The sequence below is a fragment of the Clostridium sp. genome (genome assembly GCF_036781005.1).
Lineage (GTDB): Bacteria > Bacillota > Clostridia > Clostridiales > Clostridiaceae > Clostridium_B.
The window spans coordinates 1-41806 of record NZ_DAIQBT010000028.1; the positions used below are offsets into that span (position 1 = coordinate 1).

General features: G+C 30.1%; 33 protein-coding genes. 26 read left to right on the forward strand and 7 right to left on the reverse strand.

Translation table 11 applies throughout. From position 1 onward, the window contains the following. Together V7Q02_RS11445 and V7Q02_RS11450 are read right to left on the reverse strand one after the other, a co-directional pair. Positions 1-2094 (reverse strand): DUF5301 domain-containing protein (locus tag V7Q02_RS11445; RefSeq protein WP_333861156.1); only part of this gene is annotated, 2094 nt, incomplete at its 3' end. Between the two features lie 2 nt (positions 2095-2096). Next, the gene (locus tag V7Q02_RS11450; protein ID WP_333861157.1) at positions 2097-2459 is read right to left on the reverse strand and encodes a BlaI/MecI/CopY family transcriptional regulator; all 363 of its coding nucleotides are present in this window, start codon (positions 2457-2459) and stop codon (positions 2097-2099) included. A 463-nt stretch (positions 2460-2922) separates the two neighbouring features. Here V7Q02_RS11450 and V7Q02_RS11455 point away from each other — a divergent pair, with 463 nt between their 5' ends. The 9 genes from V7Q02_RS11455 to glgD all read left to right on the forward strand — a co-directional run bounded on the left by V7Q02_RS11455 (position 2923) and on the right by glgD (position 16871). Further along, positions 2923-3564 carry a YidC/Oxa1 family membrane protein insertase gene (locus V7Q02_RS11455; protein WP_333861158.1) on the forward strand — a complete coding sequence of 214 codons (642 nt, stop codon included), beginning with the start codon at positions 2923-2925 and terminating at the stop codon, positions 3562-3564. Between the two features lie 187 nt (positions 3565-3751). Next, on the forward strand, positions 3752-4519 hold the full coding sequence (locus V7Q02_RS11460) for an ABC transporter ATP-binding protein (protein WP_333861159.1): 768 nt from the start codon (positions 3752-3754) through the stop codon (positions 4517-4519). Positions 4520-4639: 120 nt separating this feature from the next. After that, a complete protein-coding gene (locus tag V7Q02_RS11465) occupies positions 4640-6565 on the forward strand; it encodes an ABC transporter permease (RefSeq protein WP_333861160.1) in 1926 nt (641 codons plus the stop codon). 246 nt (positions 6566-6811) lie between these two features. Continuing rightward, positions 6812-8788 (forward strand): 1,4-alpha-glucan branching protein GlgB, encoded by a 1977-nt coding sequence (gene glgB, locus V7Q02_RS11470; protein ID WP_333861161.1) that lies wholly within the window; start codon positions 6812-6814, stop codon positions 8786-8788. Between the two features lie 22 nt (positions 8789-8810). Next, a complete protein-coding gene (gene glgA, locus V7Q02_RS11475) occupies positions 8811-10238 on the forward strand; it encodes a glycogen synthase GlgA (protein WP_333861162.1) in 1428 nt (475 codons plus the stop codon). A 34-nt stretch (positions 10239-10272) separates the two neighbouring features. Further along, the gene (locus V7Q02_RS11480) at positions 10273-12711 is read left to right on the forward strand and encodes a glycogen/starch/alpha-glucan phosphorylase (RefSeq protein WP_333861163.1); all 2439 of its coding nucleotides are present in this window, start codon (positions 10273-10275) and stop codon (positions 12709-12711) included. 72 nt (positions 12712-12783) lie between these two features. After that, the gene (locus tag V7Q02_RS11485; RefSeq protein ID WP_333861164.1) at positions 12784-14565 is read left to right on the forward strand and encodes a glycoside hydrolase family 13 protein; all 1782 of its coding nucleotides are present in this window, start codon (positions 12784-12786) and stop codon (positions 14563-14565) included. A 4-nt stretch (positions 14566-14569) separates the two neighbouring features. Further along, positions 14570-15721 (forward strand): glucose-1-phosphate adenylyltransferase, encoded by a 1152-nt coding sequence (locus V7Q02_RS11490; RefSeq protein WP_333861165.1) that lies wholly within the window; start codon positions 14570-14572, stop codon positions 15719-15721. 37 nt (positions 15722-15758) lie between these two features. After that, the gene (gene glgD, locus V7Q02_RS11495; RefSeq protein WP_333861166.1) at positions 15759-16871 is read left to right on the forward strand and encodes a glucose-1-phosphate adenylyltransferase subunit GlgD; all 1113 of its coding nucleotides are present in this window, start codon (positions 15759-15761) and stop codon (positions 16869-16871) included. A gap of 86 nt (positions 16872-16957) precedes the next feature. Here the strand turns inward: glgD and V7Q02_RS11500 are convergent, their stop codons facing one another. Beyond that, positions 16958-17569 (reverse strand): MerR family transcriptional regulator, encoded by a 612-nt coding sequence (locus tag V7Q02_RS11500; protein ID WP_333861167.1) that lies wholly within the window; start codon positions 17567-17569, stop codon positions 16958-16960. 339 nt (positions 17570-17908) lie between these two features. Between V7Q02_RS11500 and V7Q02_RS11505 the strand changes: the two genes are divergently transcribed. Continuing rightward, positions 17909-19258, forward strand: coding sequence for a glucose-6-phosphate isomerase (locus V7Q02_RS11505; RefSeq protein WP_333861168.1), 1350 nt, complete (start codon positions 17909-17911; stop codon positions 19256-19258). A 236-nt stretch (positions 19259-19494) separates the two neighbouring features. Continuing rightward, positions 19495-19953, forward strand: a complete 459-nt coding sequence (locus V7Q02_RS11510) for a YaiI/YqxD family protein (protein WP_333861169.1) — start codon at positions 19495-19497, stop codon at positions 19951-19953. A 7-nt stretch (positions 19954-19960) separates the two neighbouring features. Here V7Q02_RS11510 and pulA read toward each other — a convergent pair whose 3' ends face one another. Next, positions 19961-22072 (reverse strand): type I pullulanase, encoded by a 2112-nt coding sequence (gene pulA, locus V7Q02_RS11515; protein WP_333861170.1) that lies wholly within the window; start codon positions 22070-22072, stop codon positions 19961-19963. Positions 22073-22208: 136 nt separating this feature from the next. Here pulA and V7Q02_RS11520 point away from each other — a divergent pair, with 136 nt between their 5' ends. The 10 genes from V7Q02_RS11520 to gatB all read left to right on the forward strand — a co-directional run bounded on the left by V7Q02_RS11520 (position 22209) and on the right by gatB (position 34654). Next, positions 22209-24215, forward strand: a complete 2007-nt coding sequence (locus V7Q02_RS11520) for a triple tyrosine motif-containing protein (RefSeq protein WP_333861172.1) — start codon at positions 22209-22211, stop codon at positions 24213-24215. Positions 24216-24286: 71 nt separating this feature from the next. Then, on the forward strand, positions 24287-24976 hold the full coding sequence (locus V7Q02_RS11525) for a lytic transglycosylase domain-containing protein (RefSeq protein ID WP_333861173.1): 690 nt from the start codon (positions 24287-24289) through the stop codon (positions 24974-24976). 40 nt (positions 24977-25016) lie between these two features. Further along, the gene (locus tag V7Q02_RS11530) at positions 25017-25733 is read left to right on the forward strand and encodes a pseudouridine synthase (protein ID WP_333861174.1); all 717 of its coding nucleotides are present in this window, start codon (positions 25017-25019) and stop codon (positions 25731-25733) included. 398 nt (positions 25734-26131) lie between these two features. Next, positions 26132-26434 (forward strand): YerC/YecD family TrpR-related protein, encoded by a 303-nt coding sequence (locus V7Q02_RS11535; RefSeq protein ID WP_333861175.1) that lies wholly within the window; start codon positions 26132-26134, stop codon positions 26432-26434. Positions 26435-26622: 188 nt separating this feature from the next. Further along, a complete protein-coding gene (gene pcrA, locus V7Q02_RS11540; RefSeq protein WP_333861176.1) occupies positions 26623-28860 on the forward strand; it encodes a DNA helicase PcrA in 2238 nt (745 codons plus the stop codon). Between the two features lie 58 nt (positions 28861-28918). Continuing rightward, a complete protein-coding gene (ligA, locus tag V7Q02_RS11545) occupies positions 28919-30910 on the forward strand; it encodes an NAD-dependent DNA ligase LigA (RefSeq protein WP_333861177.1) in 1992 nt (663 codons plus the stop codon). Between the two features lie 156 nt (positions 30911-31066). Next, positions 31067-31336 carry a hypothetical protein gene (locus V7Q02_RS11550; protein ID WP_333861178.1) on the forward strand — a complete coding sequence of 90 codons (270 nt, stop codon included), beginning with the start codon at positions 31067-31069 and terminating at the stop codon, positions 31334-31336. Positions 31337-31414: 78 nt separating this feature from the next. Next, the gene (gene gatC / locus V7Q02_RS11555; RefSeq protein ID WP_333861179.1) at positions 31415-31702 is read left to right on the forward strand and encodes an Asp-tRNA(Asn)/Glu-tRNA(Gln) amidotransferase subunit GatC; all 288 of its coding nucleotides are present in this window, start codon (positions 31415-31417) and stop codon (positions 31700-31702) included. A 56-nt stretch (positions 31703-31758) separates the two neighbouring features. Continuing rightward, the gene (gatA, locus tag V7Q02_RS11560) at positions 31759-33234 is read left to right on the forward strand and encodes an Asp-tRNA(Asn)/Glu-tRNA(Gln) amidotransferase subunit GatA (RefSeq protein ID WP_333861180.1); all 1476 of its coding nucleotides are present in this window, start codon (positions 31759-31761) and stop codon (positions 33232-33234) included. After that, positions 33224-34654, forward strand: coding sequence for an Asp-tRNA(Asn)/Glu-tRNA(Gln) amidotransferase subunit GatB (gene gatB, locus V7Q02_RS11565; protein ID WP_333861181.1), 1431 nt, complete (start codon positions 33224-33226; stop codon positions 34652-34654). The genes gatA and gatB overlap by 11 nt, the downstream gene beginning before the upstream one ends. Before the next feature lie 23 nt (positions 34655-34677). Here the strand turns inward: gatB and V7Q02_RS11570 are convergent, their stop codons facing one another. After that, positions 34678-34890 (reverse strand): hypothetical protein, encoded by a 213-nt coding sequence (locus tag V7Q02_RS11570; protein WP_333861182.1) that lies wholly within the window; start codon positions 34888-34890, stop codon positions 34678-34680. Positions 34891-35062: 172 nt separating this feature from the next. On the opposite strand from V7Q02_RS11570, the gene V7Q02_RS11575 reads away from it, so the two are divergent. After that, positions 35063-36679, forward strand: a complete 1617-nt coding sequence (locus V7Q02_RS11575) for a peptide ABC transporter substrate-binding protein (RefSeq protein WP_333861183.1) — start codon at positions 35063-35065, stop codon at positions 36677-36679. A 114-nt stretch (positions 36680-36793) separates the two neighbouring features. On the opposite strand, the gene V7Q02_RS11580 is transcribed toward V7Q02_RS11575, so the two are convergent. After that, positions 36794-36952, reverse strand: coding sequence for a hydroxymyristoyl-ACP dehydratase (locus V7Q02_RS11580; protein WP_333861185.1), 159 nt, complete (start codon positions 36950-36952; stop codon positions 36794-36796). A gap of 306 nt (positions 36953-37258) precedes the next feature. Continuing rightward, the gene (locus V7Q02_RS11585) at positions 37259-38668 is read right to left on the reverse strand and encodes a hypothetical protein (protein WP_333861186.1); all 1410 of its coding nucleotides are present in this window, start codon (positions 38666-38668) and stop codon (positions 37259-37261) included. A 95-nt stretch (positions 38669-38763) separates the two neighbouring features. Between V7Q02_RS11585 and V7Q02_RS11590 the strand changes: the two genes are divergently transcribed. From V7Q02_RS11590 to V7Q02_RS11605, 4 genes are read left to right on the forward strand one after another with little or no spacing between them, the layout of a single operon-like run. Continuing rightward, entirely contained in the window at positions 38764-39753 is a 990-nt protein-coding gene (locus tag V7Q02_RS11590; RefSeq protein WP_333861187.1) for an AIR synthase family protein, read from the forward strand. Positions 39754-39798: 45 nt separating this feature from the next. Next, positions 39799-40548 carry a ribonuclease PH gene (rph, locus tag V7Q02_RS11595; protein ID WP_333861188.1) on the forward strand — a complete coding sequence of 250 codons (750 nt, stop codon included), beginning with the start codon at positions 39799-39801 and terminating at the stop codon, positions 40546-40548. Further along, on the forward strand, positions 40545-41153 hold the full coding sequence (locus tag V7Q02_RS11600) for an XTP/dITP diphosphatase (RefSeq protein WP_333861189.1): 609 nt from the start codon (positions 40545-40547) through the stop codon (positions 41151-41153). The genes rph and V7Q02_RS11600 overlap by 4 nt, the downstream gene beginning before the upstream one ends. Before the next feature lie 2 nt (positions 41154-41155). Next, entirely contained in the window at positions 41156-41626 is a 471-nt protein-coding gene (locus V7Q02_RS11605; protein ID WP_333861190.1) for a metallophosphoesterase, read from the forward strand. The last annotated feature ends 180 nt before the right edge of the window (positions 41627-41806 follow it).

A 41806-nucleotide genomic window follows, 5' to 3' on the forward strand; every position in this document is an offset into this window, starting at 1 on the left:
TTTTTCAACAGCATAGAGAAAGTGATAGTCTACCCAGTCCTTAGGGTCTTTAGACAGCATACTTTTATCTATATCATTAGAGGTTACTTTGTTATCTTCTAACAAATATACAAATTTGTATATCGATGCATCAAAGGCTTTAATATATTTAAATCTGAATTTATAATAAAAACCGGGAGTTCCTGAATAATAAGCTGTTGGAATATATTTAACCCCATAATAGTTTTCTCCGTCATAGATTATCTCCGTTATATCGAGAATCTCTTTCGAATAACTATCTGGCATTTCGTGAATGATTTTAATAGATGATTTTTTTCCTTTGGCAGTGTCAGATATAAATTTATTTGCTAATTCACTGCCCTTGTTTATTAAGCCATCTTCATCTAGAACACAGGAATTGTCAATGGTATTTTTTAAAAAATATTTTTTTGAATCAGAGGATAGTTGATTTTTTATATTTTCATAGTGATTTTCAGATACAGTTAGTGTGTGAAGTTTTTCATAGATTTCTTTTGTAATTTCATGGATAAAATCATAGGGACTTTCTATATAATATTTTCCACTCTTTTCATATATATAATAAGTTTTGTTGTTATTTTTTATCTTATCGTAATTAGCTGCCCAAGGTACATCATCTACACTTTGAGTATTAGTTTCTTTACCTCCTTCAAGTAATATGGGAAGGGAATGGGTGCTTACAAATTTAATCATAATTTCTTTATAGAGTGTATTAAACCCTTGAAAGCTAATGGAACTTTGCCATAAATTTTTGTTCAGGGTATTGTTTAACCAGGATCTGTTTAATTTAATTGTTCTATCTGGTAGACCTTTTGCTTCTGATGTTAATACGAAATTAATGTAGTTGGCATTACCTACCAAAGAAAATATTATGGCAGCATTTTCATAAAAGATCATTTGATTTTCTTCTCTTAAAAAGGATTCTTTAACATCGTTTGTAGTTTCATAAGCTATTTCAATTCCATAAGGTTCTTTATCTGTAAAAAGTTGCATCTTTCTATGATGTAGGGTTTCTGGTACAGGAAGAGAATTTATTATATTAGCCACCTTGCTGTTATCCCCTACATAGGGAGTTCTGTATTTGTATATTTTTTCTGTAAAGTTATTTTTCTCTGATTTTAAGGATCCTGAAGGATTAGTAATAAGTCCAATGGCAATAAACATAACAGCTATTATAGAGGCTGCTATTACCCAAAAAACGGGTTTTTTATAATTAAGTATGTTTTTTATTCTTGTCTTTGTATTGTTTTCCCCAAAGGCTAGAGGGCTTCCTTTTATGGTATTTTTGTTTACTGAAAGAGATAATAAAGAGGTACTGTAGTCCTTTTTTATTTCTGTTCCAAGTTCTTTTAATACTCTTTCATCACAGGACATTTCCATATCCTTGCTCATAAGCATAAAACTAATCCATACAAAAGGATTGAACCAGTGAAGGCATAAAGCCAAAAATGCAGTGGGTTTTATGAGGTGATCAAATCGTTTTATATGGATTTGCTCATGCTTTAAAATGTAATTCTGCTCTGTTCTTTTAAGTCCTATGGGAAGATAAATTTTAGGCCTTATAAATCCTAGTACAAAGGGAGAAGAGATATTTTCACACTGAAAAATATTATCTTTTACAATTACAGAAGTACAAACTTTACGTTTTAAGATTAAATAGGATAGGATGCTGTAAACTATGAGTGAAATAAATCCTAAAACCCAAATTGTAGATAAAATACCATATATGGAGTTATTACCAGTGTGAGCTGTTAAACCTAGCGGTGAAGTATTTATAGATGAGGTAACATCATTTATTCCGGCGTTGATTTCAGGTTGTGATATTAGCTTTACACTGGAGGGTATGTATTCAATTTTGTTTGAGTATGAGCTAGGTATTTTTAAAAAGCTGAAGGCAGAGGAGAAAGAAAAAGGACATATAAGTCTAAATAATACAACAGTCCATAAGCTGTAGGAAAAAATTTTAGGAACTTTTTTTAAAAGCAGTCTGCAAGCTAAAACAAATAAAATCACATAGCTTGCCGTAAGGCTCATATTTAATACATCAATAAATAAATTTTGTAAGAAAAGGTTCATTTTTATTTCTCCTTATAGCTATCAATAAGATTTTTAAGTTCCTCTGCTTCTTTTGTATTTAATTTTTTATCATTCATAAATGCTGTTATAAATTTAGGCAGGGAGCCGTTGAAGGTGCTGTTTATAAATTCCTCACTTTTGAATTTCTGCACTTGTTCTCGTTTTATCAGGGAAGTTACTGTTGTATTCTCATTTTTTAATATTTCCCTCTGGCATAATTTTTTTAAAACGGTATATGTGGTGGATTTTTTCCATCCTAGAATTTTTTTGCAAAGTTTTACAAGTTCTCCTGAACCAAGAGGTTCATTTTGCCACACTATACTTGCAAGATGATATTCACTTTCACAGAGTTTTAGTTGTTTCATATTACCTCTCCTTCTGGTCTATAATAATAGACTAATCATATCTTTAGTCTATCATTATAGACCATATGTGTCAAGGTGAAAAATTTTCATAGAATAATCTGTAAATGAAAATGTACTTGTGTTAAAATGATGGTATCTTATACTATATATAAATAATGAAGAAATCTGTGTTAAGAGGTAGTTTAATGAAAATAGATACTCTGTTAATAATGCAAATTATCATAATTTTTGTGTGTGTTTTAAATATACTGTTCTATGTTAATACCATTTATAGAAGTACTGTAAGTTATTTTCATGATAAATATGGGAAATGTATTTTGATACAAATACTGCAGTATATAAAAAAATTATATTCTAAAGATTATTTGGTTTATGAAAAATATAGGATATGGTGGTATTTTGTATATTTTAGATAAAATAATATTTAAGTTAAATCTAAATATTAAACAAGGAGAGGGTTTATATGAATATTATTTTAAATGTACTAAATGCTGTATTAAGTTATCTTTTTAGTATAACAGGAGATTATGGCATAAGTATAATTTTACTTACCATACTAGTGAGAACTATACTTTTTCCAATGTCCCTAAAACAGAGGAAAAGCATTTATAATCAGCAGATTTTATCTAAAAAGATGGAAGAACTTAAAATAAAATATAAACATAATAAAGATAAATTTCAAAGGGAAATGGGGAAATATTATAAGCAAAATACTGAAAATATGTTTGGGTGCCTTGTTACTTTACTGCAGTTACCTGTAATATCTTCATTATTTATTGTTTTTAACAAAATGCCAGCACAGTTTGGAACAGTTATTGTTCCTTGGATAGTAAATATGAAGATGCCAGATAATTATTTTATTATTCCAATTATTTATACTTTAGTTTCTTTAAGCCCAAATTTTATATCATACATACCATTTTTAAAAATAGTTAAAGAAGTGAAGATACAGAAGATAAATATTGTGGCTACAAGTATTATAAGCATGTTAATAACATTTAAAGCACCGATAACTATAGGAATTTACTTGATTACTACAGGAGTATTTTCATTATTTGAAGAAGTAATATATAGATTATATATGAAAAATAGATGTTTGAATTAAAAAGTTTTTTATAATATTAAGTGAGAGTTAAGTGCTAGTAACTATCTATGCTTTCTTTGGAGAAGACAGTTAAAATAACAAAACTGTTTATTTAAAGAAAGCATTTTTAAAAGATCAAAAAATTATCAGTGTATTGGAACAGTACCTAAAAGTATGCTGAAATTATTAGAGTAAAGGACTAAATGAGATGAATGTATTAGAAATGAAAAATGTATGTAAAAAATATATCATTAATAAAAAAGTCAATATAATAATATTAAAAAATATAAATTTAAAATTGAAAAGTAATGAATTTATGGGGATCATGGGAGCCTCAGGAAGTGGAAAAACTACTTTGTTAAATGTAGCATCTGGTATAGACAAGTGTGATGGGGGAGAAGTAAATATACTCAATAACAATATATGTAGAATGAAGAGGAATGAATTATCATTATTTAGAAGGAATAATATTGGTATGATATTTCAGGATTTTAATTTAATTAGTAGTTTAACTATAAGAGAAAATATCATGATACCGCTAATTTTAGATAAAAAATATGAAATTCTGGAACAGGATGATATTGATGAACTTGCAGACATATTTGGTATAGATGAAATAATGGAGAGATATCCCTATGAAGTATCCGGCGGACAACAGCAAAGAGCAGCAATTTGTCGTGCTATTATAAATAATCCTAAAGTTATATTTGCCGATGAGCCAACAGGAAATCTTGATTCTGGATCATCTGAAAAGGTTTTGTCATATTTTGATTTATTACATAGTAAGTATAATGCCAGTATATTTATGGCAACACATGACCCATTTTCTGCAAGTTATTGTGATAGGATTATATTTTTACAAGATGGAGTGATTGTTGAAGAAATTAAAAAGCAGGGGGATAAAGCTAAATTTCTGAATAATATAATGGGTACAGTACAAAAGTTTAATACAATCAAAATTAAAAAAGAAGATTAACTATTAAAAGTATAATTAGGAACTTGTTTTTCTCTATTATTTTTTAGAAAGGAATAGTGTGATATTTGAATATATCATACAAGGTTTGTCAATATGAAATTTAGTAAAGTGGCATTTAAAATGTTTAAATCAAATGCAAAAAAATATAGATTATTTATTCTATGTAATCTATTTTTCATTGCTAGTTTATATAGTCTTATATCCATATCAGTAAATAAGCAATTTATGAATGCTTCTATTGTTGATCCAATGATATCTAGTAATATTTATGCTCCAACTTTTTTAGTGCTGATGTTCATGGGAATGTTTATTCCTTATTCACAAAGTGTTTTTATGAAAGCCAGGGAAAAAGAGTATGGTATTTTGTTAACACTTGGTATGACAGAAAATGAGGTTAGAAATAGTATTCTAATAGAGAATGTCATACTTTGTATAGTGTCACTAATAATTGGGTTAGTAATGGGAACATTTTTATCCTTGTTTTTTTGGGCTTTTATCCATAATATAATAGGGATTAATAAAATTAACGTTACTGTTTCAATAGTATCGTACAAAATAACAACCATATGTGTATTGGTAGTATTTGTTATTTCATTAATCGTCAATGTTTTTGGCATAATTAAAAGTACTGTATATGACAGGATAAAATATACTGAAAAAGCTGAAAGTGGCAGTCACTATAGTCTTATATTTATTTTTGCCGGAATAGTATTTACAATTACTGCTTTTATTGTAATGATCTTTTTTTACCGTATAAGTAGTAATATATGGTTTTTAAGTTTGTTTTTTTGTATATTGGGTTCAGCTTTAATATTTTTTAACGGAGAAGCTTTAATTCAATATTTTAAAAATAAGTATTATAAGAAATACATAAAAAATATTTTTTTATTTTCAGATATAAAATATTATTATGGTAAAAATAAAAAAGTATTTTTTGCCACTACTTGGTTATTTTTCGCGATTCTATTCTTTATTCAATTAAGTTTAGTTTCTTATCCTAGTTTTACCGCCAATGCTAGTGCTTATCATCCATTCCATATGGTATATGCTGAAATAAAAGATAATTTTAAACCTTTGAAGGATAATGAAGTCAAGTCTATTGTACAGAGAAATGGTAATAGGATAACCACAGATAATACAGTTAAATTTGTAAGAAACAATAATTTTACAGTATTCTGTGTAGATGATGTAAATAAAGTTTTGAAAAAAAATTATAAAATTCAATCCAACTCATTTATATATGTTCATCCATACGATATAAATGATGGTTATGAACATAGTGATATTAATTCAAATATTCCGAATATTGACATTAGTTCCAATGAAGATTCAAAAAATTTTATTATACAGGATACAATTATTGAGCCTTTATTTGGACAGATAGACTGCATATCAAATAATATACTTTTGGTTAACAAAAAAGATTATGAATGGATTACATTAAATGCTGTTGATTATTATGTAAAAGGAACATTACATTTATATAATTTTACTAATTGGCATAATTCTGGTGCGATAGTAAATGAGACATGGAATAAATTGTTGGAAAAAAATAATATGGGTAAGGAAGATGATTTCTATAAGATAAGTTCGAGAATAGAAGCATATAATACAGCTTTAAAAAGTTCTAATTTTTTGATTTTTAATATTATATACATCTCTTTTCTTTTATATTTTTCTGCTATAGTAATGATTCATTATAAATTAAAAATGGAGTATAAAGATGAAAAAAGAAAATATTTTAGTTTTTATAGAATTGGGATAGAAAAGATGGAGATTAAGGAAATGTTATCTCAAAAAATATTAATTATCTATTCTATACCCTGTATATATGCAGTAATAATTAACATTCCATATAGTTACTACACTAATAGTTCATATGGATATGGAATTATAGGTATTTTATATGCCTTTATTACATCATTTGTTTTTTTAATAATACATCTAATGGTGTATAGATTGTATTTTACTGTTTATTTTAAAGGAATTATTTCAGAATTGAAGTTAAATAATCATAAATTTCCTCCCTTGTATATTTTTTTATGATATATAAATATTCTACATAGAACATGCAAAATCTTTAGTAAAAAAGGGATATTACAAGTGAATAAATTTCATATAATTATTTATTTAGAAGGTAAATATGGACGGAGTGTAGAAATAATTATAATATAATAGAAAGCTAAAAATTTTGAAAAAGAACCTTGAAAATCACATATTATTAATTAAGATTTAGAACATAAATTTTACTTTTGTACAAATACTGATTATATGTGGGAGGTGGTGTTCACTGTGTCTGATAGAGATATGGATCTTTTTTATAAAGGAGAAAATTATAACAGTTATAAATTTATGGGATCACATTTTACCAAGGAAAGAGGTAAATGGGGTACTAGATTTACTGTATGGGCACCTAAAGCCAGGGCAGTAAGAGTAGTAGGCGATTTTAACAGTTGGAGTCCAAGAGAAGAAGACAACTTGAAAAGAGTACTTGGAAAAAATCTGTGGAGTGGCTTTGTTGTGGGTGTAGAAAAAGGGGTCATATATAAATATGAAGTTATAGATAGAGATGGAGGGTCAGTTTTAAAATCAGATCCCTATGCCAGATATTCTGAAATGCGGCCTCAAAATGCATCTGAAATAATGGAAGATAAGGCTTTTAAATGGGGAGATGGTAAATGGATATCAAGAAGGAAAAAGCAAAATGTATATAAAAGCCCTATAAATATATATGAAGTACATTTTGGATCCTGGAGAAAGGATGAGGATGGGAACTTTTTGAATTATAAAGATATAGCAAGACAACTTGTAAAATATTTAAAGACTATGAATTATAATTATGTAGAAATACTTCCTATAATGGAGCATCCTTTAGATGACTCCTGGGGATATCAAATTACAGGATATTATTCTGTAACCAGCAGATATGGTAGTATTGAGGACTTTAAATACTTTGTAAATATGTGTCATAAAGAAAATATAGGAGTTATATTGGATTGGGTACCCGGTCATTTTTGTAAAGATGAACATGGATTATATAGGTTTGATGGTACGCCAACTTATGAATATGAAGATGAAAAACAATCTGAAAATAAGTCTTGGGGAGCTGGAAACTTTGATTTAGGGAAACCGGAAATTAAGAGTTTTTTAATATCCAATGCCTTATTTTGGTTAAGGGAATTTCATATAGATGGACTTAGGGTTGATGCAGTTGCAAATACTCTTTATCTAGACTATGACAAAGGTCCTGGCCAGTGGACACCTAATGAATACGGGGGAAATGAAAATTTAAGTGCTGTTAAATTTTATAGGGAATTAAATAGTGCACTTTTTAAGGAGTTTCCGAATCTAATTATGATTGCAGAGGAATCCACTGCATGGCCAATGGTTACAGCACCTTCATATTCTGGAGGGTTAGGGTTTAATTTCAAATGGAATATGGGCTGGATGAATGATGTGTTAAAATATATTAGGATGAGTCCTGATGAGAGGACATATAACCATAGGTTACTTACCTTTTCTACTATGTATAATTATTCTGAAAATTTTATTCTCCCTATATCCCATGATGAAGTGGTTCATGGCAAGTGTTCTCTTATAGATAAAATGTGGGGAGATTATTATGATAAGTTTGCGGGGCTTAGAGTTTTTATAACCTATATGTATACCCATCCTGGGAAAAAACATATATTTATGGGAACGGAGTTTGGACAGTTTTCAGAATGGAAAAGTTCAGCACAATTGGACTGGGAGCTTATAGATAAATTCCCTATGCACAATAGCACTTTAAATTTTTTTAAAAAAATAAATGAATTTTATATGAGAGAAAAGCCCTTATGGGAGTTTGACCATATGGAAAATGGTTTTCAGTGGATAGATGCGGATAATTCAAATCAAAGTATATTACTCTTTATGAGAAAGTCCAGTAGGGACAGTGATGTTTTAATAATAATCTGTAATTTTAAGTCACAGGGATACTTCAATTACAATATAGGGGTTCCTTATCTTGGAGAATATGAGGAGGTATTTAATACAGATGCAAAAGAGTTTGGAGGTTCTGGAGAAATAACTAATAACATAGTTCATTCTGAAAATAAAGAATATCATAACCAAAAATTTTGCGCTACTATAAAGATACCTCCTATGAGTGCTATTATATTAAAGCCTAAAAAAATATATTCAAATATTACAGAACAAAAATCAATTATAAGTTCCAGAGGTAAATATAAAAACAAAGTATTGTCAAAAGAACCAAAAGTAAAAATCTGATGAAAATTAAGGAGGAGTTTATATGAAAGTGTTATTTGCTGCTTCTGAATCACACCCTTTTGTTAAAACAGGAGGACTTGCAGATGTAATAGGTACACTTCCACCATATCTGAAAAAGATAGGGGTTGATGTGAGGGTAGTTATACCAAAATACAGTGCAATAAAGTCCCATTTTGCAAATGAGTTAAATTTTATCAAGTATTTTTATGTACCTGTGGGTTGGAGAAATAAGTACTGTGGAATATTTCAATATGAATATAGAGGAGTAATCTATTATCTGATAGATAATGAATATTACTTTTCTAGGGATAATTTGTATGGTTATTATGATGATGGCGAAAGGTTTGCATTTTTTAATAGAGCTGTACTTGATATGTTATGGCAGATTGACTATAAACCAGATATAATACACTGTAATGATTGGCATACGGGAATGATTCCTGTGTTATATAAAATTCAATATAGAGAGAGCAGCTTTTATGGGGGAATCAAATTTGTATTTAGCATACACAATCTTCTTTTTCAAGGGAATTTTGATAAAAGTATTTTGGGAGAATTATTTAGCCTTCACAGTGGACTGTATGAAAATGGAAGCGTGGAATTAAATGGAGCTGTAAGTTTCATGAAAAGTGGTATAAATTATAGTGATAAAATATCCACGGTAAGCCGTTCTTATGCTTTTGAGATACAAAGTCCTGAATATGGAGAAAATCTTCATGGCCTTTTGAGAAGCAGAAAAAATGATCTCTGGGGAATAGTAAATGGAATAGATTATGATATTTATAATCCTGAAAAAGATAGTATGATATTTAGAAACTATAATAAAAATAGTTTGAGAAATAAAATGATAAACAAATTAAAGCTTCAAAAGGATCTCAATCTGGAGATAGATGAAAATGTACCTGTTCTAGCCATAATATCAAGATTTACTCCTCAGAAGGGAATGGAGATTATAAGAACCATAGGGGAGAGGCTTGTGTCAAAACATGTGCAGCTTATAGTACTTGGAACAGGATATAGTGAGTATGAGGAATATTTTAGATATCTTAGTTCAAAGTATCCAAGAAGTGTATCTGCAAATATATATTTTGATGATGTATTGGCACATAAAATTTATGCTGCATCGGATATGTTTTTAATGCCCTCCTTATTTGAACCTTGCGGACTTGGTCAGCTCATAGCTTTAAGATATGGAACTATTCCTATAGTAAGAGAAACAGGAGGACTTAAAGATACCATAATTCCTTATAACAAATATACAGGGGAAGGGAATGGGTTCAGCTTTGTAAATTTCAGCGGAGATGATTTTTTGCGTATTATAAACTATGCATTGGATTATTTCGAGGAAAAAGATATGTGGAATAATATAATAAATCATGCTATGGAAAGTGATAACAGCTGGGATAATTCTGCCAGATTGTATAAATTGTTATATGAGAGTTTAATGTGAATATATGTAAATAAATTTAGCTAGGGGGAATTTTATGCTGCATATAAATAAAGAAACTTTTAAAAGGGACTATAGAAAAAAGTTCAGGGCTATCCATGGCAAGGATATTGAGGAGGGAACTGATTATAACAAGTATGAGGCTCTGGGAAGCCTTGTAAGGGATTATGTGGCTAAAATGTGGATAGATACCAATAAAAAATATAAACAAAATGGTAAAAAGCAGGTGTACTATTTTTCTATGGAGTTTTTACTTGGAAGGCTTCTTGGAAATACTCTATTGAATTTGGGTATAAGGAATATATGTAAAGAGGCTCTGGAGGAAATGGGAATAGATTTAAATAATCTAGAAGAACTTGAAGAAGATCAGGGACTTGGAAATGGAGGACTTGGGAGATTGGCTGCTTGCTTTTTAGATTCCATGGCATCTTTAAGTATACTTGGGCACGGCTGTGGAATAAGGTATAAATATGGATTTTTTAACCAGAAGATTATAAATGATTCTCAGGTGGAAGTACCGGATAATTGGCTGAAAAACGGAAATGTGTGGGAAATAAAAAAATCTGACAAGGCAAGGGTGGTAAAATTTGGAGGGGAAGTAAAAGTAGATTATATAGATGGATATTTAAGGTTTAATCACATAAACTATGAAGAGGTTTTGGCAGTACCCTATGATATACCTATAGTAGGATATAAAAACAATGTGGTAAACACATTAAGATTATGGAGTGCAGAGCCTTTATCTGATGAATTTGATTTTTCCTTGTTTAATAGGGGGGATTTTAGAAAAGCTATAGAGTACAAGGATTCTGTGGAAGCCATATCTCAAATACTATATCCAGATGATAGTTTTTATGAGGGTAAACTTCTAAGATTGAAACAGCAGTACTTTTTTGTATCTGCAGGTATTCAAAGTATTATATATCATTTTAAAAGTGCACAAGTAGATATAAATGAATTAGATGAAAAAATAGCAATACACATAAATGATACTCATCCCACCCTTGCTATACCGGAACTTATGAGAATATTTATAGATGAGGAGGGTATTGGCTGGGATAATGCCTGGAGGATGACTAATAATATTATATCATATACCAACCATACTATAATGGCAGAGGCACTTGAGAGGTGGCCAGTGGATATGTTTAAAGCTTTACTTCCCAGAATATTTATGATAGTAGAGGAAATAGACAGAAGATTTTGTGAAGAATTGAAAAATAAATACCCCAATCAGTGGGATAAAATAAAAAGGATGTCTATAATAAGTGACGGCTATATAAATATGGCTCATCTTGCCATAGTGGGAAGTCACAGTGTAAATGGCGTGGCAAAGCTTCACACTGAAATACTGAAAAAACATAATATGGCAGATTTTTATTATTATTATCCAAGTAGATTCAACAATAAAACCAATGGTATAAGTCATAGAAGGTGGCTTATAAGTTCAAATCCTAAATTAACACTTCTTTTAAAAAGTACAATAGGAGACAGCTTTATAGCTCACCCCACAGATATGATAAATTTCGAAAAATTTGCAGAAGATAAAAGTGTACAAGCTAAGCTTGAAAAAATAAAGTTTGAAAATAAAAGGAAATTGGCAGATCTTATATATAGAACTAATAGAATAGAAATAAATGTAAACTCCATGTTTGATGTCCAGATAAAAAGAATCCATGCTTATAAAAGACAGACCTTAAATTGTCTTAGAATAATGGATTTATACAATGAAATTATAGACAACCCCCATCTGGATATAACCCCGAGGACATTTATATTTGCAGGTAAGTCTGCACCTGGATACTATCTGGCAAAGGATATAATTACATTAATAAATGTAGTAGCTGATAAAATAAATGGAGATAATAGGGTAAATGAAAAAATTAAAGTTGTATTTATGGAAAATTACAGGGTATCTCTGGCAGAAGCTATAATACCAGCGGCGGATTTAAGTGAACAGATTTCTACTACAACTAAAGAGGCATCAGGTACCAGCAATATGAAGTTTATGATGAATGGTGCAGTTACAATAGCTACTTTAGATGGTGCTAATGTGGAAATAAGGGATGAGGTTGGAAATGATAATATAGTAATATTTGGAATCACAGAAAATGAAGTATTGAATTTTTATAAAAATGGGGGATATAACTCTCAGCAGATTATATCTAAGGATATGAGATTAAAGAGAGTTGTTGATTCTTTAATAGACGGAACATACTCTAAGGATAAAAACAGATTTAAGAGCATATATGATAATTTAGTCACCTATAATGATGAATTTTTTATAATAAAGGATTTTTATTCTTATCTGAATGCACAGGAAAAAGTAGATGAATTGTATAAGGACAAGTCAAAGTGGCAAAAAATGTGTGCTATAAATATAGCTCATTCTGGCATATTTTCCAGTGACAGAACCATAAAAGAATATGCTACAGGCATATGGGGATCCAAGTGCTTGTATAAAAATTTAGAGTAAGAATACTTGATAATGAAGGAATTTAGAGAAGTATAAGTTTGGGGTGAAAATAGATAAAATATGAATTTCCATATGAAACATGATTCAAGAGATATTTATTATAAAAATCCATTTGGTGCGGTATCTAAGGGGAAAAGAATATATATTTGCATAACTGCAGATAAGTTTTTGGATATATTTTTGAATATAATTTATTTTGATTATGAAGAAAAAGCGGTAAAGATGAGTGTTAGAATTGAAAATTATAATAAATATGTATATTACCATTATATACATTTAGATAAGGATTATGTAGGGCTTATCAATTACTTTTTTCAAATAAAAACAGAGGAGGAGGGATACTTTTACTATGGAAATAATCCTGATGGATTAGGTGGGGAAGGACAGATATATGAAAGTATGCCTGTACCTTATCAGATAACAGTATATGATCCTTTAAAGGTGCCAAAATGGTTCAAGGAAGGTATAGTATATCAGATATTTGTAGATAGATTTAGAAATGGGAACACTAGTGGGGAGATAACTAATCCAAAGCATAATAGTTTTATATATGGAAGTTGGCAGGATGAACCTATGTATATAAAAGATAATCAGGGTAAAGTAATAAGGTGGGATTTTTTTGGAGGAAATTTAAAAGGGGTAATTGAAAAACTTCCTTATATAAAAAGTTTGGGGGTTAGTGCAATATATCTTAATCCCATATTTGAATCTATAAGCAATCATAAGTATGATACGGGAGATTATAAATCCATAGATAGTATGTACGGAGATGAAAAGATATTTAGAGATTTATGTAACGAAGCGAATAAATTGAATATGAAAATTATTTTGGATGGGGTATTTAATCATACAGGAGATGACAGTATTTATTTTAACAGGTATGGAAATTATGATTCAAAGGGTGCATATCAATCCAAGAATTCTCCCTATTATAGTTGGTATACATTTATAGAATATCCAGATAAATATGATAGTTGGTGGGGTATAGAAAGTATGCCTTCTGTAAATGAAATGAACCCTGACTATGTAGATTTTATTATAGCAGGAAAAAATTCGGTGCTTGAAAAGTGGATGAAACTTGGGGCATCTGGCTGGAGACTTGATGTGGCAGATGAGCTTCCCGATGAGTTTATAGAAAAAATACGATATAAAATAAAGAGTATTAAAAGTGAATCTGTACTTATAGGTGAAGTTTGGGAAGATGCATCAAATAAAGTGAGTTATTCAAATAGAAGGAAATATGTTTTAGGAAGAGAACTTGACTCTGTAACTAACTATCCTTTTAGGAATGCTGTAATAGAATTTTTAAAAAATGATATAAATTCTAGTGTATTTGAAAGGAGAATTTTAAGTTTATATGAAAATTACCCAAAGGAAATATTTTATTCAAATTTAAATATACTTGGAACCCATGATACTGAAAGGATTCTCACTGTATTTCAGGAAAAAGGGGAAAATAAAATACAATTTTTAAAGATGGCTGTTACCATTCAAATGACCATGCCTGGAGTTCCGCTTATATACTATGGTGATGAAGCAGGGATTTTAGGGGAAAAGGATCCATTAAACAGAAAGACCTACCCTTGGGGTGATGAAAATAAAACAATATTGGATTTTTACAGACATATAACAGCACTTAGAAATAAATATGACTCATTAAAGAGAGGGGATATAAAATTTTATCACATAGACAGAGATGTATTGTGTTATAGGAGAACAGTTGATAGGGAGAATATTTTAATTGCAATAAATAGAAATGAGTGTAAGACTTTTCGTATAATAGCTGATGAAATAGAACAGGAAATATCAGCATTAGAAATAAAAATTTTACCGATAATTGAGAATGGAGAATGATGTTATGGATAGAAAAGAAATGATATCAATGATATTAGCAGGGGGACAAGGGTCAAGGCTTGGTGTATTAACTAAAAAGGTAGCAAAACCTGCAGTGCCATTCGGAGGAAAATACAGAATAATAGATTTTGTCTTAAGTAATTGTTCTAATTCAGGAATTTACACAGTAGGGGTGTTAACACAGTATAAACCATTGGAATTAAATTCCCATATAGGTATAGGTACACCTTGGGATTTGGACAGAAGAGATGGAGGTGTATATATATTACCGCCATATCAGGAAGAAAATGGTGGAAATTGGTATAAGGGAACAGCAGATGCCATATACCAGAATATATCTTTTGTGGATAATTATGATCCAGAATATGTTATTATTCTTTCAGGAGATCATATATATAAAATGAATTATGCAAATATGCTCAAGTTTCACAAAGAGAAAAAAGCTGATGTGACCATTGCAGTTATTGAAGTTCCACTAAAAGAAACTCATAGGTTTGGAATAGTAAATACTAATTTAGATATGGAAATATATGAGTTTCAGGAAAAACCAGTAAAAGCTAAAAGTACAAAGGCCTCTATGGGTGTTTATATATTTAAATGGACATTACTTAAAAAATTTTTAAAATCAGATCAAAGTGATAAAAATTCTTCTAATGATTTTGGAAAAAACATTATACCCAGTATGCTAGATGGCGGAATGAAGATGTATGCTTATCCTTTTAAAGGATACTGGAAGGATGTAGGAACTATACAAAGTTTATGGGAAGCAAATATGGATCTTTTAAAAGAGGATAATCAACTTAACTTGGGGGATCCAAACTGGAGAATATATTCTGTAAATCATGTGGAACCTGCACAGTATATTGGACCAAAGGCCAGTGTTAAATCATCTATTGCAGTAAATGGGTGTGAAATATATGGAGAAGTGAAAAATTCCATCATATCTTCTGGAAGTATCATAGGTAAAAATTCAAAAATAATAGATTCTGTTATAATGCCATACAGCAAGATAGGAGATAACGTAATAATTAATAAAGCATTAATAGGAAGCAATGTAGTTGTGAGAAAGAACAGTATTATAGGAGATGGAAAAGAGATCACAGTAATAGGATCAAATAAGGATATAAAAGCAGAGTCGCTGCTTATAAGTTCATAGATATTTTTACTTAATATTTATTGGATGGTGATATATTATGAATGAAAATTTTATGGGTATTATAAATTTAGATGAGAATGATGATAATATAAAAGAACTTTCAAGAAATAGAACTTTGGCATCCATACCTATTGCGGGCAGATACAGAATTATTGATTTTATATTGTCTAATATGACCAATAGCGGAATAGAAAATATAGGAATATTTACAAAGATGGAATCCAGATCTTTAATAGATCATTTAAGTAATGGACGTCCCTGGGATTTAAATAGAAAGATAGAAGGACTGAGGGTATTTAACTATACAGAAAAAAGTTTATACTTAGATGATGTACAAAATTTTTCTAAAAATATTCTGTATTTTAAAAGAAGCAGGGAAGAATATGTAGTTATGGCATCTTCTTATATGATTTGTAATATTGATTTAAAGGAAGCTATGGATTACCATATAAAATCTAAAAATGATATTACAATAGTATATAAAAAGGTGGAAGATGCAGATTCAAGGTTTATCCATTGTGATACCTTAAATATAAATAATGAAGGAAGAGTTGTAAGTGTAGGAAGAAATATAGGGGTAAATAATAAAGTTAACATAAGTATGGAAATATACATGATGAAAAAGAAAATGTTTATGGATATAATTAATGAGTGCATATCCACAGGAAGTTATAGAAAGGTAAAACATAATATATATAAATGTCTAAAATATCTAAATGTGGGAGTGTTTCAATTTAAGGGATATTTAAGCTGTGTAAATTCTCTTAAGGCATATTACAGGACAAGTATGGAACTTTTGGACCATAAGGTGATGAGAGAATTATTTTCCAAATACAAGCCCATATATACAAAGACAAATGATGATATGCCCTGCAGGTATTTTCAGTCCAGCAATGTCGTTAATTCTATAGTAGGAGATGGGTGTTCTATATATGGAACTGTAGAAAATAGTATAATATTTAGAAGGGTAACTGTGTCAAAGGGGTCAGTGCTTAAAAATTGTATAGTTCTTCAAAATTGTGTAATAGATAGTAATGTAAAATTAGAATATACAATTTTAGATAAAAATGTTCATATGAAAACAAATAAAGAATTAAGAGGAGATAGGGATGCACCAATTGTAATGCAAAATCAGGAAAAGATATATTGAATATATCCATCTTGAGAGTCAAAAAACAGTATAGTTTTAAGGCTTATACTTTTTTGACTCTCATATTTCCTTGGAGGGGATAAGTATTATTTATTTTTTCTGGATATTTTAAACAAATTATTATACCATTTGTGTTTGTGCTTTTTCCGTTCCACCCTGCTGAGGTATTGATTTTGATTATTTTCTATACTTTTAATTAAATTCTTAGTTTCTGTCATAGAACTGATTAGAGAATGATTAGTGCTCAATATTTTATTTATACTTCCGGTTATCTGCTTGCCATTGGTTTTGATGTCATTTCTTATATTAGTGCTGTGTTGTTGTATGGTAGTATCAATAGAGTCTTTAATTGTATTTTCTATTTCAGGCTTGATTAAAGTGTAAATTGTTTCTGCTATAAACTCCAATTCCTTTTTACTTCCCATAGAAGCAGAATCATTATATGAAAAGTACTCTATAATTTGTTGTGGTTTATAATGTTTTTGTTTTGATAAATATTGAATCATTTTTAGTCTGTTGATATCGTCTCCAGTAAAATCGCCCTTTCTACCGGAAATATTGGTTCTATTTAAAATAGTTCTGAAAGTTGAGCAGTAAGTTTTGATTGTTTGGGTATTGGTATTTAACATTTTAGCAACTTCTCTGATTTTATAGGTAACATTTTTAAAATCACTTATGTTAATTGCATTATTTTCCATAGTTAGCACCTCCTTGAAATATTATACAATTAATTGGAAAAAATATCAATATGATTTATAGTATATAAGTGGTCATAATCACATAAATTTCACATAAATTTTTGATATTTGGACAACAAGTAAGTTATATAATTGTCGATAATACATATTTTTAAATTATAGAAATTTTTATTATGAAATTAATATAAATAGTAATGATGAATAAAATTGATAGGAAAATGTAAAGAATAAAACGAATATATATAATATAACTAAAATAAAAATTAAGATTGATTTAAGCTGATGTTTGAACTAATTCGTATAATTTTAATATCAAGTGTTGGAGGTGCAAGTAAAATTATGTTAGAAAAAGGTATGAGTTTGGATTTAAGTGGAGTTTATTCTTATGTGAGTAAAAGTGATATGATAAGTCTGCAGCCTTTTGTATCTAGTGCCCACCATATGCTAGAAAATGGAACAGGTAAAGGAAAGGATTTTTTAGGATGGGTTAACCTACCTCTGGATTATGACAAAGAAGAACTGGACAGAATAAAGAGAGCAGCTAGAAGGATTAGGGATACTTCAGAAGTATTTATAGTTACTGGTATAGGAGGTTCCTATTTAGGCGCTAGGGCAGCTATTGAAATGCTTTCAAATACATTTAACAATATACTGCCTAAAGATAGAAGAGAGGCTCCTATAGTACTCTATGCAGGAAATAATATGAGTGGGACTTACATGGAGGACTTGCTTCAGGTTTTAGAAGGCAGGGATGTATCTTTAAATGTTATTTCAAAATCAGGAACTACCACAGAACCTGCTGTTGCATTTAGGCTGTTAAAAGAATTCATGGAAAAAAAATATGGTAAGGAAGAAGCACGGGGCAGAATATATATTACTACAGACAAGAAAAGAGGAGCATTAAAGACATTGGCGAATATGGAAGGGTATGAAACCTATGTTATACCAGATGATGTAGGCGGAAGATATTCTGTGCTAACTGCAGTGGGATTACTTCCTATAGCAGTGGCAGGAATTGATATAGAAGATATTATGATAGGGGCAGCAGATGCCAGAGAAGTTTATGGAAGTGGAAGTTTGGATGAAAATGATGCCTATAAATATGCAGCTGTTAGAAATATGTTGTTTAAAAGAGGAAAAACTATTGAAATGATGGTGAATTTTGAACCATGTCTTCATTACTTTGGAGAATGGTGGAAACAACTTTTTGGAGAAAGTGAGGGAAAGGAAAATAAGGGTATATTTCCTGCCTGCGGAGATTTCTCAACGGATTTACATTCCATGGGACAATATATACAACAAGGACTTAGAATATTATTTGAAACTTTTATAAATGTAGAAGATCCTGAAAAAGACGTAATCATAAAAGAAGATAGGGATAATTTAGATGGGTTAAATTTCATTGCACACAAGTCGGTAAATTTTGTTAACCGTCAGATTTTAAAGGGGACAGTGTTGGCTCATAATGATGGGGGAGTTCCTGTAATGATTTTGAATGTACCTAAGTTAACACCTTATTACTTTGGGTATATGGTATATTTCTTTGAAAAGGCTTGTGCAATGAGCGGATATTTAATGGGAATAAATCCTTTTGATCAACCGGGAGTGGAAGCCTATAAAAATAACATGTTTGCACTGCTTAAAGATCCCCAATATGATATAGGTATGAAGGTACGTGAAAAAATATAATACTAAAATCAAATTATTGATATAGTATTTTTAGATAATAAGTTTAAACTCTGCAATAGTATGTCTGTTGTGGAGTTTTATTTAATAGAGGCTAAAAACTAACAGGTGATAATTTTATTGTGGTGGTGTATAATTTAATTAGAGTATTTACAAAAGATTACAACCAGAAGATTAATAAATGGAGGGATAAATAAAATTTTCACATCTAGCGTAAAATTTTATATTATTAAATTAAAATGAGAATATTAATAGATGGAGATGCTTGTCCAGGAAAGCATATAATAGAAGGTATAGCAAAAAAAAATCACATAGAAGTTATAATATACTGCGACACAAATCACATTTTAAAGAGCAGCTACAGCACAGTAGTAACTGTTGATAGTGGTTTTCAAAGTGTGGATATGGTTATTGTAAATAAAGTTAAAAGCGGAGATATAGTGGTAAGTCAAGATTATGGTGTTGCTGCTATGGTATTGGCTAAAAAAGCTTATGCCATAAATCCTAAAGGGTATATATATCATGAAGGCAATATGGATAAACTTCTATTTGAAAGATATATATCTTCAAAAGTTAGAAGAACGGGAGGAAGGACTTCAAACCCCAAAAAGAGGACAAAAGAGGATGATAAAAGGCTTAGAGAAAATCTATTTCAATTGATTTTAAATGGTAAAGTATACACAGGAGAGGATTGGTAGTGTTTTTTTAATTCTCCCCTGTGTACAATATATAAGAAGATAGTTTTTTTAGCATCAGTGGTCCTTTTAAAATAATATTTTCAATTTTAATGTGGTTACTGTCCAATGCTATTTTCCATTTTATATTGGGAATATTTATATATCTGTCCTGTTGCGATGTATTTATTGCAATGAGGGTCTGTTTCCAATTATCTTTTCCAGTATGGTCTTTTATTATGAAGGCCAGGGTATCTCTGGGTATATTTTCTATAAAAATCAAGTTGTTAGATAAAGTTTCTCTGGAATCAACTTTAAATAAAGGGTGACATTTTCTTATATGAATTAATTTTTTGTAATAGTTAAATACATCTATAAATTCATGCTTTTTATTCCAGTCAATGCAATTTATATAATCTGGACTGTTGAAGCTGTTATGTTCTCCCTGTTTGCTTCTGCAAAATTCTTCTCCAGAGTATATAAAAGGAGTACCGGCACAAGTTAAAATTATAGTTGAACATAATTTTACTATTTTCTTTTTTTCTTCTGTGGTTTCATGGCTGCAGCTAAAATTTATTCTATCCCATAAAGTATGATTGTCGTGGCAGTTTGAGTAATTTATAGATTGTCCGGGGGAAATATATTCACACATTATACACTCTTTCAACAGTTCTCTCTTGGATATGTCTCCCATTATAAAACCCTTGTCTTTCAAATCAAATGTACTGCCTTTTAAGCAATCTCTTATTTTATCGTTAAAGAAGGATATATTGTCTAGAAAATCTGCATTATTAATGGTGGATTTATTTTCTTCTGGAAGAGAGGTGGGAAGACTCCAGCCTTCACCATAAATCATTATGGAGTTATTTATTTTATGAAGCCTATCTTCTATAGATTTCATGGTATCTATATCTATAAGTCCCATAAGATCAAATCTAAATCCGTCCATATGATATTCCCTGACCCAAAATGTTACGGAGTCCACTATGAATTTTCTTACCATTAAATGTTCAGAAGCTAGATCATTTCCACATCCACTTCCATTGCAGAGCATTTCTTTTTTTGAAAGTCTGAAATAATAGTCTGGAAATATATTCTGAAAATTATCTGCCCAACCATGATAGATATGGTTATAAACCACGTCCATATTTATTCCTATATTTTTTTTATGGAGACATTGAATCATTTTTTTTAGTTCTATTATTCTGCATATAGGACAGTAGGGGTCTGTGGCATAACTTCCTTCGGGAACATTATAATTTTGGGGATCATATCCCCAATTGTAATTTTTATGGCTGTATCTTTCATCTATACTCTCATAGCTGAAATCAAATATGGGCATTAGCTGCAGGTGAGTAATACCAAGCTCTATTATATGATCCAAACAGGTATTGAGCCCTTGGGGGGATTTTGTGTTTTTTTCTGTTAGGGATAAAAATTTTCTGTTGTTTGAAACTCCACTGCTGGTGTGGGAGGATAAATCTCTTAAACTGACTTCATATATTATGGGATCAGTATGTTTTTCAGGGGTGTAAGTGTCCTCATGCCACCTGAGGGGATCTGTTTTTTTCAGGTCTAACACAACTCCTATAAAACCATTTATACTTACTGCAGTAGCATAGGGGTCTACTACTATGTTTGAATTACCATATAAAGTTACATTATAATTATAGTAGGTTTTGTGTAAATCACCTTTTATGGAAGTATACCAAAGTCCTCTATATTCTTTCATGTCTTCCATATATTCAATATTGAATTTATCAGGAGAAATTTTTTTATATATTACAAGCTTTACACAGGAAGCAGGAGGTGACCAGAGTTTAAATGTAGTTTTTTCCTTTGTATATAGGGCACCTAGAGAGGTATTGTGTAAAAATTTTTTATTGAATTCATTTGTGGAGTACAGGGGATAGTACCACACTTTATAAAATACACTTTCATATTCTATAAAACAATGGTATTTTATATTTATCTCCCTGTTTAGATTTAAAATTATAGTATTGTCAACTATGGAGTAACTGATTATAGATATATTTTTTATCCCATTTTTTATATTTAACTTATAGGATTTAAATTCAGATATTTTATCTGATGTTAAAGTTATTTTATTAAAAGAATCAGTATAAACATTTGTTATTTTCATATATATTCACCTATTTATTAGTATAGTAAAATATAATATAAATATACAAAAAATACTATTACAAAATATGGTATTATAGTATAATATATTTTAAGGAACATGGTATTTTAAGATTTTTACATGGGGGATGATGTAAATGAATGAACTGGCTATAAGTTGTGATGTGAAAAGTCCGCAGGAAAAGAAGACAAAGATTGTTATAAATATAAATAATAATTTAAAGGAAAAACTTTTATATAAGTATATGGTAGGATATAATGGAATATGGAATACTATAAAGGATTTTACTGAAAGAGAAGAAATTGAATGGGCTCCAGTACAGGATGGAAAATATGTCTTAATGGTACAAGCTAAAAAACCAGACAGCAGTAAAAGTTTTGATTATGTATCTAGAATGGATTATGTAATAGGAGAAGTGAAAGAAAAACTAATAGGGAATGTGTATGTAGATAAAGATAAATTGGTATTAGGTGATAAATTAACTATAACAGTTGATACTGTGAAATTCCCGCTTATGTTTAGGTATTGGATAAAAGTAGACAATGAATGGGAAATGATAAGAGACTATTCCATGGATAATGTGCTTTCCTGGGTAGTAAAGACCGAAGGAAAAGGTGAAATATTAGTAGAGTGTAAAAATATTGATTCAAAGAATGATTTTGATGATTTTAAAAATGTAGGGTTTAGGGTGATACCGTTGAAAGAAGTAAAAATAACAGATTTTAAATGTTTAACTTCGGAACTTTTGGAAAATTCGGAATTGGTTTTCCAAGTGAATTCTGAGCATGATAAAGATAGAACCATTCTTTATAAGTTTTTTAAAGTTAACTCTAATAGAGAAGTAGAATGTGTGCAAAATTATTCTACCCAGAAGATAGTCAGTTATGTTGAAACCAAAAGTGGAGATTATAAACTTTTGTGTATGGCTAAAGACATGTATTCTATTAACAAGTTTGACGATAGGGCAGTATTGAATTTTAGTGTGAAAAAATATAGTCCAATTTATATAAAGAATTTTACCACAGATATCAACTATCCCCAGCTATGCGGAACAAAGGTCACTTTAATTGCAGATACTATAGGAGGAAGAGAACTTCTGTATAGGTACATAATTCAGGGAAGTTATAGTAGAGAGGATTCAGGATATACTATTTGTAATAGTTATGTATGGGAAAGTAAAATGGCGGGAGATTATACCATAACTTTAATGGTTAAAGATAAATCTTTTTCAGGAGATTATGAAGCCATAGAACATTTAGATTATATTATAGATGAGAAAAGCAGAGAACCTGTGAAAATTCAAAGGGTCATGCTGGATAAGGATAAAGGTATACTAAAGAATCAAGATATAAATGTGAAAGTAAATGCTTCAGGAGGAGTGGAACTTAGATATTCTTTTATTATAAGAAGAAATGGAACGACAATAAAAACAATAAAATATGGTAAAAACAGTTTTATGAGATTTATTCCAGAAAAGAATGGAAATTATGAATTGGAAGTTAGGGTAAGGGATAAATATTCTGATAGAGAATACGATTGCCATTCTATAGTGAAAATGGATGTTTTTGATTATATTCCGGCGGTTATTGATTACATACTTTATCCTGTAAGGGAGTATCATTTAGTAGGTGAAAGAGTTGTTATAAACTGTATAACTCAGGATACTAAAAATGTGGTTATGAAATATATACTAAGTATAAATAATCGTAAAGTGGAAGAAACAGAGTTTGTTGGGGGAAAATCCTATGCCTTTATACCTAAATACAGCGGTGTTTATAAGGTGGAAATTTTAGCAAAAAACATTAAAAGTAATAAGAAATTTGATTGTAAGAGGGAAGTAACCATTGAAATCAATGAAGCATTGCCTGTGACAAATACCAGAATAACTTGTGATAATGCAAATTTCTTTTGTAATGAGCCAGTTATTTTTACTGTCCATAGTGAAGGTGGAAAAGATGTAATATATGAATTTTATATAATGGAAAAAGGAGATTGGAATTTAGTTCAAAGCTACAGTAAAAAAAATTATTATACTTTTATTCCTTTTCATAAAGATAAATATAAGGTATTGGTTTTATGTAAAAGCCAGTATAATAAAGACTTTTATGAGGATTATAACATATTTTTATTTAGGACACAGTAAAATGAACCTGGTAAAGTATAGGTATTTCTATACGATAAAAATTATAGTGTATTTTTTGGTAGGTGATAAAAATGAATATAAATGTTACAAATAATAATGACAAGGATAAAACCCTACAAAAGGTAGTACAGTTTCAGCTGATGACTCAAATATTCAAGCAGGCCTTTGGAGATTCGGATTGTTTTCAGATTATGATGGAAAGCATCTTAAATGCGGCATCTGATAATAATAAAAATATAGACATGTCCAAACTTGATCTATTAGGAGAAGAAGATTTAAGTAAACTTGGATATGGTGGAGGACAGAGGCTGAATACTGCTTATAGTAGCGTAAAAGATTATTTAAAAAGTGGCGTTTCAGATATAGATGAAGCAGTGGAAAAAGCTTCTAAAAAGTATGGTGTGGATAGGGATTTGATAATGGCAGTTATAAAGCAGGAATCTGATTTTAACCCCACAGCTACTTCTTCTGCGGGAGCCGTGGGACTTATGCAGCTTATGCCAGGAACAGCTAGTGAATTGGGAGTGACAGATGCTTATAATATAGATCAAAATGTGGATGCAGGTACTGAATATTTAAGAAATATGTTGAATATGTATGGAAATTCTAAAGAGATGGCACTGGCTGCCTATAATGCAGGACCTGGAACACTGCAGTACAAAGGTGTAAAAGATAGTTCGGATATATCAAATTTATCCTATGAGACTAGGAATTATGTGCAAAAAGTTATGAATTATTATGGGAAATCGAGTAATACTTAGAGTTAGCGCTATAGGTTTCTAAAAAAAGGAAGGAAATTTTATGGATAGATTGGATAAAATATTGGCAAATTTAGGATATGGCACTAGAAAGGAAGTAAAAGCTATAGTTAAAAGTGGCGCAGTAAAGATAAATGGTGTAGTAGTAAAAGATAGTGCCATGAAAATAAATCCTAATGAGAGCAGGATAGAAATAGAAGAAACGGTGGTGGAGTATAAAAAGAATATATATATACTGATGAATAAACCTGAAGGATTGGTATCTGCAACATTTGACAATTACGATGAAACTGTTATAGATATTTTAGAACCTAAATATCAGGCATTCAAACCTTTTCCTGTAGGAAGACTGGATAAGGACACCAGGGGATTGCTTCTTATTACCAATGATGGGGAGTTGAATCACAGATTGATAGCTCCTAAAAATCATGTAGATAAAGTTTATTATGCTGAAATAGATAAAGAAGTAGATATGACCGATGTTAAAAAATTCAAAAAAGGTATAGTGTTAAAAGATGAATATACTTGTATGCCAGCAGAATTAAAAATTATAGAATCTGATGAAAATGGTGCCAGAGTGGAGGTAACTGTTCAAGAGGGAAAATTTCATCAGGTTAAAAGAATGTTCAATGCTTTGGGAAAAAATGTGGTTTACTTAAAGAGAATAAGATTTGGCCCATTGAGTTTGGATGATACCCTCCAAGAAGGAGAATACAGAGAGTTATGTGAAAAAGAGATTGAAATATTAAAGAATATATGAATGTATTCAGGGCAGAGAAGAATAAATATTGCATGTTAAATATCATGTATTATATGTAAGTTAAGTAAATTAGAAGTAAATAAGCTTGATATTTTTGAGTGGTTTTATTATAATTAAGATATGGAAATAAATATAAAGGAATAATAGCCCCCTTTTTATTTATAACTAAACAGCCTATGCCCCAAATGGGCTGTTTTTTATTTTTTTTAATTTTTATATTAATGAAAGAATAACTTTAATGTATTATATAATGAGAATATATTATTTTAAGTGAAAAGTTTGTATATATGGGTTATATTATCATAATGTATTATAAAATTATTTGTAATTTTATAGATTAATGTTTTAATACATGATAGAATTAAAGAAAAAATGTACATGAATAAGGAGTGGCGTTCATGGGAGATTATGAATCTAAATTAAAGAGCAAGGCAATGGATTATCTGTGCGAAGCAGTATTGTCTCTTGAAACAAAGGAAGAGTGTTATAGATTTTTTGACGATATATGTACCATAAATGAAATAAAAGCATTAGAACAAAGACTTCAAGTAGCCAGGATGTTAAAGAATAAAAAAACATATTTGGATATAGCATCTGCAACTGGTGCAAGTACTGCCACTATAAGTAGAGTAAATAGATGCTTAAATTATGGAAGTGATGGATATAAGATTGTATTGGAAAGATTAAATAGTAGTATTTAATTTAAAATGTGTTGATAGATGTCAGCACATTTTTTATGACTACAACTCCAGTCTTATGATTAAATAATCATTAAAATGATATAATATTAAATATGATTTTACTTATTGTCAGGGGCTTTTGCATATTATAACACATTGTAGGAGAATTTTAATAATAAAAGCGTATATATAAAACAGGAGTGGTTTTTATGGATTTGAAAAATCTTTTAAATAAAGAACAATATAAAGCGGTGACAACCGTGGAAGGTCCGCTGTTGATTTTAGCCGGAGCAGGTTCCGGGAAGACCAGAGTGTTAACCTATAGAATAGCCCATATGATTAAAGATTTAAATATATATCCTTCTAAAATATTGGCTATAACATTTACCAATAAGGCTGCAGGAGAAATGAAGGATAGAATAAGAGAACTGGTAGGGGATGAAGTGGACAGCATGTGGGTATCCACTTTTCACTCAAGCTGTGTGAGAATATTGAGAAGAGAGATAGATAAGCTTGGATACAATAGGAATTTTGCCATATACGACAGCTATGACCAAAAAGTAGTTATAAAGCAGTGCATGAAGGAATTAAACATAGATGATAATATAACTGATAAGGAAATAATAAATAGAATCAGCAGACAAAAGGACAATCTTATATCACAAGATAGGTTTAAAAAAGAAAATGAAGGCAATTTTAGAATGAATAAAATAGCAGATGTATATGTGATGTATCAAAAGAAGCTTAAAGAAAACAATGCTTTAGACTTTGACGATCTTATATTTAAAACGGTGCAGCTTTTTAAGGAACATCCAGATATACTGGAATTTTATCAGAGAAAATTCAAATATATCATGGTGGATGAATATCAGGATACCAATAGGTCACAATATGAGTTTGTAAGATTATTAGCCCAGGCAGAAAAAAATATATGTGTGGTAGGAGATGATGATCAGTGCATTTATGCCTGGAGGGGTGCTGACATAGAGAATATTTTAAATTTTGAGAATGACTACATAAATACTAAAATTATAAAGTTGGAGCAAAATTACAGATCCAAGGCCAATATATTAAAAGCTGCCAATGATGTTATAAGTAATAATTTTAATAGAAAACAGAAAGTACTTAAAACCGTAAATGATAATGGGGATAAGATAAAATTATATAGAGCTAGTACAGATATGGATGAAGGAAGATATATAGCATCCCAAATTAAGGAACTTTTGAATGAAGATAAGAATAGGCATTACAGGGATTTTGCAGTGCTTTACAGAAAAAATGTTCAATCCCGTATATTTGAAGATATTTTTATGAAATCCAATATACCTTATAGAATTGTAGGGGGATTAAAGTTTTACGATAGAAAAGAAATAAAGGATATTTTGGCTTATTTGAAATTTATAAATAATCCTTTAGACAATGTAAGTTTGAGGAGAATAATAAATGTACCCAAGAGAAACATTGGAGAAGCTACAGTACAAAAAATACAAAGCTTTGCAGATTCCATGGATGAATCAATGTATAATGCTCTTTTAGATATTGACAGAAGTATGAACTTGACACAAAGAAGTGTTAATTCTATAAAAAAATTCTTGGGTCTTATAAATAGTTTTATAAAAAGCAGGGATAAAATCTCTGTATCTGATCTGATAAAGGAAATATTAAATACTACAGGGTATTTGGAAGAATTAAAGGATTCTAAAGAGCCAGACAGCATAAGCAGAATAGAAAATCTCAAGGAATTGGTGTCTGCAGCTGTGGAATTTGAGGTTACTTCAGAGGATACTTCTCTTTCTGCATTTTTGGAGAAGGTAACATTGGTTTCTGATATAGACAATTTTGACACTGATGCAGACTCGGTGGTGCTTATGACAGTGCATAGTGCAAAGGGACTTGAATTTCCTGTAGTTTTTATGGTTGGAATGGAAAATGGGATATTTCCAGGAATACAGTCACTAGATAATCCCAAGGAAATGGAGGAGTCAAGAAGACTTTGTTATGTGGGTATAACAAGAGCAAAAGAAAATATTTACATGACATTTGCTGACACAAGAAGAGTATTTGGTAAAATGGTATGTTATGAAAAGTCGGATTTTATAGATGAAATATCTGATGAATTAAAAGAATATGATAATTTTAAAAAATCGGATATTAATAACTTTATAAATAAATCTTTAAGTAAAAATATATTTTCTTCCGGTAAAAAGAGTATTTTAAATAATATGCCTCCTACAAGAGAAAATTTATCTATAAATAATATTCCTAAAGGTAACTACTTAAAACCAGAAAACATAAAAGAAGGAATAAAAGTGAAGCACAAGAAATTTGGAATAGGAACTATTGTGAGTATATCTAAAAAAGATGGAGATATAAAGCTTACTATAGTTTTTGATAATATGGGAATAAAAAATTTGATGTATGGGGTAGTCCCTTTAGAAGCGGTGTAGAGTAAGTGCAATATGGATATGAGAATTTATTTGTACAAAAGTTAGGAGGTGGTGTCTAGTGTATATTAAGGAAAAAATAGAGCAGCTTAGGAAAATAATAGAGTATCATAACGACAAATACTACAATCAGGATGATCCAGAAATAACTGATTATGAATATGACAAATTATACGTTGAATTAAAAAATTTGGAAGATAGTTATCCAGAGTATAAAATTCAGAGTTCACCAACTGAGAAAATAGGTGGCACAGTAAAAAGAGAATTGAGAAAGGTTAAACATGACATTCCTGTAGTAAGTCTGCAGGATGTTTTTTCAAAAGAAGAAGTATATAGTTTTGTTGAAAAGATAAAATCAGAAATTACATGTCCTAAATTTGTTGTAGAGAAAAAAATTGATGGATTAACAGTTGTACTGAGATATTATAATGGAGAACTTAAGGAAGCTATAACAAGAGGGGATGGATCAATTGGAGAATCTGTCTTTGAAAATATACTGCAAGTAGAATCCATACCCAAACGTATTCCAAGCAAGCTAAATTACTTAGAAGTTCGCGGCGAAATATATATGACTAATGAAAATTTCATAAAAGTTAATGAAAAACAGGAAGAAACAGGAGGGAAAATATTTAAAAACCCGAGAAATTTAGCGGCTGGAACCATAAGGCAATTGGATACCAGTATTGTAAGGGAAAGAAGTTTAAATATATTTATTTTTAATTTGGAAATTTCAGAAGGAAAGAAATTCGAGACACACTCGGAAACTTTAAAATGGTTATCTACCCAAGGATTTGATGTTAGTCCAGACTTTAAAATATGTAAAACTGCAGAGGAGGTTTGGAATGCCATTTTGGATATTGGAAAAAGTAGATGGGATTTAGGATACTCTATTGATGGAGCTGTAGTAAAAGTAGACAGCTTAAGTGACAGAATATCTTTGGGAATGACAAGCAAGGTACCTAAATGGACAGTGGCATTTAAATATCCTCCAGAGCAGAAAGAAACTGTTATTGAAAATATAATAGTTCAGGTAAGTCGTACAGGAAGACTTAATCCTCTTGCGCTGTTAAGACCTGTTACATTAGCTAATACCACGGTATCAAAGGCTACATTGCATAATCAGGATTTCATAGATTCGAAGGATATTCGTATTGGAGATACTGTAGTAATTCAAAAAGCCGGAGATATTATACCTGAGATAATAAGGAGTATTCCAGAGAAAAGGCCTGACTGGGCTAAAAAATATACAATACCTGATGTATGTCCTGTGTGTAATTCAAAGACAATAAAGGAACCAGATGGGGTTGATACACGATGCAGTAACCCGGATTGTGAAGCCCAATCATTTAGGAAGATAGGATATTTTGTGTCCAAAGATGCAATGAACATAACTGGATTTGGTCAAAATACAGTAGAAGCTTTAATGAAAGATGGTTATATAAAGAAAATTTCAGATATATATACTCTTAAAAATTATAAAGATGAATTGATAGAAAAAGGGATAATAGGCAAGGAAAAATCAGTTAATAACTTGTTAAATGCAATAGAGACCTCTAAAGATAATGACATTGACAGATTAATTACAGGTCTTGGTATAAGAAATGTAGGTAAGCAATCAGCAAAAATATTAGCTGCTAATTTCAATAGCATGGATGATATAGCAGGTACCACATATGAACAACTAATTGAACTTGAGGATTTTGGACCGACAACAGTGCCAGATATACTTGAATTTTTTACCAGCGATGCTTATAGGGAACTTATTAAAAAGCTGAAAGAAACAGGTGTAAATACCCTATCTAAGACATCACAAAAAAAGGTAGATAATAGATTTTCAGGAAAAACATTTGTTATAACAGGAACACTTCCTACTATGAAAAGGGAAGAAGCTGCTGAAATAATACAGTCATTTGGTGGTAAAGTATCTGGAAGTGTTTCAAAAAAAACATCTTTTGTTCTGGCAGGAGAAGAAGCTGGAAGTAAGCTGACAAAGGCCCAGCAATTAGATATACCTATAATTACAGAAGAAGATTTAAAGAATATGATGATTTAATTATTTTTAAAAATTTTGGAGATACTATTATAAAAGATATAATTAAATTTTAAAGGCCATATAAATATTTACAAAATCATAAAAAAGGATTATTATAAAAATAGTTTAATTTTTAATTTGCAGTTAAACTTTGGTATAAGACTTTGGAGGAGAAACATGAAAAATACAATAAATTTATTAGGATGGATAGGGGTTATATTTACTATTCTTGCACTAATATTAACGCTCCTTACTACATATCAATTTACGTATGTAAAATATTTTAGTGACTATTGTACACTGCAGTGGAGTATATTTATTACAATGATGATATGGGCTATAAATATGATAGTTTTTAGAACTAGTTTTAAAAATGTAATATATCCTCTTACATGTGTATTAATAGCTTGCGTAACCATGTTCTTTATGTATATGAAAGTTTACTAGAATTAAGAGACAATCTAAATAAGGATTGTCTCATTTTTGTTTATTTAAAGACTGTTGATTATATGAAAGGAAGATTTTATGAATATTACAGAAAAAGATGTGGATTATATATCAAACCTTGCCAGATTGGAATTCAATAAGGAAGAGAAAGAAAAACTTGTTAAAGACTTAAGCAAAATATTAGAGTATATGGAAAAGTTGGATGAACTTTATACAGAAGAGGAGAGTATAATTGTAAACCCTTATTATATGGAAAATAAATTTAGGGAAGATATTCTAGAACCTTCATTAGGGGTACAGTGGGTAATAGGTAATTCACCGGATAACTTTGAAGAATACATAATAGTGCCTAGAGTGGTAAAATAATTTTAAGGCACCCTGTATGAAATAATTTATCTAAATGGTAGGAGTGATTGAAGCAGATGAGGACAACTGCACATAGATTAAAAGATATGATAAAAAATAGGAAGATAAGTGTAGAGGAGATCACAAAGATTTATTTAAACAGGATAGATGAAATAGATAATAGTCTAGGAGCTTATTTGTATGTGGCAGGGGAACAATTATTGCAGAAAGCGAGGGAATTAGATGAAAAAATAGGCAAGGGTGGAAGTTTAGGAAAGCTTTTTGGTATCCCTATATCTGTGAAGGACAATATAAGTGTAAAGGACATGAAAAATACCTGTGCTTCAAAGATGTTAAATGGATACACATCACCTTATGATGCGTATGTAATAGAAAAAATAAAGTTTCATCAGGGAATGATTATAGGTAAAACAAATATGGATGAGTTTGCCATGGGATCTTCTACGGAAAATAGTTCTATGAAACTTTCAAGGAATCCATGGGATTTGGATAGAGTGCCTGGAGGGTCTTCAGGAGGCTCTGCCATTTCAGTGGCAGCAGGAGAAGCTGTATTATCTCTTGGTACTGATACTGGAGGTTCTATAAGGCAACCTGCGTCCTTTTGCGGGGTAGTGGGTTTAAAGCCAACCTATGGGAGAATATCAAGATATGGATCGGTTGCATTTGGCTCTACCTTGGATCAGATAGGAGTTATAGCAGTAGATGTAGAAGATTGTGCACTTTTAACTGAGTGTATATCTGGAATGGATGAAAAGGATTTTACTACAGCAGATATAAAAGTACCATGCTACAGTAAAAATTTGAGTAAAGATATAAAGGGAATGAAGATAGGAATACCTAGAGAATATTTTGGAGAAGGATTAGATGATAAGGTGAGAAAATCTGTAGAAGAGGCAATCTTGGTACTTAAAGAAAATGGGGCACAAGTTAGGCAATGTTCTATTCCGCTATCAGAATATGCCCTAGCGGCTTATTACATAATCTCAAGTGCTGAAGCTTCTTCTAACCTTGCCAGATTTGATGGAATAAGGTATGGTTACAGGTCAAAAAATTCTAAAGATGCGGTGGACATATATTTTAAGTCCAGAAGTGAAGGATTGGGCAGTGAGGTAAAAAGAAGGATAGTTCTTGGAACTTATGTGCTTTCTGAAGGGTATTATGATGAGTATTATAAAAAAGCCCTAAAGGTCAGAAAACTTATAAGAGGTCAATTTGAAGATATAATGAAGGAGGTTGATGTAATTGTATCTCCTACATGTCCTACTACGGCTTTTAAAATAGGAGAAAAAAAAGAAGATGTGATGGCAATGTATTTATCGGATATTTATACTGTACCGGCTAATATAACAGGGATGCCTTCTATATCTATTCCCTGCGGTATAGTAGATGGCCTTCCGGTGGGACTTCAGATTATGTCAGGTTATTTTAGGGAAGATGTACTTTTTGATATAGCCTATAGTTTTGAACAATCTACAAAATGGCATAATATTATTCCAGATATTCAAAAGGAGGACAGAAACTATGGAATTTGAAGCTGTTATTGGCCTTGAAGTTCATGTAGAGCTTTTAACAAATACTAAGATATATTGTGGATGTAGTACTGCATTTGGAAGTGAGCCTAATACACATGTTTGTCCTATATGTCTTGGCCTCCCAGGATCTCTTCCAAGACTAAACAAAAAAGCAGTAGAATATGCTATAAAAGCAGGACTTGCCCTTAATTGTTCTATAAATAATAAAAGCAGAATGGATAGAAAAAATTATTTTTATGCTGACTGTCCTAAAAATTATCAGATAACTCAGCAGGAAATGCCTATTTGCAAAGAAGGGTTTATTGATATAAAAAATCCTTCAGGTAAAAAAAAGAGAATAGGCATTGAAAGAATACATATGGAAGAAGATGCAGGAAAACTCATACATACTGATGAAGCTACATTAATTGATTATAACAGAGCGGGAATACCACTTATAGAAATAGTATCAAAACCAGATATGAGAACTTCAGAGGAGGCGGTTTTGTATCTTGAAAGTTTAAGAAATATACTTAGGTTCATAGGGGTATCAGATTGCAGGATGGAACAAGGTTCTCTCAGATGTGACTGCAATATATCCATAAGACCCAAATGCAGTATGAAATTAGGAGCAAGAACAGAAATAAAGAATATGAACTCTTTTAAAGCTCTTCAGAAAGCTATTCAGTATGAGTATAAAAGGCAAAGGAATTTAATAGAATCTGGAGAAAAAGTAAAGAGGGAAACTAGAAGATGGAACGATTTTGAAAATGTAACTGAAGTTATGAGAAACAAGGAGTATGCTAATGACTATAGATATTTTCCGGAGGGAGATTTGACAGTTATAAATATTTCAGATGCTTATATAGATAATATAAGAAAAACTATTCCAGAACTTCCATATAAAAAAGTAGATAGATTTGTCCAACAGTTTAAAATTTCCAGAAAAGAGGTAGAGATTTTAGTTTTAAATATGGAAATTGGAGATTTTTTTGAAAATACAGCTAAATTAACTGGAGATGCAAAATCTGTTTGCAATTGGATTATAGGGGATATATCAAGGCTTTCAAAGGAAAAGAGCATTCCTTTAAATAAATTAAATTTTACAGAAAAAGATTTAGACCAGCTGATTGAATTTATAAAATCCGGTGTTATATCTAATAATATAGGTAAGAAGGTTGTAGAGGAAATGTTTTGTAGTGGGAAAAGCCCTAAACAAATAATAGAGGAAAAGGGATTTGTTCAAAATAACAGTAAGGAGGAAATTTTAAAAATTGTAAGACAAATTATAGAAGAAAATCCAAAGTCTATTGAAGATTATAAAAAGGGGAAAAAAAAAGCAGTGAAATTTATCATAGGTATGGTTATGAAAAAGACCGGAGGAAATGCTAATCCTATGCTTGTAAATGAATTGGTAGAAGAAGAGATAGAGAAATATTAAATTTTCATAAAAAAGTAAGAGACTTATTCTTTAAGGTCTCTTATTTTTTGTTTCTGTTCTTTTATATTAATATCTTTTTTTATAAGCATATGCATATATTCAGTTATTTTTTCCAATAGATAATTCTTATACTTTATTTGAGAGAGTGTTTGTTTAACTATTATAAATCCCCAAATTAAAACGAATATTATAGTGCACATAGTTAAAATACCCAATATCTCTATAGCAAGTATCATTTTATATTCCTCCATAATATCAATTTTACAGATAATACTATCACTTAAATATACGCCAACATTATATCATAAAAAAAATCATATTAAAAATATTATAGTACAATTTGTTTATTTTTATATTTATATGACAATAATTTAACTAGTATTCCGTGGATGAGATGAGGAAAAAATTATGAAAAAACTTATTTATATAATAATAATTGTATTGGTGATTGGTGTAATTTCTATAACTTTAAGTGGAGGTGCACTGGAGAAAAAAACCAAGGAAATTCAAACTAGCAGTTATAAAAATAATTTAGTGTATAATTTAGGGCAATTGCCGGATGACTTAATAATGCTGGATTCAGATAATATACGGGAAAAGGATATACTTGTCAATGTCTTTGAAGGTCTGGTGAGCAGTAATGCCAATGGAAAGATAATTGCGGCTTTGGCAGAAAGCTGGAGTATAAGTGATGAGGGAACTAATTACACTTTTAAAATAAGAAAAAATGCAAAATGGAGTAATGGGACGGATATAACTGCATATAATTTTGTGGATTTTTTCTCACGTATATTGAGTTCAGATGTGAAAAATATATATGGGAGTCAATTAGATTGCATTTTTGGTGTAGAAGATTATAGAAAGGGTAAATGTGATTTTAAAAATGTAGCCATTACTGCTATAGATAAAGGTACATTATCCATAAGATTAAACTATCCTTGTAATTATTTTTTGAGTATACTTGCACAACCTATATATTCACTCAGAATTATTGATTATAAACTTGTAAATTGGAAAAAATACTATAATTCCATATTATATTCAGGAAGCTTTACCATGTCTAATTTATCTGATAAACAGGAAATAACTTTAAAGAAAAATTCTAAATACTGGAATGCTAATGAAGTAAAAAGCAATACTGTATTATTAACCTTTTTAAGAACCAGTGAAAGTTCTCTGGCAGCATTTGAAAGTCATAAAATAAATATATTTACAAATCCTCCTTTAGGGGAAATTGAAAATATTCGTAAAAAGGACAAATATATAACTGACACTGAATTAAAGGGTACAGGAATAGTTTTCAATTTAAAGAAACAAGGTATTGTAAATAATGTGAATTTTAGAAAGGCAGTGTCCCTGTCTATTGACAGAAATAATATAGTTAAAAATATATTAAAAAGTACGGTAATATTGGCAAATTCCTATATACCTAATTATGTAGATAGTGGATTGGAAAGTAATTTTATAAATAAGTCTTTTTTCTCGGAAAGTGCCAATGAAAAGGAGGCCTTAGAAGCTGTAAAAAATTTAGATTATGATAAAGAAAAAGAATCTTTAAAATTTATATATATAAATTCAGTTGAAAATAAAAAAGTATGTGATGAGATAGCAAATAATATGAAAAAATATATGAAAATAGATGTGAAATGTGTAGGCTATGATTTGAATTCTTTTAATAATGAGATAACAAAGGGCAATTACGATATGGCAGAAATATGTTATGAAGGATATTATAATTATCCCTTACCCTTTTTTCAAATGTGGCAGTCTTCTTCTACATATAATTTGTATGGATACAGTAATATAGATTTTGATAATAAGCTAGCTGGTACAGTTTTTGAAAAAGATATAAATAAAAAAGTGGAAATGTTTAAGAATATGGAAAATGTACTGCTTGAAGATATGCCTATAATACCTATATATTTCAATGAAACCATTATTATAACAAAAAATTATGTAAAAGATGTATATACTAATAAAATGGGTAACGTAAAATTGGATAAGGCTTATTTATGGAAAGATTGAATTTATGTAAAATATTTTTGAAAAAGATTATTAAAAAGGATCTCATTTAATAACTATGAGATCCTATATTAAGTTAGAAATGCGAATTAATTTTAAATAATATCCCCCTATATTTCAAAGATGAGTGTAGTCATTATTAGATTTCTTTTTAGGAGTAAAATATATACAATTTGTTTCTAAAGAGGAAAGGTTAGTAATAGGAGTAGCATAATTTAAAGTACATTTTCCATTCTTTTCATGAACACAATTTTCGGAACAATTAATATCCATCATCAGGTATCACCTTCCTTATAGAAGTCAGATCAAGTGATTCTTGGGATCAGGTGGAGTTTGTTTATAAGGAATACCTTTCTCCATCTGAACCTTAGAAGAACTTATCCAGGGGTGTAGCAGTGCTTATCCCCCACTTTGAAGAAGATAAGGGTATTAGCAATGGTAGCCTTCGGATAAATCTAAGGAATTATAAAATATTTTTTTAAAATAATTTTTGTTTATTATTATATACTTAAGATGCTTGTACTTTAGGTTATATTATTATGTCCTAAAATTATAAAATTTATTTCTAAAAATATATTTAATCTATAGATTTAAAGGAGATTCTGGTTTGAAAAAGTGTATTATAAGGAAAAATATGAACATATTTTTATAAGTATCAAAAGAAGCTTTTATAGATTTAAAATTTTCTTTTTTTCTACTATAGGTTACGTATTTAGCGAATATAGGAGCTATTTCAGAGGACTCTGGTGAAGGAATGGAAGATGGTCTGAAATTTTGTTCTTCCAATAAATCTTCTGATTTAAGTGAAAATTCCCTGTATCGTTCTACATCATTTAAATTAGGAGTTTCAGGCCAACTTAAAATTATACCTGAATCGATTAGTTGACGTTTAAAAACATCTAATACCACTAGATTATTTTTATTTTCATCTCTATATAAAGCTGTATCTATCATAAATACCATAAGATAGAGCATAACCTCAAGAGATGTAAATTCTATGTTTTTTTTGGATGTATTTTTTATAAACAATCCTTTCTCTGCATCATATAGTTTTAGAAGTCTTTCAGATATAAATTTTGCATTATCCTTAGACTTTATTATATTGGTATTTCTATATATTAAAGTATAGTTTATATAGTTTAATGCATCATTTTCCACATCTATATTTTTCAATATGCTGGATTGGGAATTTTGACCATAGTATTTTTCAAATAAAAGTTCTGATATATCTAATATTAAATCTTTACATTTAGTATCTTTTGAATAATTATAAAATATATTCAAAGCAAAACACAATTTTGTAAGTTCTTCAAAGGATAAATCATATAATTCTTCTTTTGAATCAATAAGCATATTTAAAATGTCCAAGGAAAAGTTTTTAAATTCTTCTTCTTCTTCCTTTTCAAGAAGAAGACTGCACTTATAGTAAGCATTCATTAGAAGAGCCTGAGATGAGAATTTGAATTTTTTGTTTTTTTCTACGAATTTTAAATCCTCAGAAGGAGAACTGTTTTCGTATTTTTTGTCAGTAAAAATACCTTGGATATTTCTAAAGTGTAAAGCATAAAACTCAAGTTGATTTTTACACATTAAACTGTAAAGTGGTTTTAAATTGTATTTATTTTTATCTATGTTATAAAAAGAGTTATAGTAGTCTGAAAGTTCCAGCAAGCATAAGGTCATAAATGCATTGCTGTCTATGTTTATTTCTTTTTTAAATTTATCTTCATTCCAACAAAGTTTGTTATCCATGTTTATAAGGACAGGATTTGCTTTTTTATATATACATAGAAGTGGAGAAACATCTTTAAATGTGGTAATATCAGAGTTAGATATATTTTTTGTATTTAGTTCTTTAATTGAGGTAAAAATTCCGCACTTGGAATGTAATACAATTTCTTTTAAAGATTCTTTTGAGAAATAAAATAATTGATGTTTAATATTATGAGGGTTTATTTTGTTAATTCTCAAAAAAGGTCCTATATATTTCAAAATATTTACACCTACCATAAATTAATCCTTATATAAATAATATGAGATAGGATGAAAAATAGTTCTTATTTATTTTTTAGAAAGGAAGAAATTTTATGAAAGCCGGAAAGTTAGACTGGAAAGATTTAAAAAGCATAATAGATAGAAATAGATCTGTTGAAAGAAAAGATGTTAGAGTAAGAAGTGGAATAGGGGAGGATTGCAGCGTAATAAATTTTGGGGATAAGGAATGTGTTGTTTCTACGGATCCTATTACTGGAGCTGATATAAATAGTGGAAAGCTTGCAGTACATATAAATTGTAATGATATAGCATCTTGCGGCATTGAACCGGTAGGTATATTGGTTACAATACTGTTACCTGAAAGGGCAGTTTTAGAGGATATAAACAGGCTTATGGGAGAGATTAGTGAAGAAGCTAGAAAGTTAAATGTGGAAATTTTAGGAGGGCATACTGAGGTAACCAGTGCAGTAAATAAAATAGTAATATCCTGTACTGCCATAGGAAAAGGAGATAAAGGAAAAGCAGTATCTACGTCAGGAGCGAAAGAAAAAGATGATATAGTGGTGACTAAGTATTTATGTTTAGAAGGTACCAGTATTATAGTAAATGATTATGAAGATAAGTTAATTGGATTGCTTACCAGGGAAGAAATAAGTGAAGCTAAGGATTATATAAATCGAATAAGTGTAGTTAAGGAAGGGATATTATCAGGAGAGTTTGGGGTAAATTCCATGCATGATATAACAGAAGGAGGAATATTAGGTGCTCTGTGGGAGATTGCAGAGGCTAGCAGAGTTGGTTTTAAGGTTTATAGGAATAAGTTACCTATAACTAAAATAACAGAAAAAATATGCAGTCATTATTTAATAGATCCTTTAAGATTAATTTCATCGGGAAGTATGCTTATTACAACACCAAGAGGTGAAGATTTGGTTCATGTATTGGAGGATAAAGGTATTAAGGCCTGTGTGGTGGGAAAAATCACCCAAAAGGGGTATAAGTTGATTTGTCATGATGAAGAAGAAGAAATAGATGCTCCTGGAAGAGATGAATTATTTATATTAGAGGAAAAATTAAAGTAATTAAGGTATAATTGAAGAATATAGTTTTAATTGTGGAGGTAGAATATGAGAGTCAATGGTAGAAAATGCAATCAAATCAGACCTGTAAAAATAACCAGAAATTATACAAAATATGCAGAGGGCTCTGTATTGATGGAAAATGGAGATACAAAGGTAATATGTACCGCTTCTATAGAAGATAAGGTGCCGCCATTTTTAAAGGGAAGGGGAGAAGGGTGGATTACCTGTGAATATAATATGATTCCCAGAGCTACCCAGGTAAGAAAGGCAAGAGATATAAATAGAGGCAGAATTGATGGGAGGACCATGGAAATTCAGAGAATAATAGGCAGAGCTCTCAGATCTGTGGTAGATTTGAAGGCTATAGGAGAAAAAACTATATGGATTGATTGTGATGTAATTCAAGCGGATGGCGGTACTAGAACTGCATCTATATCCGGTGCTTTTGTAGCTTTAGTTGATGCTGTAAATAAACTTCACAAACAAAATCCTTTTACTGTATATCCTATAAGAGATTTTGTAAGTGCTATAAGTGTAGGAATAGTGGATGACACAAGGATGTTGGATTTATGCTATCTAGAGGATTCCAGAGCTAAAGTAGACATGAATGTTGTAATGACGGATGCAGGAGAATTTGTTGAAATACAAGGTACAGGAGAGCAGAATCCTTTTACCAGGGAAGATTTAAAAGAACTTTTAGCTTTAGCGGAAAAGGGAATAAAAAGCATGATTAGTGCACAAAAAGATAGTTTGAAAATGGATTCTCTATGGATAGGAACAGGTGGGGGACAATGAAAAAGTTAATAGTGGCAAGCAATAATGTCAATAAAATAAAGGAAATAAAGCAAATACTCTCTAAGTATCCAATAGAAGTTATATCTATGAAAGAGGCTAATATGGATATAGATATTGTAGAGGATGGAACTACATTTCAAGAGAATGCCTATAAAAAAGCTAAAACAATATATGATTTATTAAAAGTTAAATGTATGGTACTGGCAGATGATTCAGGTCTTGTAGTAAGGGGGCTAAATGGAAGGCCCGGGGTATATTCTGCAAGATTTGCAGGAGAACATGGAAATGATAAAAAAAATAATGAGAAACTTTTAAAACTTTTGGAACACAAAGGATATGAAGATAGAAAAGCTAAGTTTGTGTGTGCAATTACGTTGATAGTAAATGATAGTAGAGTTCTGGAGGTTCAAGGAGAAATAGAAGGTATAATATGTGAAGAAGAAAGAGGAACTAATAGATTTGGATATGATCCCTTATTTTATATACCAGAATATAATATGACCTTTGGAGAAATGGATTCTATACTTAAAAATTGTATAAGCCATAGAGCTGTGGCACTAAGGGCGTTAGAAAAGGAAATGAGGTACCTTATAAAGGAGGTATAAGTTTGCATATAGGAGTAGTAAGTGATACTCACAGGTATAAAAAGTTCATAAGTAAAGTTGTGGATGTATTGCATAGCACAGAATTAATAATTCATTTAGGAGATAATGTTCAAGATATTAACGATATAAAAAAGGTCTATACAGGGACTATTATTAATGTAAAAGGTAATTGTGATTTTAATACAGATACTCCCATTGAAAGATTAGAAATTATAAATGGGAAAAGGTTTTTTATAACTCATGGCCATGTCTATGACGTTAAACGCGGATTATATAGGTTAAAATACAGAGCTTTAGAAGAAAAAGCAGATATAGTCTTGTTTGGACATACTCATATATCACAGATAGCATATAAAGAGGGAATATGGTTTATTAATCCAGGAAGTCCCTCTATACCTAGAGATGGGTTCAATAGTGTGGCAACTATAGATATACAGAAAGGAATTGTAAGTCCAGATATTAGAGGAATTTAAATAAAAATAAAAAAACTGAAAAATAGGTATTGACGAATTAATATATATCGTGTAGAATAATTAATGTCGTCAAGAGTTTTAGGCAATTTTTAGTTTAAAGTATTAAGGGTTTTAGTACTTTTAACGTCGGGGTGTGGCGCAGATGGGAGCGCGCGTGGTTTGGGACCATGAGGTCGCAGG

What these genes read in the sequence shown, in the direction of transcription:
- V7Q02_RS11450 (WP_333861157.1), bottom strand. Translation starts at nt 2,459, where the DNA reads ATGAAACAACTAAAACTCTGTGAAAGTGAATATCATCTTGCAAGTATA.
- V7Q02_RS11455 (WP_333861158.1), top strand. Translation starts at nt 2,923, where the DNA reads ATGAATATTATTTTAAATGTACTAAATGCTGTATTAAGTTATCTTTTT.
- V7Q02_RS11460 (WP_333861159.1), top strand. Translation starts at nt 3,752, where the DNA reads ATGAATGTATTAGAAATGAAAAATGTATGTAAAAAATATATCATTAAT.
- V7Q02_RS11465 (WP_333861160.1), top strand. Translation starts at nt 4,640, where the DNA reads ATGTTTAAATCAAATGCAAAAAAATATAGATTATTTATTCTATGTAAT.
- glgA (WP_333861162.1), top strand. Translation starts at nt 8,811, where the DNA reads ATGAAAGTGTTATTTGCTGCTTCTGAATCACACCCTTTTGTTAAAACA.
- V7Q02_RS11480 (WP_333861163.1), top strand. Translation starts at nt 10,273, where the DNA reads ATGCTGCATATAAATAAAGAAACTTTTAAAAGGGACTATAGAAAAAAG.
- V7Q02_RS11485 (WP_333861164.1), top strand. Translation starts at nt 12,784, where the DNA reads ATGAAACATGATTCAAGAGATATTTATTATAAAAATCCATTTGGTGCG.
- V7Q02_RS11490 (WP_333861165.1), top strand. Translation starts at nt 14,570, where the DNA reads ATGGATAGAAAAGAAATGATATCAATGATATTAGCAGGGGGACAAGGG.
- glgD (WP_333861166.1), top strand. Translation starts at nt 15,759, where the DNA reads ATGAATGAAAATTTTATGGGTATTATAAATTTAGATGAGAATGATGAT.
- V7Q02_RS11500 (WP_333861167.1), bottom strand. Translation starts at nt 17,569, where the DNA reads ATGGAAAATAATGCAATTAACATAAGTGATTTTAAAAATGTTACCTAT.
- V7Q02_RS11505 (WP_333861168.1), top strand. Translation starts at nt 17,909, where the DNA reads ATGTTAGAAAAAGGTATGAGTTTGGATTTAAGTGGAGTTTATTCTTAT.
- V7Q02_RS11510 (WP_333861169.1), top strand. Translation starts at nt 19,495, where the DNA reads ATGAGAATATTAATAGATGGAGATGCTTGTCCAGGAAAGCATATAATA.
- pulA (WP_333861170.1), bottom strand. Translation starts at nt 22,072, where the DNA reads ATGAAAATAACAAATGTTTATACTGATTCTTTTAATAAAATAACTTTA.
- V7Q02_RS11520 (WP_333861172.1), top strand. Translation starts at nt 22,209, where the DNA reads ATGAATGAACTGGCTATAAGTTGTGATGTGAAAAGTCCGCAGGAAAAG.
- V7Q02_RS11525 (WP_333861173.1), top strand. Translation starts at nt 24,287, where the DNA reads ATGAATATAAATGTTACAAATAATAATGACAAGGATAAAACCCTACAA.
- V7Q02_RS11530 (WP_333861174.1), top strand. Translation starts at nt 25,017, where the DNA reads ATGGATAGATTGGATAAAATATTGGCAAATTTAGGATATGGCACTAGA.
- V7Q02_RS11535 (WP_333861175.1), top strand. Translation starts at nt 26,132, where the DNA reads ATGGGAGATTATGAATCTAAATTAAAGAGCAAGGCAATGGATTATCTG.
- pcrA (WP_333861176.1), top strand. Translation starts at nt 26,623, where the DNA reads ATGGATTTGAAAAATCTTTTAAATAAAGAACAATATAAAGCGGTGACA.
- V7Q02_RS11550 (WP_333861178.1), top strand. Translation starts at nt 31,067, where the DNA reads ATGAAAAATACAATAAATTTATTAGGATGGATAGGGGTTATATTTACT.
- gatC (WP_333861179.1), top strand. Translation starts at nt 31,415, where the DNA reads ATGAATATTACAGAAAAAGATGTGGATTATATATCAAACCTTGCCAGA.
- gatA (WP_333861180.1), top strand. Translation starts at nt 31,759, where the DNA reads ATGAGGACAACTGCACATAGATTAAAAGATATGATAAAAAATAGGAAG.
- gatB (WP_333861181.1), top strand. Translation starts at nt 33,224, where the DNA reads ATGGAATTTGAAGCTGTTATTGGCCTTGAAGTTCATGTAGAGCTTTTA.
- V7Q02_RS11570 (WP_333861182.1), bottom strand. Translation starts at nt 34,890, where the DNA reads ATGATACTTGCTATAGAGATATTGGGTATTTTAACTATGTGCACTATA.
- V7Q02_RS11575 (WP_333861183.1), top strand. Translation starts at nt 35,063, where the DNA reads ATGAAAAAACTTATTTATATAATAATAATTGTATTGGTGATTGGTGTA.
- V7Q02_RS11580 (WP_333861185.1), bottom strand. Translation starts at nt 36,952, where the DNA reads ATGATGGATATTAATTGTTCCGAAAATTGTGTTCATGAAAAGAATGGA.
- V7Q02_RS11590 (WP_333861187.1), top strand. Translation starts at nt 38,764, where the DNA reads ATGAAAGCCGGAAAGTTAGACTGGAAAGATTTAAAAAGCATAATAGAT.
- rph (WP_333861188.1), top strand. Translation starts at nt 39,799, where the DNA reads ATGAGAGTCAATGGTAGAAAATGCAATCAAATCAGACCTGTAAAAATA.
- V7Q02_RS11600 (WP_333861189.1), top strand. Translation starts at nt 40,545, where the DNA reads ATGAAAAAGTTAATAGTGGCAAGCAATAATGTCAATAAAATAAAGGAA.